General features: G+C 60.3%; 54 protein-coding genes and 1 pseudogene (1 of these 55 only partly in view). 27 read left to right on the top strand and 28 right to left on the bottom strand.

All coding sequences use genetic code 11. The annotated features are described in order from the left end of the window. The 4 genes from D8U60_RS06505 to D8U60_RS06490 form a co-directional block, all read right to left on the bottom strand. Window positions 1–565, bottom strand: partial view of an aldehyde dehydrogenase (NADP(+)) gene (locus D8U60_RS06505; RefSeq protein WP_130899760.1) — the start only. Its footprint begins 1,028 nt before the window's first position; the window shows 565 of its 1,593 coding nt (coding positions 1–565); it begins with the start codon at window positions 563–565; the stop codon falls past the left edge of the window. 63 nt (window positions 566–628) lie between these two features. Continuing rightward, on the bottom strand, window positions 629–1,576 hold the full coding sequence (locus D8U60_RS06500; protein ID WP_016774241.1) for a dihydrodipicolinate synthase family protein: 948 nt from the start codon (window positions 1,574–1,576) through the stop codon (window positions 629–631). A gap of 54 nt (window positions 1,577–1,630) precedes the next feature. Beyond that, window positions 1,631–2,557, bottom strand: a complete 927-nt coding sequence (locus tag D8U60_RS06495) for a 4-hydroxyproline epimerase (protein WP_130899759.1) — start codon at window positions 2,555–2,557, stop codon at window positions 1,631–1,633. 22 nt (window positions 2,558–2,579) lie between these two features. Continuing rightward, window positions 2,580–4,205 (bottom strand): APC family permease, encoded by a 1,626-nt coding sequence (locus D8U60_RS06490; RefSeq protein ID WP_130899758.1) that lies wholly within the window; start codon window positions 4,203–4,205, stop codon window positions 2,580–2,582. A 220-nt stretch (window positions 4,206–4,425) separates the two neighbouring features. On the opposite strand from D8U60_RS06490, the gene D8U60_RS06485 reads away from it, so the two are divergent. Beyond that, entirely contained in the window at window positions 4,426–5,196 is a 771-nt protein-coding gene (locus D8U60_RS06485; RefSeq protein ID WP_130899757.1) for an AraC family transcriptional regulator, read from the top strand. Here D8U60_RS06485 and D8U60_RS06480 read toward each other — a convergent pair. Beyond that, on the bottom strand, window positions 5,193–5,789 hold the full coding sequence (locus D8U60_RS06480; protein ID WP_130899756.1) for a LysE family translocator: 597 nt from the start codon (window positions 5,787–5,789) through the stop codon (window positions 5,193–5,195). The two genes, D8U60_RS06485 and D8U60_RS06480, sit on opposite strands and share 4 nt — an antisense overlap. A 54-nt stretch (window positions 5,790–5,843) precedes the next feature. Continuing rightward, window positions 5,844–6,680: an AraC family transcriptional regulator gene (locus tag D8U60_RS06475; protein WP_016774246.1), complete on the bottom strand. Its 837-nt coding sequence runs from the start codon at window positions 6,678–6,680 to the stop codon at window positions 5,844–5,846. A 1,030-nt stretch (window positions 6,681–7,710) separates the two neighbouring features. Between D8U60_RS06475 and D8U60_RS06470 the strand changes: the two genes are divergently transcribed. Further along, window positions 7,711–8,007 (top strand): hypothetical protein, encoded by a 297-nt coding sequence (locus D8U60_RS06470; protein ID WP_024012526.1) that lies wholly within the window; start codon window positions 7,711–7,713, stop codon window positions 8,005–8,007. 79 nt (window positions 8,008–8,086) lie between these two features. Here D8U60_RS06470 and D8U60_RS06465 read toward each other — a convergent pair whose 3' ends face one another. The 3 genes from D8U60_RS06465 to D8U60_RS06455 are packed head-to-tail and all read right to left on the bottom strand — an operon-like array spanning window position 8,087 to window position 11,603. Then, a complete protein-coding gene (locus D8U60_RS06465) occupies window positions 8,087–9,325 on the bottom strand; it encodes a nucleoside permease (protein ID WP_122699058.1) in 1,239 nt (412 codons plus the stop codon). Window positions 9,326–9,367: 42 nt separating this feature from the next. Then, entirely contained in the window at window positions 9,368–10,450 is a 1,083-nt protein-coding gene (locus D8U60_RS06460) for a sugar phosphate isomerase/epimerase family protein (protein WP_130899755.1), read from the bottom strand. Further along, window positions 10,440–11,603 (bottom strand): Gfo/Idh/MocA family oxidoreductase, encoded by a 1,164-nt coding sequence (locus D8U60_RS06455; RefSeq protein WP_130899754.1) that lies wholly within the window; start codon window positions 11,601–11,603, stop codon window positions 10,440–10,442. Before D8U60_RS06455 ends, D8U60_RS06460 begins: the two co-directional genes overlap by 11 nt. Window positions 11,604–11,806: 203 nt before the next feature. On the opposite strand from D8U60_RS06455, the gene D8U60_RS06450 reads away from it, so the two are divergent. Beyond that, window positions 11,807–12,820, top strand: a complete 1,014-nt coding sequence (locus tag D8U60_RS06450) for a LacI family DNA-binding transcriptional regulator (RefSeq protein WP_130899753.1) — start codon at window positions 11,807–11,809, stop codon at window positions 12,818–12,820. Between the two features lie 5 nt (window positions 12,821–12,825). Here D8U60_RS06450 and D8U60_RS06445 read toward each other — a convergent pair whose 3' ends face one another. After that, window positions 12,826–15,207, bottom strand: a complete 2,382-nt coding sequence (locus D8U60_RS06445) for a DUF3772 domain-containing protein (RefSeq protein ID WP_130899752.1) — start codon at window positions 15,205–15,207, stop codon at window positions 12,826–12,828. A gap of 165 nt (window positions 15,208–15,372) precedes the next feature. On the opposite strand from D8U60_RS06445, the gene D8U60_RS06440 reads away from it, so the two are divergent. The 5 genes from D8U60_RS06440 (at window position 15,373) to D8U60_RS27605 (ending at window position 17,429) form a co-directional block, all read left to right on the top strand. Then, on the top strand, window positions 15,373–15,882 hold the full coding sequence (locus D8U60_RS06440) for a CinA family protein (protein ID WP_130899751.1): 510 nt from the start codon (window positions 15,373–15,375) through the stop codon (window positions 15,880–15,882). Continuing rightward, window positions 15,879–16,397, top strand: a complete 519-nt coding sequence (locus D8U60_RS06435; RefSeq protein ID WP_130899750.1) for a hypothetical protein — start codon at window positions 15,879–15,881, stop codon at window positions 16,395–16,397. The genes D8U60_RS06440 and D8U60_RS06435 overlap by 4 nt, the downstream gene beginning before the upstream one ends. Before the next feature lie 7 nt (window positions 16,398–16,404). After that, on the top strand, window positions 16,405–16,860 hold the full coding sequence (locus D8U60_RS06430; protein WP_130899749.1) for a YetF domain-containing protein: 456 nt from the start codon (window positions 16,405–16,407) through the stop codon (window positions 16,858–16,860). An 86-nt stretch (window positions 16,861–16,946) separates the two neighbouring features. Further along, complete coding sequence (locus D8U60_RS06425; RefSeq protein WP_024012535.1) at window positions 16,947–17,174, top strand: PLD nuclease N-terminal domain-containing protein; 228 nt, start codon at window positions 16,947–16,949, stop codon at window positions 17,172–17,174. A 108-nt stretch (window positions 17,175–17,282) separates the two neighbouring features. Then, on the top strand, window positions 17,283–17,429 hold the full coding sequence (locus D8U60_RS27605; protein WP_016774259.1) for a hypothetical protein: 147 nt from the start codon (window positions 17,283–17,285) through the stop codon (window positions 17,427–17,429). Window positions 17,430–17,541: 112 nt separating this feature from the next. Here D8U60_RS27605 and D8U60_RS06420 read toward each other — a convergent pair whose 3' ends face one another. Beyond that, the gene (locus D8U60_RS06420) at window positions 17,542–18,765 is read right to left on the bottom strand and encodes an MFS transporter (RefSeq protein ID WP_130899748.1); all 1,224 of its coding nucleotides are present in this window, start codon (window positions 18,763–18,765) and stop codon (window positions 17,542–17,544) included. Between the two features lie 107 nt (window positions 18,766–18,872). Here D8U60_RS06420 and D8U60_RS06415 point away from each other — a divergent pair, with 107 nt between their 5' ends. Further along, window positions 18,873–19,328, top strand: a complete 456-nt coding sequence (locus D8U60_RS06415; protein ID WP_122610155.1) for a helix-turn-helix domain-containing protein — start codon at window positions 18,873–18,875, stop codon at window positions 19,326–19,328. A gap of 164 nt (window positions 19,329–19,492) precedes the next feature. Then, on the top strand, window positions 19,493–19,918 hold the full coding sequence (locus tag D8U60_RS06410) for a VOC family protein (protein WP_024012539.1): 426 nt from the start codon (window positions 19,493–19,495) through the stop codon (window positions 19,916–19,918). Here the strand turns inward: D8U60_RS06410 and D8U60_RS06405 are convergent, their stop codons facing one another. Further along, window positions 19,919–20,833, bottom strand: a complete 915-nt coding sequence (locus tag D8U60_RS06405) for a LysR family transcriptional regulator (RefSeq protein WP_073475410.1) — start codon at window positions 20,831–20,833, stop codon at window positions 19,919–19,921. It lies immediately after the preceding gene. 202 nt (window positions 20,834–21,035) lie between these two features. On the opposite strand from D8U60_RS06405, the gene D8U60_RS06400 reads away from it, so the two are divergent. The 3 genes from D8U60_RS06400 to D8U60_RS06390 all read left to right on the top strand — a co-directional run bounded on the left by D8U60_RS06400 (window position 21,036) and on the right by D8U60_RS06390 (window position 23,832). Beyond that, window positions 21,036–22,376: a nucleobase:cation symporter-2 family protein gene (locus D8U60_RS06400; protein WP_122610153.1), complete on the top strand. Its 1,341-nt coding sequence runs from the start codon at window positions 21,036–21,038 to the stop codon at window positions 22,374–22,376. 33 nt (window positions 22,377–22,409) lie between these two features. Next, window positions 22,410–22,919, top strand: a complete 510-nt coding sequence (locus D8U60_RS06395) for a nucleoside deaminase (RefSeq protein WP_016774265.1) — start codon at window positions 22,410–22,412, stop codon at window positions 22,917–22,919. A gap of 178 nt (window positions 22,920–23,097) precedes the next feature. Beyond that, window positions 23,098–23,832, top strand: a complete 735-nt coding sequence (locus D8U60_RS06390; RefSeq protein ID WP_130899747.1) for a class I SAM-dependent methyltransferase — start codon at window positions 23,098–23,100, stop codon at window positions 23,830–23,832. On the opposite strand, the gene D8U60_RS06385 is transcribed toward D8U60_RS06390, so the two are convergent. The 11 genes and pseudogenes from D8U60_RS06385 to D8U60_RS06330 all read right to left on the bottom strand — a co-directional run bounded on the left by D8U60_RS06385 (window position 23,829) and on the right by D8U60_RS06330 (window position 32,393). Continuing rightward, window positions 23,829–24,077 (bottom strand): DUF6555 family protein, encoded by a 249-nt coding sequence (locus tag D8U60_RS06385; protein ID WP_130899746.1) that lies wholly within the window; start codon window positions 24,075–24,077, stop codon window positions 23,829–23,831. The genes D8U60_RS06390 and D8U60_RS06385 overlap by 4 nt on opposite strands. 84 nt (window positions 24,078–24,161) lie before the next feature. Next, window positions 24,162–24,401 carry a hypothetical protein gene (locus D8U60_RS06380; RefSeq protein ID WP_016774268.1) on the bottom strand — a complete coding sequence of 80 codons (240 nt, stop codon included), beginning with the start codon at window positions 24,399–24,401 and terminating at the stop codon, window positions 24,162–24,164. Window positions 24,402–24,546: 145 nt separating this feature from the next. Continuing rightward, window positions 24,547–25,479: an MBL fold metallo-hydrolase gene (locus D8U60_RS06375; RefSeq protein ID WP_016774269.1), complete on the bottom strand. Its 933-nt coding sequence runs from the start codon at window positions 25,477–25,479 to the stop codon at window positions 24,547–24,549. Window positions 25,480–25,518: 39 nt separating this feature from the next. Beyond that, window positions 25,519–26,721, bottom strand: coding sequence for an NAD(P)/FAD-dependent oxidoreductase (locus tag D8U60_RS06370; protein WP_073475203.1), 1,203 nt, complete (start codon window positions 26,719–26,721; stop codon window positions 25,519–25,521). A gap of 447 nt (window positions 26,722–27,168) precedes the next feature. After that, window positions 27,169–27,528: a DUF6124 family protein gene (locus D8U60_RS06360; RefSeq protein WP_016774270.1), complete on the bottom strand. Its 360-nt coding sequence runs from the start codon at window positions 27,526–27,528 to the stop codon at window positions 27,169–27,171. Window positions 27,529–27,644: 116 nt separating this feature from the next. After that, entirely contained in the window at window positions 27,645–28,010 is a 366-nt protein-coding gene (locus D8U60_RS06355; protein WP_016774271.1) for a hypothetical protein, read from the bottom strand. Between the two features lie 579 nt (window positions 28,011–28,589). Then, window positions 28,590–28,928, bottom strand: a complete 339-nt coding sequence (locus tag D8U60_RS06350) for a DUF6572 domain-containing protein (protein WP_071171895.1) — start codon at window positions 28,926–28,928, stop codon at window positions 28,590–28,592. Window positions 28,929–29,037: 109 nt separating this feature from the next. Next, the gene (locus tag D8U60_RS06345; RefSeq protein ID WP_016774273.1) at window positions 29,038–29,391 is read right to left on the bottom strand and encodes a DUF6572 domain-containing protein; all 354 of its coding nucleotides are present in this window, start codon (window positions 29,389–29,391) and stop codon (window positions 29,038–29,040) included. 10 nt (window positions 29,392–29,401) lie between these two features. Beyond that, window positions 29,402–30,600 (bottom strand): annotated as a pseudogene (locus D8U60_RS06340) (S-type pyocin domain-containing protein). Window positions 30,601–30,911: 311 nt separating this feature from the next. Next, window positions 30,912–31,292, bottom strand: a complete 381-nt coding sequence (locus D8U60_RS06335; protein ID WP_016774274.1) for a response regulator — start codon at window positions 31,290–31,292, stop codon at window positions 30,912–30,914. A gap of 96 nt (window positions 31,293–31,388) precedes the next feature. Next, complete coding sequence (locus D8U60_RS06330) at window positions 31,389–32,393, bottom strand: DJ-1/PfpI family protein (protein ID WP_110645792.1); 1,005 nt, start codon at window positions 32,391–32,393, stop codon at window positions 31,389–31,391. Window positions 32,394–32,591: 198 nt separating this feature from the next. Here D8U60_RS06330 and D8U60_RS06325 point away from each other — a divergent pair, with 198 nt between their 5' ends. Further along, a complete protein-coding gene (locus tag D8U60_RS06325; RefSeq protein ID WP_130899745.1) occupies window positions 32,592–33,263 on the top strand; it encodes a response regulator transcription factor in 672 nt (223 codons plus the stop codon). Between the two features lie 56 nt (window positions 33,264–33,319). Further along, window positions 33,320–38,782: an ATP-binding sensor histidine kinase gene (locus tag D8U60_RS06320; protein WP_130899744.1), complete on the top strand. Its 5,463-nt coding sequence runs from the start codon at window positions 33,320–33,322 to the stop codon at window positions 38,780–38,782. Between the two features lie 57 nt (window positions 38,783–38,839). Here D8U60_RS06320 and D8U60_RS06315 read toward each other — a convergent pair whose 3' ends face one another. Next, on the bottom strand, window positions 38,840–39,604 hold the full coding sequence (locus tag D8U60_RS06315; RefSeq protein ID WP_130899743.1) for an SDR family NAD(P)-dependent oxidoreductase: 765 nt from the start codon (window positions 39,602–39,604) through the stop codon (window positions 38,840–38,842). Window positions 39,605–39,719: 115 nt separating this feature from the next. Here D8U60_RS06315 and D8U60_RS06310 point away from each other — a divergent pair, with 115 nt between their 5' ends. Next, window positions 39,720–40,664, top strand: a complete 945-nt coding sequence (locus D8U60_RS06310) for a GlxA family transcriptional regulator (protein ID WP_122699069.1) — start codon at window positions 39,720–39,722, stop codon at window positions 40,662–40,664. Between the two features lie 519 nt (window positions 40,665–41,183). On the opposite strand, the gene D8U60_RS06305 is transcribed toward D8U60_RS06310, so the two are convergent. From D8U60_RS06305 to D8U60_RS06295, 3 genes are all read right to left on the bottom strand, one after another. Then, window positions 41,184–41,447 carry a ubiquitin-like protein gene (locus D8U60_RS06305; RefSeq protein WP_130899742.1) on the bottom strand — a complete coding sequence of 88 codons (264 nt, stop codon included), beginning with the start codon at window positions 41,445–41,447 and terminating at the stop codon, window positions 41,184–41,186. Between the two features lie 528 nt (window positions 41,448–41,975). Beyond that, complete coding sequence (locus D8U60_RS06300; protein WP_130899741.1) at window positions 41,976–42,935, bottom strand: DMT family transporter; 960 nt, start codon at window positions 42,933–42,935, stop codon at window positions 41,976–41,978. A gap of 167 nt (window positions 42,936–43,102) precedes the next feature. Next, entirely contained in the window at window positions 43,103–44,029 is a 927-nt protein-coding gene (locus D8U60_RS06295) for a LysR family transcriptional regulator (RefSeq protein WP_130899740.1), read from the bottom strand. A 112-nt stretch (window positions 44,030–44,141) separates the two neighbouring features. Here D8U60_RS06295 and D8U60_RS06290 point away from each other — a divergent pair, with 112 nt between their 5' ends. The 8 genes from D8U60_RS06290 (at window position 44,142) to D8U60_RS06255 (ending at window position 52,159) form a co-directional block, all read left to right on the top strand. Then, on the top strand, window positions 44,142–44,894 hold the full coding sequence (locus D8U60_RS06290; protein ID WP_071171903.1) for a 3-oxoacyl-ACP reductase family protein: 753 nt from the start codon (window positions 44,142–44,144) through the stop codon (window positions 44,892–44,894). A 7-nt stretch (window positions 44,895–44,901) separates the two neighbouring features. Further along, entirely contained in the window at window positions 44,902–45,498 is a 597-nt protein-coding gene (locus D8U60_RS06285; protein ID WP_206663309.1) for an NADPH-dependent F420 reductase, read from the top strand. A 187-nt stretch (window positions 45,499–45,685) separates the two neighbouring features. Beyond that, window positions 45,686–47,326, top strand: a complete 1,641-nt coding sequence (locus D8U60_RS06280; protein WP_130899739.1) for a sensor domain-containing diguanylate cyclase — start codon at window positions 45,686–45,688, stop codon at window positions 47,324–47,326. A gap of 156 nt (window positions 47,327–47,482) precedes the next feature. After that, window positions 47,483–49,066: an EAL domain-containing protein gene (locus D8U60_RS06275; protein ID WP_122610140.1), complete on the top strand. Its 1,584-nt coding sequence runs from the start codon at window positions 47,483–47,485 to the stop codon at window positions 49,064–49,066. Between the two features lie 57 nt (window positions 49,067–49,123). Then, window positions 49,124–49,426, top strand: a complete 303-nt coding sequence (locus D8U60_RS06270) for a metalloregulator ArsR/SmtB family transcription factor (protein WP_024012559.1) — start codon at window positions 49,124–49,126, stop codon at window positions 49,424–49,426. Between the two features lie 63 nt (window positions 49,427–49,489). Next, window positions 49,490–50,464, top strand: a complete 975-nt coding sequence (locus tag D8U60_RS06265) for a zinc-dependent alcohol dehydrogenase family protein (protein WP_130899738.1) — start codon at window positions 49,490–49,492, stop codon at window positions 50,462–50,464. A gap of 28 nt (window positions 50,465–50,492) precedes the next feature. Next, the gene (locus tag D8U60_RS06260; protein ID WP_122610139.1) at window positions 50,493–50,834 is read left to right on the top strand and encodes an antibiotic biosynthesis monooxygenase; all 342 of its coding nucleotides are present in this window, start codon (window positions 50,493–50,495) and stop codon (window positions 50,832–50,834) included. A 179-nt stretch (window positions 50,835–51,013) separates the two neighbouring features. Beyond that, window positions 51,014–52,159: a sensor histidine kinase gene (locus D8U60_RS06255; RefSeq protein WP_130899737.1), complete on the top strand. Its 1,146-nt coding sequence runs from the start codon at window positions 51,014–51,016 to the stop codon at window positions 52,157–52,159. Window positions 52,160–52,198: 39 nt separating this feature from the next. On the opposite strand, the gene D8U60_RS06250 is transcribed toward D8U60_RS06255, so the two are convergent. Continuing rightward, window positions 52,199–54,055, bottom strand: coding sequence for an ABC transporter ATP-binding protein (locus D8U60_RS06250; protein ID WP_130899736.1), 1,857 nt, complete (start codon window positions 54,053–54,055; stop codon window positions 52,199–52,201). Between the two features lie 299 nt (window positions 54,056–54,354). Between D8U60_RS06250 and D8U60_RS06245 the strand changes: the two genes are divergently transcribed. Genes D8U60_RS06245 through D8U60_RS06235 form a run of 3 tightly spaced genes read left to right on the top strand, consistent with a single transcriptional unit; the run spans window position 54,355 to window position 56,242 of the window. Next, on the top strand, window positions 54,355–55,005 hold the full coding sequence (locus tag D8U60_RS06245) for a hypothetical protein (protein WP_125915985.1): 651 nt from the start codon (window positions 54,355–54,357) through the stop codon (window positions 55,003–55,005). Beyond that, complete coding sequence (locus D8U60_RS06240) at window positions 55,005–55,433, top strand: phage holin family protein (protein ID WP_024012566.1); 429 nt, start codon at window positions 55,005–55,007, stop codon at window positions 55,431–55,433. The genes D8U60_RS06245 and D8U60_RS06240 overlap by 1 nt, the downstream gene beginning before the upstream one ends. Then, window positions 55,430–56,242, top strand: a complete 813-nt coding sequence (locus tag D8U60_RS06235) for a DUF3618 domain-containing protein (RefSeq protein ID WP_024012567.1) — start codon at window positions 55,430–55,432, stop codon at window positions 56,240–56,242. The genes D8U60_RS06240 and D8U60_RS06235 overlap by 4 nt, the downstream gene beginning before the upstream one ends. The last annotated feature ends 244 nt before the right edge of the window (window positions 56,243–56,486 follow it).

The following is a 56,486-nucleotide window of genomic DNA, read 5'->3' as shown; positions in this document are numbered from 1 at the left end:
GGGCGCTGTGCGCCTTGACGATCACCGGGCAACCAGCCGCCAATGCCGCAGCGGTGTCGCCACCGGCCACGGAAAATGCCAGCGGAAAGTTGCTCGCGCCGAACACCGCGACCGGCCCCAAGGCAATCTGCCGCTGGCGCAAGTCGGAGCGCGGCAGTGGCTGGCGTTGCGGTTGCGCACTGTCGACGCGCACGTCCAGCCATTCACCCGCGCGCACCGTGCGGGCGAACAGGCGCAATTGCGAGCAGGTGCGGCCACGTTCGCCCTGAAGGCGTGCAGGCGGCAGACCGGTTTCGGCGTGGGCGCGTTCGATCAGTTCATCGCCAAGGTTTTCGATGTGTTCGGCAATGCTTTCGAGAAATGCCGCACGGGTGCTCAGGCTGGTTTCGCGGTACGCGTCTTGCGCCGTCCAGGCCAGGGCGCACGCCTGTTCCACCTGTTCGGCTGACGCCCCGGCGTACTGCGGTTCAAGTGCCTGGTTGGTCGCCGGATCAATCCCGCGAAAGGCTGGACGATGGCCCGTCACGGATTGTTGGCCGATCAGCATGTTGCCCGTCAGAGTCATGGTGTCTTCCTGTGAAATGAGCGAGGCCTGCCGCGAATCGTGATGACTCGCGGCAGGTGGCGGTCAGGCGAAGTTCTGCTCGGCGGACCAGTTTTCGTACCAGTGACGGAACAGCGAATACTGCTTCTCGGCATAGCGCCGTTGCGAGTCGCTCAGCACGTCGGTTTCATTGAAGTGCAGGGTGTATTCCTTGTCGCCGTTGAGCACCATCAGATGCTTGTAATACAGCACCAGATCGCAACCTTCGTCGAACGAGGACAGCACCGCCAGCGCCGACTCCAGCTCCCGCGCCTGGCGCCGGGCCTTGGCGTCGCCTTGCGCGGCCTGCTTGCTCAGCGCTACCAGTTGCAGCACTTCGCGGGGCAGGGCGTTGCCGATGCCGGTAATGGCGCCGGTGGCGTTGCAGTTGACGAAGCCGTGCACCACTTGCGTGTCGACGCCGACCATCAGGGTCACGTCGTCATCCTTGGAGGTGATGTTCTCGGCCGCGTAGCGCAGGTCCGCGCCGCCGCCGAACTCCTTGAAGCCGATCAGGTTCGGGTATTCACGGCGCAGTTCGAAAAACAGATCGGCGCGGGTGGCGAAGCCGTAGTAAGGGCTGTTGTAGATCACCGCCGGCAAGTTCGGCGCGGCTTGCAGGATCGCGGCGAAGTGGGCCTTTTGCGCCGTCGCCGAAGCGCCACGGGACAGCACGCGCGGAATGACCATCAAGCCTTGCGCGCCGACTTTCGCCGCATGCGCTGCGTGGGAAACCGCTTCCCGGGTATTCACTGCACCAGTGCCGACGATGGTCGGCACCCCGGCAGCGACCAGGCGCGCCACGCCTTCCTGGCGCTCGGCTTCAGTCAGCAGCGGCCAGTCGCCCATCGAGCCGCAGTAGACCACGGCGCTCATGCCGACATCGATCAGCTCGCGTCCCTTGGCCACCAGCGCATCGAAATCAGGTTTGCGCTGGGCGGTGCACGGGGTCATCAGGGCCGGCATGCAACCGGTGAAGATGTTGTCGCTCATGATTCAACTCCTTGGCATTTCGTTTGATTCGTAGTGAAAAAACGGCGTGGCGGCTCAGATGCCCCACGCGAACGGGTCGCTGTCGTCGATCAGCAAGGTGCTGTCGGCGGTCATGTAGGCGCGGCCGGTGATGAACGGGCGAATGCGTTCACCTTCCCATTCGAAGCGGCCTTCGAACTGGCTGCCGGTAATGCTCGCCTGGATCCATGGCGCGCCCGCTTGCAACTTGTCGTCGGCGGCCAGGCAGGCAAGTTTGGCGCTGGTGCCGGTGCCGCACGGTGAGCGGTCGTAGGCTTTGCCGGGACACATGACGAAGTTGCGGCTGTCGGCCTGATCGTCATCGGCGAACAGTTCGATGTGGTCGATGACCGCGCCGTCTTCGCCACAAATGCCTTGGTCTTCCAGCGCCTTGAGCATCGCCCAAGTGTACGCAGTCAGGTGTTCGACGTTGTCCATCGTTAACCTCTGGCCATGCTCGGAGACCAGATAAAACCAGTTGCCGCCATAGGCGATATCGCCGACCACGCGGCCATAACCCGGCACCTCCACCGGTACCTGTTTGCGATAGCGGTAGGCGGGCACGTTGCCCAGGGTGACCGAGCCATCGTCATGCAAAGTCGCGCTGACTTGTCCCACCGGCGTGTCGATCTTGTGCACGCCCGGCTGGATTTTCCCCAGATGCTGCAACGAATTGATCAGGCCGATGGTGCCGTGGCCGCACATGCCCAGGTATCCGGCGTTGTTGAAGAAGATCACCCCGCAGGTGGCATCAGGCGACACCGGTTGGCAATAGAGCGCGCCGACCAGCACATCGTTGCCGCGTGGCTCGAGCAGACAGGCGCGGCGCCACTGATCGTGCTGGCTGCGCAGGGCATCGCGTTTCTCGACCATGCTGTTGCCGGACAGCTCGGGGAAGCCGCTCATTACCAGTCGCGTCGGCTCGCCGCCGGTGTGGGAATCAATGACGTGTACTCGTTTCATGAAGAGATCCCGTTGGATGATTTCAGTAGGCGCCGGCAGGGCGGGCGGTGACGGTGGACGAGGGCGCAGGGCTGTCGCTTTCTTCGTCCTCGTCGTCCAGGCGCAGCAGATGGGCAGGCACGCCGGTCGCTGCGCCCCAGTAGTAAATACCGGTGGCGCAAGCGGCGACGACGATCGTGTCGAACGGATGGGCAAGGATGCCCAGGCCACCGAAGGTGCCAAGTTTCGACAGCACGATGGTTACCGCGTAGAAGGCGATCAGCCACGCCGATGAGCGCACCTGACGCGCCAGACTCAGGTGTGCAGTGGGCACAAAGCGACCGCAGAACAGGTAGATGACAAACATCAGGATTTGCAGGCCGAGCAGCCACGACACGGTGTTCCAGCCCGACCAGTAAACGATCAGCGCGGCGATGATGAACGACACCGGCCCGAGCAGGCCCATGCTCTTGACCCGGAACGGGCGCGGCATGTCCGGCGCATTGCGCCGCAGCGCCGCAACCGATACGGGCGCTACCGCATAGCTCAACACCAGCGCGGCGGAGACCACGTTGATCAGCGCTTCCCACGACGGGAATGGCAGGGTCCAGAACACCGACAGGGCGAAAGTCAGCCACAGCGCCGGACGCGGGATGCCGGACTTTTCATCGATGTGGGTGAAGACCTTGAAGAAAGTGCCGGTCTGCGCCCAGCCGTAGATCACGCGCGGCGTTGCGTTCATGTAAATGTTGCCGCAGCCGCTCGGCGAGATCACCGCATCGGCGACCACCAGATACGCCAGCCAGCCGACACCGAGCGCCAGGGCGATGTCGCGATAGGGCAGGGCGAATTCCTTGCTGATACCGGCCCAGCCGTTGGCGAGCATCTCAGTCGGGATGCTGCCGAGAAAGGCCATTTGCAGCAGCACGTAGATCAGAGTCGACAGCAGCACCGAGAGAATCAGCGCGATGGGAATGGTGCGCTGTGGATTTTTCACTTCGCTGGCCACGGAAATGATCGGCGTCAGGCCCAGGTAGGCAAAGATGATTCCGCCGGCGGAGACCGCCATCTCGACGCCCGACAAGCCGAACGGGGCGAATCCCTGAACCTGAAAGTTCTCCGGTTTGAAGAAAGTGAACAGCACGCCGATCACCAGCAACGGCACGATGAATTTGAACACGCTGACCAGATTGTTGGCCTTGGCGAAGGTCTTCACGCTGCGGTAGTTGAGCAGGAAAAACACGCAGAGCAGGCCGAACTGCACCAGCCAGCCGAGGATCGTCGGATCGCCACTGCCAGCCTTGGTCAGGCCGGGAAACCACGCCGCCGCGTATTGGCGCGAGGCGACCACTTCGATCGCTACCAGACTGGAAAACGCAATCAGCGTAATGAAGCCCATCAGGTAGCCGAGCAGCGGGCCGTGGGAATAAACCGGGTAGCGCACCACGCCGCCAGCGCGGGGCAATGCCGCACCCAGTTCGCAATAGACGATGCCCAGCAGCAACACGGCGAAACCGCCCAGCAACCAGGAGAAAATCCCCGCCGGACCGGCAATCGCCGAGACATGGCTGGCGGCGAACAACCAGCCGGAGCCGAAGATCGCGCCGAGTCCGATAAAGGTGAGGTCGATCAATGAAAGCTGTTTTTTGAACTTGCCTTGGCCTGACATGGCATCGCCTTCTTGTGAGTTATTGGATAGGCAGTTGTGTCACGGGGACGAGCAGACTTTGCACGGGTCGACGGCGGCGGCGATTGATGTTTTATGCCGGGATCGATGACGAATTCAGCACAATGGCGCCGATGGATCCGCGGCCTCGACAGGGCCGCGACGTTGCTGCACTCTGCTCGCGGACGGCGTTTCTGGCGCTTCATCGCAAAGGAGATTTTTCATGCAGCCTGGGTTTTCGATCCTGTGCCAAGGCATTGACGGCCTGCGTCCGCAGACCCTCGAAGCGATGGTCGCGGGTGCCGCGCAGCTGTTGCCGATACTCGATGTGATCCCCAATGCGGCGATCTTCATCAAGGATCTGCACGCGCGCTATGTGCTGGCCAACCGCACGCTGGTGCAGCGTTGTGGCTTGAAAGACCTGCGCCCATTGCTCGGCAAAACCAGTGCGCAGGTATTCCCGGCGCAGTTGGGGCCGGGTTACACCGAGCAGGATCGCAAGGTGCTGGAGGAAGGTTTCGTGTTGGAGGATCAGCTCGAACTGCACCTGTATGGCAGTCGCGAACCGGGCTGGTGCCTGACCCACAAACGACCCATCTACGATCGTGAAGGGCTGATCATCGGCCTGGTGGGGATCTCGGTGGATCTGCAGTCAGCCAGCGAAACCCACCCGGCGTTCGAGCGCCTGGCGGCTGTCGATGAATACATCCGCGGCAACTTCAACCGGCGGGTGACGCTGGGTGAACTGACGCGGATCGCCGGGATTTCCGTGGCGCAACTGGAACGCTACTGCAAACGCGTTTTCCACCTGACACCACGGCAGATGATTCAGAAAGTCCGCCTGGAACACGCGCATCGATTGCTGCACAGCGACTTGCCGATTACCGAGGTTGCGCTGCAATGCGGCTACACCGATCACAGCGCTTTCACCCGTCAGTTCAAGGCCTCGACCGGGTTTACACCACGCGAATACCGGCAAGCCACCGGGCATTAGACCAACACGGCCAGCCAGGCCGAGAGCAGCAGAAGAAGGGCCAGTGCCGCGTTCATTCGCTTGAACGCTTGCGGTGAGCTGAGCAACCGCGTGCTGCCGACGCCAAGCAGCGCCCAGAGCGTCATGCACGGCAGCGACACCAGCAGAAATGCCAGCGACAACACCAGCAGGCGCAGGGTCTTGTCGCCGCCGCCAACGAATACGCTGACCACCGCCACAGCCATCATCCACACCTTCGGATTGACCAGTTGCAGCAGCGCCGCGCCGAATACGCTCAAGCCTTGTTCCTGGGCGGCATTCGGGTCCAGCGATGGCGGCGGGCTGCGAAAGATCTGCCACGCCAGCCAGCTCAACCAGAGCACACCAGCCCAAGCCATGGCTTGCTGCACGCGCGGAAAGCGCAACAGGGTTTCGCCAGCGCCGAGCCCGACCACCAGCACAATCAGCGCCGCCGCCGCACAGGCGCCGAAAATGATCGGCAACGTGGCAATCAATCCGCGCCGCGAACTGTGGCTCAGCACCAGAATATTGGTCGGCCCCGGCGTGATCGAGGCGACGAAAGCAAACAGCAGAAAGGGCAGTAAAGAAGCCATGGTGCAAATTCCTGAAAGTCGAAACAGGACACCATGATCGTCAGCGGGCGGGCCTCAGTCTGGAAGATTTGAGCAGCGTCTGCGGTAGTCCGCCGGGGTCAATTGATAGGCGCGGCGGAACCAGCGCCCCAGATGACTCTGATCGGCAAAACCAAGCACGCTGGCCACCTGCGCTGGCGTCTCGCCGCGCGCGAGCAATTGCCGCGCCTTGGCCAGTCGCAGTTGGATCAGGTAGGCGTGGGGTGCCAGACCGAAAGCGGCCTTGAACGCGCGGGTCAGGCGAAAGCGATCAACGCCACAGGCTTGCGCAAGGTCGTCGAGGCCGATGTCTTCATAAGTGTGGGCATGCAGATAGTCGCGCGCAACCTGCGCAACCAGTGGCAGGCGCGGATCGAAGTCCTGACGCTTGCGCCAGTCGAGATGGCGGGTGAGGGACGCCAGCAGGCCATCCAGCGCAGTCTGCCGGACGATGCGCAGATCGCCGTCATGTAACGCGTGGAAGGCTTGCACGATCGCAGTCGACAGGCGCGGATCGTGGCTCAGGGTGTCGGCAAAGCCTGGCTGACTGTCGGCCGGTGCCTCTTCGAACAGCGCGTGCAGCTCGCGCTCCAGCCAGTGCGGATCCAGATACAGCATCGAGTAGGTGAAGCCATCCTCGGTCGGCGCATGGCCATCGTGGATTTCACCCGGCTCAAGCAGAAACACATGCCCCGGCGTACTGCGATGACGCACACGACGGCAATTGAACTGCTGCACGCCTTGCTCGGTAACGCCGACGAGAAAACTGTCATGCCAGTGCGGATCGTAGGCATGCCCACGGAAATGCGCACGAATCGACTCGATCCCGGTATCGACATCCTGGGAGAGAGAGATCCAGTTGCGTTTGTCCATGGGAGCACTCCAAGGGCGGTTTGAGCAGGGCGTTTCTAAAATACCGCGTGGGGGAGGAGAGTGTTTAGAAGATTTGTGCAGGTGCGCAGGGGGATCGAGTCAGGCAATGTGTCCTGGATGGGGTGGGACCACAAAACGCAGACGAAAAAAAACCGCCTTCGCGGGGCGGTTTTTCAATCCTCGGTTTGGAGCCGAGGCCATGTGCTTCACTAGCCACACCAACATGTCCGCGCATGGTATTGAGTTTATCCCGTCAGTGCAACGAAGGTTTAGCGTGATGTGCGAGGTTTTTTCGGAACGTCCAACGCATGTAACTGAATTCAGGTCTGTCAATAAACATTGTCAGAAATACGGTTTTACAAAGGTTCAGGCGTAGCCGCAGAATAACCTTGGCTACTCGGGTTTTCTCTTCTGATTTCTGCGTTAAGATGCCTGCGCTCATCTTGTTGGTAGAGCTGTGAGGTTTGGCTGGGGGCGCAAAAGGTTTCACGCCCTCTGACGCGGATTCGCACCCGCGCCGGAATGATGTCTCGGAGGGATTTCAACCGGCCGCCTTACTAGCTACACCAACATGTAGGCTGAAGGCACGCATGGTCCGGTAAGTTTGCTGGAGGTTTGGCCGCCAGCCCTGGAGGCCAAAACGTATGAAGCTTCTGCTGCGTACGCTGAGCCTTGTATGGAGATTGTTGAAAGCCTTGCGCTTTTACGAGTTCCTGCGAGACCACTTTGACAACTTGAAATAAGGTCGTCTAAGTGGGGAAAGACCCGTTTCGGTTTCGACTGATACGGGTCTTTTTTTTGTGTGCACAAAACTGTCAAAAACGAGATTGTCGGTTTTATGCTTTCGACTTTGTAGGGCGTTTCGCTTAATGACGTAAGCAACAGCATGAAGATCGATCCAATAGCGGCTCATGCTCGATCATCCATTGATTGCGTCAATAACAACCATTAAGTCAATGAAGTTCTCATATCCACGGTGCGGCGTAAGATCGGCTCCATACCCAACCACTGCAACTCGGAGCACATCATCATGAAACGCCAGACTATTCTCGGTATCGCTTTCTCGGTTTTTGCACTGAATGCCTTCGCCGCCACCGAAACCGATCCACTGTTCAGCGACGCGGTCGCCTCCACTCAAACAGACCGCTTGTTCAGCGATGCAGTAGCCGCAACCGAAACCGATCCATTGTTCAGCGATGCAGTCGCTGCGACCGAAACCGACCCGCTGTTCAGCGATGCAGTAGCCTCTGATGGCTCCGATCATCTGCAAGGCAATCGGGTCGCCGAAGGTGGCGCTGACCGTCTGCTCGAACGTCGCACCGCTTGAGCGCAACGATGAGCATCGATAACGAATGCCGCCTCAACCACAGGCGGCATTCGCTCTATTCACGCTTTACAACTCTGCTCTAAACCGCACTCGGCAGCACGGCCTTGTCGCGATCGCGGCTCTTGAATGTCGCCCAGAAACACAGCAATACCGCCACGGAAAAACCGGCGGGGAACAGCCAGATGCTTCTCCAGTCATGCCCTGCGCTTGATGTGAAGTGGTCGGTAATCCGTCCCGCGATCCAGAAACCAATCAACATGCCCAATCCGTACGTAGCCAAGGTGATCAAACCTTGCGCCGAGCTGCGGAAGCGTTCCGGTGCCTTGGCATCGGTGTAGATTTGCCCGGACACGAAGAAGAAGTCATAGCACACCCCGTGCAGTGCAATGCCGATCAGCAGCATGAATGCCTGATCGTCGTTATTGCCGAAGGCAAACAGCACGTAGCGCAACGCCCAGGCAGCCATGCCGACCAGCAGGGCGATCTTGATGCCGAAGCGATGGATGAACAGCGGCAACAGCAACATGAACAGCACTTCCGATACCTGACCGATCGCCATCTTCGCTGTCGGGTTGGTCACGCCTATCTCGGCCAGAAACGGATTGGCATTCTGGTAATAGAACGCCAGCGGAATGCAGATCAGGATCGAGGCGAGGAAGAACACCAGATAGCTGCGATCCTTGAGCAAACCCAAGGCATCGACGCCGAGCATCTGCTTGAGGCTTGATGTGCCCGCTGCGCTTTTCAACGGCGCAGTGTTCGGCAGACTGAAGCTGTAAAGCCCCAGCAACAGCGACGCGACGGCGGACATCAGGAACGTATTGCGCAAGCCTCCGGCCGCGATGCTTTGCTGCGAGTCCCAGGCGAACACGAAGCTGATCACCACGCCGGCGACGATCCAGCCCACCGTGCCCCACACGCGAATGCGCGAGAACTCCAGCGCCGGGTCTTTGATCTGGCGGAACGCCACGGCGTTCACCAGTGCCAATGTCGGCATGTAGACCATCATGTAGGCGAGCACATAGGGATAAAACGCGCTGAAGTCTGCCGCGCGATAGAGCTGATAGAGCAACACTGCGCCAAGCAGATGCAGCACTGCCAGAATGCGTTCGGCATTGAAGAACCGGTCGGCAATCAAGCCAATGACAAACGGCGCCAGAATCGCGCCCCAGGATTGCGTGGCGAAGGCCATGCCGACCTGGCCGCCGCTGGCAGCCAGCGTTGTCGCCAGAAAAGTGCCGAGGGTGACGAACCAGCCGCCCCAGATAAAGAACTGCAAAAACATCATCACGCTGAGTCGCGCATTCATTACGTTCATTTCAGATCACCGTATTGTTTTTATGTCGGTAACGCGGATGAATCAATCGTCAGTCAGGCCGAGCAGGCGCCGGTTGGAAGCGGCATCGGCGCTGACCCCGGCGAAATCGTCGAAGGCCTTGGCGGTCTTGCTGATCATGTGTCGCTCGATGAACGCCGCGCCTTCCGCCGCGCCCTGTGCGGAGTCTTTCAGGCAGCATTCCCACTCCAGCACGGCCCAGCCGTTGAAGTCGTATTGGCACAATTTGCTGAAGATCGATTTGAAATCGATCTGGCCATCGCCCAGCGAGCGAAAGCGCCCGGGACGCTCGACCCAGCCCTGATACCCGCCGTAGACGCCGGAGCGCGCATCGGGGCGGAATTCGGCATCCTTGACGTGGAACATGCGGATGCGTTGGTGGTAACGGTCGATGAAGCCGAGGTAGTCCATTTGCTGCAGCAGCAGGTGGCTCGGGTCGTAGAGGATTGCGGCGCGAGGGTGATGATTCACCGCTTCGAGAAACTGTTCGAACGACGCGCCGTCATGCAAGTCTTCGCCGGGATGGATTTCGTAGCACAGATCAACGCCGGCCTCTTCGAAGCAGTCGAGAATCGGCAGCCAGCGCTTGCCCAGTTCGGCGAAACCTTGCTCGACCAAACCGGCCGGACGCTGTGGCCATGGATAGACATAAGGCCAGAGGAGGGCGCCGGAGAAGGTCGCATGGGCCGTAAGTCCCAAACGCTGGCTGGCACGGGCGGCCAGTTTCAACTGCTCAATGGCCCACTCGGTGCGCTCCTGCGGCTTGCCGCGCAGCGCGGGCGGGGCGAAGTCGTCGAACAGACTGTCGAACGCCGGATGCACAGCGACCAATTGCCCTTGCAGGTGCGTCGACAGCTCACTGATCACCACACCCGCGCGGGCGCAGACGGCGATGAGTTCGTCGCAGTAATCCTGGCTCTCAGCGGCGCGCTGCAAATCGATGAACCGTGTGCCGAGGGTCGGTACCTGAATGGCTTTGTAGCCTTGCGAGGCGGCCCATTCGGCGATGTTGGCGAGGGAGTCGAAAGGCGCTTGGTCGGCGATGAATTGCGCGAGAAAAATCCCCGGACCTTTCAGGCCAGTCGAATTTTGCTGATCACTGTTCATTGTGCTGGGCTCCTGTCAGTGGGCCGGGGATCTCGCTCCACTTTTCATTGCCGAGGTGGTTGGCGATCGCGGTTTCAATGAAGGCCATGCCGCGCAAGCCGGTCTCGATGCCCGGTACGCCCGGAGCCTGATGGCCCTCGGCGCCATGCACAATCGCTTCGGCGAGATCGCCGTACAGGTTGGCCATGGCTTCCAGATAACCTTCGGGATGCCCCGCAGGCAGGCGCATGCGTTGGGTTGCGGCGGCACACAGCCACGGCTGACCGACTCCGGAGCGCAGAACGCGCATCGGCTCGTTCAACGGTCGATGAGTCAGGCTGGCCGGTTCCTCTTGACGCCATTCCAGGCCGCCCTTGTCCCCGTAGACGCGGATCTTCAGCGGGTTTTCCTCACCGGCGCAGACCTGGCTGGCGAGCAATACACCACTGGCGCCGTCGCGCATTTTGAACAGCATCGCGACATCGTCATCCAGTTGCCGACCCTCGACATGCGAGCCGAGCATTGCGCTGATGAACTGGATCGACTGGCCGGCAACGAACTCGGCGAGGGAAAACGCATGGGTGCCGATGTCGCCGATGCAGCCGCCGATCCCGGATTGCGTCGGGTCGTCGCGCCAGCCGGCCTGCTTGTTGCCTTGCCCGGCGACATCGGTGCTGAGCCAGCCTTGCGGGTACTCGACGAGGACTTTGCGCACGCGCCCGAGCACGCCGCTGGCGACCATTTCGCGGGCCTGCCAGACCATCGCGTAGCCGAGGTAGGTGTGCGCCAGCCCGTAAATTCGCTGGCTGTTGATGACCACCGAGTGCAGCGCCTGCACCTCGGCGAGGTTCAGCGCCGCGGGTTTCTCGCTGAACACATGAAAACCGGCGCTCAATGCCTCACGGGCAATCGGTGCGTGCAGATGATTGGGGGTGACAATGACCAGCAGTTGCATGCGCTGCTCGGCGGGCAGGGCGGCCTCGCGGGCGAGCAGGGTTTGCCAATCGTCGTAACAACGCTCGACCGCGACACCCAAGGCCGCAGCGGTGCGCTGATTATTCTCCGAGTCGCGGCTGAACGCGCCACAGACCAGTTCGAAGCGTCCGTCGAGGCCGGCGGCTTGCCGGTGGGCACGGGCAATGAATGAACCTTCACCGCCTCCAACAAAACCCATTCTTATTTTTGCGGCAGCGTACATGGCAGTCGTCTCGGTAGCTGGATGCAATGTTGATGAGCGATGTAACCGGTTACATCGTGGGCGAAATCTAGGCTTGAATTAGCCGGGTGTCAAATGTCAGCGGATGATCGACAGCGTTTCGATCGCTCGTCGCCTGCGGTAAGCTCCGCGCCTGATCGGCATGAATCAACGAGGTGGTTTTGTCCAATATTCGCGAAGTGGCTCGGCTGGCCGGGGTTTCCGTGGCGACGGTTTCGAGGACTTTGAAATCGCCCGAGCGTGTGCTCGCGCCAACCCGTGAGCGCGTCATGGCCGCCGTGGAGCAGGCCGGCTATCGGCCGAACCTGATGGCCGTGCAGTTTCGTTCGCGGCGCACCGGCAATCTGGTGATTCTGGTGCCGACCATCGCCAATACCTTCTTCGCCCGCGTCATCAGCGGCGCGCAGCAAGCGGCGCAGGCGGCCGGTTATCGCCTGCTGCTGTGCGACACCCAGGGCCGGGAAGAACTGGAGCGACAATTCGCCGAGCTGGTTTACGCCTATCAGGCCGACGGAGTGATCCAGTTGCGCGCTTACGATCCTTTCGAAAACGCCCCGGCCGACGCCGATGTGCCGCCGATCGTTAACGCCTGCGAAGTGATCAAGGCCGGGCGTTATCCAACCATCAGCCTGGACAACGTCGCCGCCGCCAAAGCCATGACCGAACACCTGATCGCCTTGGGACACCGACGCATGGGCCTGATCAAAGGCTCGAAAAACAGCCCGCTGACCCTGGATCGACTGGCAGGTTACGAAGCGGCATTGCGCGAAGCCGGGATTGCCTTCGATGAAGCACTGATCTGCCATGGCAATTTCAGCCTCGAGGCCGGTTTTGCCGGCGCGCAAAAGATGCTCGCATTGGCCGAGCGGCCGAGCGCGCTGTTCTGCGAAAACGATGAAATGGCCATTGGTGCGCTCAAGCGCATCCGGCAGGCCGGGCTGCGTGTGCCCGAGGATATTTCAGTGGTGGGTTTCGATGACATTCCGATGGCTGCGTACTGTGATCCGCCGCTGACCACCATCTCGCAACCAGCCGAAGCCTTCGGGACCAAAGCAGTCGAGATGCTGATTGCCCTGATCGAAAAACAGCCGCTGACAGAGCGGCATGTCGTCCTGCCGTTCGAGCTGACGCCACGCAGCAGCGCGGCCCGCATCGACAACTTGGGCAAGCGCTAACCGAATCACGCCGCTGGCGGCTTCGCCAGCGCAATCCCCGCCGCGCCCAACCGCTTCAACACTTCAAACAACAAATCGCTCTTGGTCAGCCCGACAATCCTCGGGCTGCCGACATAGCCGGTGACCGTGAGGGTTATGCCGTCCGGCGACAATTTGCTGAAACGCACGAACGGCGCCGGTTTATCGAGGATGGTTTCGTTCTCGTGATACGCATCCAGCAGCAGTTGTTTGACCTGCTCAGGATCGATATCCAACGGAAACACCAGCTCCAGCGATGCCACGCCCTGAGCACTGCCGCCGAGGGTAACGTTGCGCAGGTTCTGCGAGATAAGTTGCGAGTTGGGCACGATCACGATCGAGCGGTCGCTGAGCTGGATTTCCGTGGCGCGCACGTTGATCCGGCGGATGTCGCCCTCGACGCCGCTGATGCTGATCAGGTCGCCGACTTTCACCGGGCGCTCGGTGAGCAGAATCAGGCCGGAGACGAAGTTCTTTACGATTTCCTGCAAGCCAAAGCCGATACCCACGGATAGCGCACTGACGATCCACGCCAGATTGGTCCACTGCACGCCCAGCGACGACAGCGTCAGCAGAATCACAAAGGCGTAGCCGATGTTGGAAAACAGCGTGCTCAGTGACGCGCACATGCCCGGGTCCATGTCGGTCTTGGGCAGGAACTCGTTGTCGAGCCAGCGGCTCAATGCACGGATCAGCCAGATACCGATCAGCAGTGCCAGCAGCGCGTTGAGCAGATGCGCCGGGACGATATTCAGCTTGCGCAAACCGGCGCCGCCAAGAATCGACATGATGTTGGTGACCAGTTGGCCAAGCGTGGTGCCGATGCCGCCGACAAACAACGAAATCAGCGCCATCAGCATCAGACCGGCGCGGCTGACCCCGGACAACAGGATCGACGTCTGCTCAAGGCGCCGATCGCTGACGCCGAGCAATTGCTTGAGCGCCTGGCCGCTCGCGTGTTTCGGCGAAAACAGGTGCTCACAGGCGTCCTTGACCAGCTGAATCAGCAAGTAGAAGCCCGACAGCACGACATAGCCCCACACCAGCTCATAACTGATGAACCGTGCCAGCGAAACATAGCCGGCCAGCAGGGCAATGGCCGTCACCAACATCGAGAGACTGGCGACGCTGTAAATCAGCCCGGCGAACACGCTGTTCGTAGCCGACGCGTCATTGGCTGCGACCAAAGCCTTGCGCACTTTGCCGACGCGCAACAGCATCGTGCCGATGATCGCCAACACCACAATGGAAATCACGCCGCGCCCGGCCATCACGATGTGGCTGCTCATGCCTGTGGCATTGGCGACTTGCACCAGCGTCACCAACACCAGCAACGAGCAGGCGAGGATTCGCGGATAAGGCTTGAGGGCCAGCGCCACTGGATCGGCAATCGACGGCAGGCGCCAGGACGGGTGCGCGGTTGAGAGCAATGCGCGGCTGAGGCCGGTGATCAGCACGCAGGCATAGACGACTTTCTCGAACTCTTCGGAGAAGGTTTCCAGCACCGGCGGCAGTGCGTCGTGGCGGGTGCAGGCGTAGAACAACAGCTTCAGGGCGATGGCGGTGGTGACGAACGTCGCGATAGCTGAGGCGAAGGCCAAGGCGCTTCTGCGCAGTCGGCCCTCCGCCACGCGATGAATGCAGAACCAGGTCAGCCCGCGCTCAGCCAGACGTCGGCCGAAGGTCCAGATCAGCAGCGCCAACAACACCAGCACGCAGGTGTAGAAGCGCTCGCCCGGCGCCCAGACCGTGGCCCATACGTCAGCCACCTGCTCGACGAACAGTCGCAGGCGCTGGCGGTCGTCTTCGCTTGGATTGACCAGCGGTGCCCAGAAATACGGGCTCAATACGCTGCGGGTGCTCAGGGTCAGTTCGCTTTCCAGCAGGGTGCGGCGGATGCCGGCGATTTGCGTGATCAGGTCGGCGGCGTTCTGTTTCAGTGCGGCGAGGCTTTTCAGCGTGCCATCGACCTTGCTTTTCTGCTCCGCCAGCGCCGCCCGCTGCGCGACGATATCGGCTTGCTCGGCGGCCACCTCGGCGTCGGGCGCCGTGCCGAGCACGCCCAGTTGCACCGCCAGTTGCGCCTGTTGCGGCAACAGCGCTGCCGACAACCGATCGACATCGAGAATGAACGCCTGCACCCGATCCTGCGGGCCTTCGAGCTGGTTGTAATTGTTTGCCGCCGAAATCTGCTGCTTGAGCCCGTCGAGGCGTTGTTGCAGGGCTTGCAGATCGCTTTGCGAAATCACCGGCATTGGCGCTGCGCCTGAGTTCGCCGGCGCGGCAACATCCGCCGCCCACAACGCAGCGCTGCCCGGCATCAGTAGCAGCAACAGAATCAAAAACAACGACTTGAATGAACAGCGCATGGGGGCGGCGGGCTCGAGTGGATCACACAGTCTATGAGGGTAGGTGATCGCGCCGAACGGGGCGGAAAACTTTCTCTGCAAGAGTCGCTTACACGCTCATCCAATCCGCCGGAATGATCCGCGCAGCGAGCGGTCAACCGGCAATAACAGCTTCGAGAGCATGCCATGTCCACTGCCAAGGAAACGATTGAATACCTGCGCCAACATTCATTGATCATCACCACCGCCGAATCCTGCACGGCCGGGGAGATCGTCATGTTGCTGTCGGAGGTGCCCGGCAGCGGCGAGTTGATCGAGTGCGGCTATGTGGTCTATTCGCCGCAAGCCAAGCAGCGCCTGCTGCACGTCAGCCCGGCGACCATGGATACCTTCAATCTGACCAGCGTGGAAGTGGCCAGTGAAATGGCCATCGGTGCGTTGCGCGACAGCACCGCCAACGTTGCCGTCGCCACCACCGGCATTCTCGGCCCCGACGATATGGACGGCATCAAGGCCGGTACGGTGTGTTTTGCCTGGGCATTCCAGTTCGATGACAAACATTTTCTGTTCAGCACCCAGCAATGGTTTGCCGGATCGCGCAGTGAAGTGCAGACCCTCGCTTCTGAATTCGCCCTGCAGCAGTTGCCGGACTATCACCGTCGCGCGTTGCGCGGCGAAGGAGGGTGGCGCCGATGAAGCACGACGCTGAGCATCCCGATCTGCGCAGTCGGCAGTTCCCGGTGCAGGAGGACATGGCCTATCAGTTGAAGGTCTGGCGCTTCGAGCACATTGGTTGGTATCTGCTGGTGCTGTGCATGCTGCTGGGTCTGTTGGGGCTGTTTTCCCGTGGCGTGCTCAGTTCGCAGGACGCCCGCAGCGCCGATGGCAAAGTCCAGGTCGAGTACGAGATGTTCCACCGCAACGGCTCGACCAACCCGCTGAAACTCAGCGTGCACACGGTGCCTGAAGCCACTGTCGAACTTGACATCGGCGGCGAGATGCTCGATGGCTTCAGCGTCGAAACCATGCAACCGGCGCCCGTGCGTATGCGCAGCTCAAAGCAGGGCATGCGCTTGTGGTTGCAGGCTGATGCCCAGGGCCAGGCGACGCTCTATGTGACGCTGCGCGGTGACGGATTGGGCCTGTTTCGCAGCCAAATCCGCGTGCCGGGCTCGAGCGAAGTGAAGCTCACTCAATTCATTTATCCATAGGTGACCCATGGACTCGGTGTTGCGCGCACTCGCGATGTATCTGGCACTGATTGTGCTGTTCAAAATTGCCGGCCGGCGTTCGCTGGCCGAGTTGACGACGTTTGATTTCGTTCTGCTGATGATCATCGGTGAAGCCACCCAGCAAGCGCTGCTCGGTGATGATTTTTCTCTGACCAATGCGTTTCTGGTGATCATTACGCTGATCGCTGTGGATGTTGGTTTTTCCCTGCTCAAACAGCGTTCCAGTTGGGTGTCGCGGCTGATCGATGGCGAGCCGACGATCATTGTCGAGAATGGCAAGCTGTTGCACCGACGCCTGCGCCATGCGCGGCTGGTCGAGGCGGATGTCATGGAGGCGGCGCGCTCCAGTCAGGGCATAGAAACCATCGACCAGATCAAATTCGCAATCATCGAGCGCAACGGCAAGATTTCCGTGATCCGCCAGGATCCGGAAGGCGGCTGAACCTTTGACGCCGCACGGCCGCAATTTTTTTGAACGCTGAAAAAGCCTCACAGCCCAATGCTTACAAGTCATCGGAGGATTGCGAAATGAACGAGGCAGCCAGTTACTTCTCCATCGCCGTGGCGGTGATCATTCTGCTGGTCGATCTGTGGGCGATTGTCAGTGTGTTTCGCAGCAACAAAAGCGTCGGCGTCAAAGCCGCCTGGGCGATCGGCCTGATTGTATTCCCGGTGCTCGGCCTGATCGTGTGGGGCATCGCCGGCCCGCGCGGCGTCAAGGAAGGGCCTTCGTCGCCGGAGCACAGTAAGGGTTGAGAGCCCGATGCACTCCTACAATGAATTTGCGCACATCCCGGAAGAAGGTAAACGATGCTAGGTCAAGCTTGAACCGGGTAGCGATACCACTGCTGACAGGAGATCGTCATGAAAAAAATCTGCGTATGTCTGGGGTTCTGCTCGATGTTTCTGTTGAGCGGCTGCTTCGATTCCAACGATGCACCCAACAAGGACGGTGACAAGAGCAAGCCGTCGGTGCAGATGCAGACCGAGAAGCCTGAGGAGGGCAAGTGACTGCTGGCCAATAATCCCTGTGGGAGCGAGCCTGCTCGCGAAGGCGTCGGGTCAGACAATTCGGTGCTGACTGATGCTCCGTCTTCGCGAGCAGGCTCGCTCCCGCACTGGTTCAGTTCGAGTAACGGTATTCCAGCCATGCCCAATACAGTAAAGCCACAGCACTGATCCCGCCTCCGAGAAAACACACCGCCACCCAGCCTGATTGCGCATAGGTATACGTCGCCGCGATAGCGCCCAAGCCACTGCCCACCGAGTAAAAGCACATATACGCACCGACCAGTCGGCTCTGCGCATCGGGCCGTGCGGCGAAGATCAGGCTTTGGTTGGTGACGTGCACCGCTTGCACGGCGAAGTCTAGGAGGATCACTCCGACGGCCATCGCCAGCAGCGAACTGTCGACAAATGCGATGGGCAGCCAGGACAGCGTCAGCAGCGCCAAGGCGATGCCGGTGGTGCGATTGCCCAAGCCGCGATCGGCCAGGCGCCCAGCCCGTGCGGCGGCGAGCGCGCCCGCCACTCCGGCCAGACCAAACAGGCCGATCTGCGTGTGGGACAACGACAGGGGCGGGGCGCTGAGCGGCAGCACCATCGACGTCCACAACACACTGAAGGCGGCGAAGATCAGCAGGGCGAAGATGCCTCTGATGCGCAATACCCGCTCAGTCAAAAAAAGTTGGAACATCGAGCGCAGCAATTGCCGATAGCTGCCCTGTGCGGGCGGTTTTGCCGAGGCGGGCAGGGTGCGCCATAACAGCAGGGCCAAGCCGATCATCATGACTGCCGAGACAAAATACACGCCGCGCCATCCGGCCAGATCAGCCACTACGCCGGAAACGAAACGCGCCAGCAAAATGCCCAGTACCACGCCACTGGTGACGGTACCTACGGCGGCGCCGCGCTGCTGCGGGCGAGCAAGGCTGGCGGTGCAGGCGACCACCACTTGCACCACCACCGCCAGCAATCCCACCAGCATCATGGCGCCGAGCAGCACTCCCCAGCTCTCGGACAGGCCCACGGCACACAGCGCCGTTGCAGACAACAACAGTTGGCTGACGATGAGTTTCTTTCGATCGAGCAGATCACCCAGCGGCACAATGAACAGCAGCCCGACCGCATACCCGGCTTGCGTGGCCGTGACCACAACGCCGATCGCCCCCGGTGAAACCCCGAGGCTGGCGGCCATCGATTCCAGCAATGGCTGTGCGAAGTAAACATTGGCCACCGCCATGGCGCAGGTGATTGCAAAGAGAAAAGTCTGCAAACGACTCAGCCCGGTCGTTGCGCTGTCAGCTGCGGCTTGCGCATTGACCAGGGTTCGCGTCTGGCACTTCATCCTTGCTTCCTCTTAGTGTGGTTTTGAATTGAAACCGATGCGTTGATCTTTATTCATTCGGGTTGTTAAATGCAACCACATTCAATAGCCGATCCATCAGGAATCACATGGCCCGACAACAAACATTGGCGCAGAGCGAATGCCCGGTGGCCCGAACCCTCGAAGCCATTGGCGATCGCTGGGCCTTGATGATCATTCGCGATGCGTTCGACGACGTGCGCCGTTTCAGCGAATTCCAGAAACGTCTGGGCCTGGCCAAGAACATCCTCACGGTCAAACTGAAAATGCTCGTCGAGCTCGGCGTGTTGCAGATTCAGCCCGCGTCCGATGGCAGCGCCTACAAGGAATACGTGCTCACCGACATGGGCCGCGCGGTGTTCCCCATCGTCGTCAGCCTGCGGCAGTGGGGCGAGCGCTTCCTGTTCGCGGAAGGCGAGGAGCATTCGATTCTGCTCGACAACGCACGGGCCGAGCCCGTTGAGACAATCGTTGTGCGCTCCAGAGCGGGCGCGGTGCTGGCCCCGGCGGACTGTCACCGAAAAGTGGTGACGCGCCGGCAATGAAGCCGGGCAGATAGCCGTGGCGTGTATTCACAGCCGCGCTATCTCCATGGCATGAAAAGTCGAGTCGGCAACCGCCGGGTTTTTGATCTAGGCTGTTTTCGATCCTTGATCAGCAGCGGTGCGCCGTTGCCATATTTCCAGCAACGCGATTACCGGAGTGCCTGATGAGCCTTTCACCTTTCCACCTCGCCATCCCGGTCTACGATCTTGCCGCTTGCCGGCGTTTTTACGGTGAAGTGTTCGGCCTGGAGGAGGGCCGGTCCAGCGCGCAATGGGTCGACTTCAACTTCTACGGCCACCAATTGGTGATCCACGAACAGCCGAAAACGGCTGCCCAGCAAAGCATTAATAGTAACCCGGTAGACGGTCACGACGTACCGGTCCCGCACTTCGGCATCATTTTGCAGTGGGAGCAATGGGAGGCACTGGCCGAGCGGCTGAAGTCATTCGGCACGCAATTTGTGATCGAGCCCTACATTCGATTCAAGGGTCAGGTCGGCGAACAGGCGACCATGTTTCTACTCGATCCCTGCGGCAATGCGCTGGAATTCAAGGCATTCAAGGACATGAGTCAGGTGTTTGCCAAATGATCACAGCGTAGTTATCTGGCCGTTGCGATCGCGTTCATAAACCTTGGTGGCCTGCAGCTTCTCCTTCAGCCAGCGCTCGGCCGTGCCCAAGGGCCGTTGGCGCGCCCACAATAGGTCGACGCCGATTTGCCAGTCCGTATGCGGGTACGCCGACAGCTGCAACTCGACCAGTTCGCCATTGCCCAGTTCACGCTGGATAAGTTGGCGCGGCAAGGTCGCCCAGCCGAGGCCGGCGCGGACCATTTCCAGCAGGGCCAGATAGCTTTCCGCTTGCCACAGCTGCGTCGAACGCAGGTATTCACTGCTCGGCAGTTTGCTGGCGTGCGCACTGAACGCCAGGCGCCGGTGCACGTGCAAATCGTCGAACGTGACGTTGTCCAGTTTCGCCAGCGGATGATCGGGATGGCAGACGTGCAGCATGATCAGTTTGCCCAGTTGCTGGAACGCCAGTTCCCGAGGATAGCCCGGTTGCGAAAACGCCACCCCCAGCACCGCCTCGCCACTGCTGACCAGTTCGCTGACATCGCCGTAGACCGGGTGACGAATGATCAGATCGACAAACGGGAAGGCCTGCTCGAACGCTTGCAGCACTGGCATGATCGGGCCGTACGGCGTTTCAATCGCCAGGGTCAGACTCGGTTCGACGCTATCCGAGAGGCAATCAGCGTGAGCCTCGAAGGTCATGCAGCGCTCCAGTACCGCTTCTGCCTGCACCAGTAATTTATGCCCGCTGGCGGTGAGGGCAGGGCTGCGATTGCTGCGGTCGAACAGCTCGACGCCAAGGTCGGTTTCCAGATTGGCGATCGCTGCGCTGATGGTCGACTGCGTCTTGCCCAGCTTGCGCCCGGCGGCGGAGAACGAGCCGCTTTTCACCACTTGGACGAACATCAGCAACTGATCGAGTGAGAAGCGCACGCGGTGTACTCCGAGGTTGAGCGAGACGGCGATTGTGCCGCGTCTTTGCCATCGAAAAAAGCGATGGTTGCCAATTTGTTTCATCGTTAAAAACATTCAAGGATGACCCCGCGTCTTCGAACGCCGGGGCCGATTCTCTCTGTGCATCTGTCCCTGAGCGCCCGCGATTACACCCAACGCTGCCCCTTCAGGAGCTTGTGCCATGACTACACAACGCGTTCACCCGGTCGATGAGGTGTTGCCCCTGCGGCAGCTTTTCACCTTCGGTCTGCAGCATGTTCTGGTGATGTATGCGGGAGCGGTGGCGGTGCCGCTGATTCTCGGCAGTGCGATGGGGCTGACGTCGGCTCAGGTGGTTTTACTGATCAACGCCAACCTGCTGACGTCCGGTGTGGCGACGTTGATTCAGACCCTCGGCTTCTGGAAGTTCGGCGCGCGGTTACCGTTGATTCAGGGCTGCTCATTCATTGCGCTGGCGCCGATGATCATGATCGGCAAGGAGTTCGGCCTCAGCCAGATCTTCGGGGCGGTGATCGCCGCCGGCTTCCTGACCATCGCACTGGCGCCGGTGTTCAGCCGCTTGTTGCGATTCTTTCCACCCGTGGTGATTGGCAGCCTGATCACCATCATCGGTATTTCACTGATGCCGGCGGCGGCAATCTGGCTGGGTGGCGGTAATCCCGATTCGCCTGACTTCGGTCGCCCGGCCAATCTGCTGCTGGGCCTGGCCACGGTCAGTGTGACGCTGGTGATTTATGCGAAATTCAGCGGCTTCATCGGTAACCTCAGCGTGCTCATCGGTTTGTTTGTCGGCAGCCTGATCGCTGCCGCCTGCGGCATGACGCACTTCAATCGGGTCAGCGAGGCGGCGTGGTTCGAGTTGAGCGCGCCAATGGCGTTCGGTCCGCCGGAATTTTCTCTGGTACCGATTCTGATCATGACCCTGGCGATGCTGGTGATCATGGCCGAGACCACTGGCAACTGCCTGGCCATCGGCAAACTGGTCGGCAAACCGACTACGCAGCAGACCCTCGGCAACGCGTTCCGCGCCGACGGCTTGTCGACCATGCTCGGTGGTCTGTTCAACAGCTTTCCCTATAACGCCTTCACGCAAAACACCGGCCTGATTGCGCTTTCGAGCATCAAGAGCCGCTTCGTCGTCGCCGCCGCTGGCGCAATCATGGTGTTGATGGGCTTGTTCCCCAAGCTCGGCGCGTTGATTGCGGCGGTGCCCACTCCAGTGCTGGGCGGCTGCGCGATCGTCATGTTCGGCATGACCACGGTGGCGGGCATTCAGGAACTGTCACGGGTGCAGTTCGAAGGTACACGCAACGCCATCATTGTTGCGGTGTCGGTCAGCGTCGGCGTCCTGCCAATGTCGTTTCCGGCCCTGTTCGAACATGTCGGCCCGACGCTGAAACTGGTGCTCGACAGCGGCATTTTCCTCGGTGCGATCACCGCCATTCTGCTCAATGTACTGCTCAACAAACAAAAACCATCGACCGACGCCGTCGGCGCTTCCACGGCCGAACTGGCTGACTGACCTTTGTTCTTTCCCACTGCCCAGGAGTTACCCATGAATCAATTCACTCAGCTTGTTCCGGCCGGCGTCAGCGATCTGGACCTGGCATTGCTGCGCCAGACCATCGCCCTGTCACAGGCGTCGAAACAACGTGGCCGGCACCCGTTTGCGGCGCTGGTGGCGGACCGCGACGGCAAGGTGATTGCCGAAGCGGGCAACAATTCGATGCCGCCGGAGGGTGATCCCACCCAGCATGCCGAACTGGTCGCGGTCGCTGCGGCGGCGAAGCGGTTGTCACCCACGGAGCTGGAGGCGTGCACGCTGTATACCAGCGCCGAACCTTGCTGCATGTGCGCGGGCGCGGTGTATTGGACCGGTGTCGGGCGAGTGGTGTATGCGTTGTCGGAACATGCTTTGCTCGGGCTGACCGGCGATCATCCGGAGAACCCGACGTTCTCGTTGCCGTGTCGCGAAGTGTTTGCCAGAGGGCAGCGCACGGTCAGCGTTTTCGGGCCAATGCTGGAGGCAGAGGCAGCTGAGCCGCATAAAGGGTTCTGGTCTTAGTTGATATGGATCGTTCCCACGCTCCTGCGTGGGGACGCATCCGCTGACGCTCTGCATCACTTTTACTTCGCCGGGATGACATCCACACATTCCCCAGCGGAATGCCCCCCATGAAATCATTGGATTTTTCTTCTCCACGCTCACCGCGTAGCGTGTCGCAAAGACAAGGAGAATCGCCATGACTCAACCCGCCACTGACGCCGCCGGCAAATTCGACACCTCCCGCGCCAATGAATATGCCCGGCAAAGCCGCATTGCCCTGGCTGGCTACGATGCCTGTCACGACCTGTCGGCCTGCATGCTCGCCGCCAGCCTTGGGCAGTCGCGTCCGGCAAACGTGCTGGTGGTGGGCGCGGGGGGCACCGCGCAGGAAATCATCGCCATGGCCGCGCTGGAGCCGGATTGGCACTTCACTGCGGTCGATCCTTCAGGGCCAATGCTCGATGCTGCGACCGAACATCTGCTCGCCAATGATCTATTGCACAGGGTCCAGATACATCTCGGTCATGTCGAAGATTTGCCGGCCGACGCATCTTTCGACGCCGCCACCCTGATCGGTGTACTCCATCACCTGGGCGGTGACGAGGCCAAGCAACAAATACTGCGCTCCATTCAGGCCCGCCTCAAACCCGGCGCGCCATTGATCGTGGCTGGCAATCATTACGCTTACGCCAGTCAGCCGTTGCTGCTGCAAGCCTGGAGCCAGCGCTGGCGACAGCAGGGCGCAACCGCTGACGAGGTGCAGGCGAAACTCGGTAAGATTTTGCAGGGCGCTGATCCGCCGCACTCGGAGGCGGCGGTGCAGGCCTTGTTACATGGTGCCGGATTCGGCGATGCAACACGGTTTTTCAGCAGTTTGTTCTGGAGCGCCTGGCTGACGTGCAAGCTCAGCCAGGCGACCCGATTTGCCTAAGCCTCCGTCCAGTCCAGCGCAGCCGTCTCGCGCCACTTCACCTCCGTAATTCCATAACGCTCGGCCTGGGGTTTGGAAACCACTTTCAACGGTGGTTTACCCGGTTTCGGAATCGGCGCAATACCGGCGTCACAGCTCGCCCAATGCCAAGCGTCGGCGTTGCGCATACTCTTGGCGCGGATGACGAATGATTTTGGCTGGTTGTGATGTTTGTATTCGATGACGAAAATATCGGTGCTACGCATGAGTTCCTCCTTACGCTCATACGTAAATGATTTTGTCCGACAAGAAAAATTCAAAGGATTTTCTGGCCGGATGATCAGCGTCACTCAGCGCTCTAAAACGCGGTTCTTCATGAAGCCGCGCAGGTTCATCAGGAACAGGCAGAGCTGCAGAACGATCAGCGCGTAAGCCCCGGCATGGACGCCCCAGATCACCCACAGCAAATTGCTCAGACTGAAACAAACGAAACCGCTCATGCGCCGTTGCGGTCGTTGAGAACCGATCAGCCACGCGGCCAGAACGGTGACCAGCATCGCCGGCCATTGCACCCAATCCAGATATGCCAACGCTCTGTCCTCTGCACAGATTTGTTTGATGCAGAAAGGGTACACAGCAACCGAAGGATGGTCACCGCCCGCACGGCTCTGCGTAGCAATGGCGGTGAAAAAGGTTTCGCCCGGCAGAAGCCGGGCGAAGATTTCAGGCGCGCAATCAGTAATCCCAAATCGCAGGTATCCAACGGAAAGCAGCACCATTGATCGCGACCCTACCCACCGAAGGGAAGGCCAGATGCGTGGCGACGAACAGCTCGCCGCTGGCGGCGGCTTCCTTGAGCATGCGCACGCGCACTTCCACCGATTTGGCCGGATCGTGTTCGAAACCGTTGTGCCAGTCGGGGTGATCGAACGCCACCGGGAACAATGCGTCACCGGCAAAGGTCAGGCGCTCGCCACCGGAGTTGACGTAGACCACGCAGTGCCCTGGCGTATGACCACCGGTGAGTTTTGCAACTACGCCAGGTGCAACCTGACATTCGTCTTCGAAGATGTGCAACTTGCTTTCATAGTGGTCGATGAACGCGTTGGCGGTGCTGCGCAGGACGTCTGGTACTGGTGCGGGCATGTCGGTGCTGGTGAAGTCTGGCGTGGACCAGAAATTCACTTCGGCCGCGGTGACGTGGATGCGCACGTCGTGACGCAGACGGCTCTTCACCGAGTCGACCAGCAGGCCGCCGATATGGTCCATGTGCATGTGCGTGATGACGATATCAGTGATGTCGGCGAGATCCACCCCGGCAGCGGCCAGGCGCTTGGGGAACTGCCCGGCACGCGGGAAACCGGGGAATTGGCCACCGAGGCCGGCGTCGACGAGGATGACTTGTTCGCCGCTACGCACCACCAGCACGTTGAGCGCCCAGTCGAAGGCGTCAGGGCCCAGATACATTTCCTTGAACCAGGCGGCACGGTCGGCGGGGTCGGCATTGGTTGACATGGTCTGGGTCGGCAACGGCAACACGCCGTCGCTGATCACCATCACGTCAATGTCGCCCAGGCGCAGGGCGTAGCGCGACGGCACCAGTTCTTCGCTTTGCGTTTGCAGGGCCACCGCGCGGTTGGCGGTGAAGGAATCCAGATGCAGGGTCATGGTGTTCTCCTTGTTTTCAGGGCTAAAGCGGAGGTGAAATCAGGCTACAGGGATCAGCGGATCGGCGGCCGCGAGGGCAGCGCGACGATCTGCGGCGGGCGGGTAGATCCACACCGTGTTGATCTGCGTCTTCAGCTCTTTGGCTTCGGCCTTCACCAGCTTCAGCTGACGATCCCAGCCTTCGGTGTATACCGCGCCCCAGGCGCCCAGATCCAGGCAAGTCACGTACTTGGGCTGGCGATACATTGTCGGAGCGACGCCGAGGAGATCGGCGGCGGCGTTGTTGCCGGCGTAGCGACCCAGGCTGATCGCGTGCTGGCAAGACATCGCAGCATAGTTGCCGAAGTCGTCTGTGGCGGCGCGAGCGACATCACCAGCGGCAAAGACGTGATCGATGCCGTGCACCTTGAGGTTGCCATCGACGTGCAGGCGGCCCTGGCCATCGCGTTCGGCGTCGAGTTGTTCGGTGAGCGGGCTGGCGCGGAAACCTACGGTCCAGATCACGGTCTGGCTTTCGATGTGGCGGCCATCGGCGAGGGTGACGCCATTGGCATCCACAGCGGCAACGCTGGCATCGACGATCCATTCGATACCCAGGTCATTGGACGCCTCGATGATCGACGGGCGAATGCCATCACCCATGGTCGCGGCGATGTCCTTGCTGCGATCGACAATGATCACGCGCAGGTCTTGATCCTCACCGAGGATCGCACGCAGGCGCGCCGGCATTCCCGTCGCAGTTTCAATCCCGGTGAAACCGCCACCCGCGACCACCACGGTGTTGCGCGCAACGCTGGGCGGTTGGTTGCCGAGGGCGATGAGATGACGTTCCAGACGCGCCGAGGATTCGATCTGATCGACATCGAACGCATGCTCCTTGAGGCCAGGCACCGGAGGCCGAGCGAGCTGGCTGCCGCTGGCGAGAACCAGCCGATCGTAGGCCAGTTCACCCGGACGCCCGGCCTCGTCGCGGTAGCCGACTCGGCGCGCCCGGGCGTCGATGCTTTCAGCGGTGCCTTTGACGAAGCGCACACCCACCGCATCGAACAGCGCGTCGAGCGGCGCGTACATGCTGTGCACGTCCGGCTCGTAGAAGCGCGGGCGAATACGCAATTCGGCTTGCGGGGCGAGCAGCGTGATCTCGACATCCTGACGGGCATGCATATCCAGCAAACGCGCAGCGCTCAGCGCACTCCACAGCCCGCCGAACCCTGCACCGATCACCAATAATTGCTGTTTCATAATGTGCTCCCTGACGCTGATGGATGGATGACACCCGAGTCCGATGCGGACTCTGGCGTGACGATCACTGGCCGCCGTAACTGCTTGCCGTACTGCCTGGCGCTCAATCGCCCGCTGTGTAGAGCCATGCTAGGGCGGGGAGGCTGCGAGCGCAGTTGTCCATCGGTGTGCGTGGGCTACGCATGGGTGGAAGGGGGGTATACGAAGGTATGGGGGCGAGGTGGGAATACCGGGCGAGGTGTTGTTCGAAACGAACATCGCCGCGATCGGCGAAGTCCTTTCGGGTTATGCCTTTTTCGGAGCTGGTGAGAATCAAGGAATCGATCAACCGCGCGGTGCAGAACAACATTCGCAGCTTTCTGGTCAGCTTGGACAGCGCCCACCTGGCTCGCTGAAATGGGCGACGCAGCGCAGGTGCCAGCACGCCTGCGCGGCCGATGCCGTTGTTCAGTCTGTGGGCACTACGTTATCCAACGCTTTGTTGACGGCCAATTCTCCTAGCATGACCACCTGCGCGATGCCCAACAGGGTATTGCGTCGTGAACCCTCCAGCATTCCGGCGAAATCGCTGAGCATCACCGTGGCGGAAGCCAGGGATTCGCAAGCGTTGACCAACAGTGATTCTGTGTCGGACTCAGGATTGACCATAAACAACGTGTTGGGACTGTAGGGCGTGGCGTTGATCTTGGCCGGCGCGAGGTAATGGTCGAGCGCGCGCTCGGCGGCGTCGTGAAGTTTTTTTGAATGGAAGGATTCATAAGGCGATACCGATTCGGTGACCGGCGGATGGGAGGGTGTCTGTGACATCAGCTGAAACTCCGATGAGCGCCGCTTGAGCGTCTGGGTATGAGGACGACGCGCCACGGCTGTGGCGCGTCCGCTGGCAGTGAGGGGAGCACGCCCCCTCATGCCTCGATGGCCGGCTAGTTCGACACGCGTCGGCTGTCGAGCACGCGATTGACGATGAGCTCACTCAACATGATCACCTGCTGCAACATCAGCAGCGATCGACGCTGTGGATGGTCAATCACGCCGCCGATTTCGCGGGCCATGTCATTGGCGGCTGCCAGCGATTCACAGGCTTCGACGAGCAACGTTTCCTCATCCACCGTCGGGTCAATGAGAAAGATCCTGCCTGGCTGGCGCTTGGGAATGGTGGTTTTGAGCGTCTGAGGGTCGAGGTAAAAGTTGATGGCGCGAGCAGCCGCATCTTTTATCCGCTGAGGTTCCAGAGCAGGGTCGTACGGGATTGAATCCGCTTCCGGCGGGTTTGGGGTTACTTTGAACATTGATGAAGCTCCTAACACATTTAAGGGAGGCTTCACCCTTTCGCTACCAAACGAAGGGTGGCGGCCATGCACAGGTTGGTAGACCGGGTGTTAGGATCCGGCGCGCCCTAGGACGCCCTATACATGGCCACCGCAAATCCGAGACAGAAATCTCGACGGCAGATCTGTATATCTAACACTGCGGGCTACCAAACCCGATCACCTATTTCAGTGACCGACAAACGATAGGACCCGCAGCCTAGACGCACAAGCCGGCGGATTCTGAAGTACCCGTAGGCAGCGGCGCAAGGCGTTGTAGGCTTTTTGGAGGAGAAATCGGTGTAATTTAAACGTGCTTGCCAAGTCGTGTTTATGCGCTGTACGTGCCTGCTCATCTCACCTTTTCAGAATATCGGAGACCCGAATCTGTTTAGGCCGATCTCAAGGCCGTTGCGCCGTGGGGCGGAGAGTTTCAAGCAAGTCGCGTCGTAGACGGGCTTTTTGGCTCTTCCACTGTTGGCCGTAGATCAGCAGAAAAACGCCTCGGCTGGCAGGTGAAAAAATTACTTGTCAACACTGGGATCACAAATGACATAGCGCTTAGTCTGCTTTGAAAACGAACTCAAAACCGATTCCCATTTTTCTCAGGAGCTCGGCCACGCGCTCGAAGAACAATTCCCCCTGCTCCGAAACCTCGTACTTGCCGTAAACACGGATTACAAGTGACTTGCCGAGTGCAGCGGGAATCTTGTTATAGATCTCACCGCTTTCGATGAAAGCGATGTAGCCGTTTATCTTCCGTTGTAGCGCGAGCAGGTGCTCGGCTTGTAGGGTCTTATTGCCCCATTCTAGGTGGTCAGCGATGCCCAGGATGATGGCGCCACTGTCCGATTTGGGGATTCCCCACATATCGATAATGTTCGGGTCTGTTAAGGACACTGCGGATCCTTGGCCTCCAGCCGGTTTGTTCAATCCCTCTGAGGGAACCGAGCTACAGCTCTGTGGCTTGCCGCCCTTTGCTTTGCTTTAGCTCTACTAGCTCACACGCCTAGTGTCGAACAGCAAAGTCGTCCTTAAGCACAAATTCCATTCCGATGCCTACGCCTTTGAGTACCTCGGTCACGCGGTCGACAAAGGTTTCACCTTGCTCAGGTAGCTCATATAAACCATTGATGCGAATTTTCGGATTCTTGCCCTTGGCTGGCGGATAGCTTTCCAGCAGTTCGCCGCTCTCGATGAAGGCGATGTAGGTATTGATCTTCTCCTGTAGCAACAACAGGTGTTCACCCTGTTGGGCTTTGTCGCCCCATTCCAAGTGATCAGTGATGACGAGTACGACATTGTCGGGTTCCCACTCGGGTACTGCGATGATGTCGACGACTTTGGTTTCGGTGATGGACATGTCTGCTCCCTCAGAGGGTCGGGTCAGGTCGAATGATGTCGACTCTGGTAGGTGGGATTCGGGTGCCTCCGGTGAAGCCGGGTTTACCTTTGCCGACGACGGTTGCGCCGGTCTTTTCTATTTCTGGAAAGCCCAATTTCTGATTGCGCGTCAGTGGCGCTGTTTCCGAAGATTTGCATTCGACGCAGGAGATGTTGCCGTCCGCATCGCGGCCCATCATATCAATGCGCGTGCGTACACCGCTGTCGGTTTTGACGGTGACCTCACGAGCGGCTTCAGGTTTGATCTTACTGAATTCGTCAAAGGACGCTTCTTCGAACGCTTTGCCCTTTTGCTTATTCTTCTCTAGCTGCGTGCTGAGCACGATGTAGATGGGCTCAATCCCCGCATCCTCCGGAACCAGATGATCGCATCCTGGAACTCAGGTGGGTGCGCGGGGTTGGCCAGCAGCGTGTCCGACTGAGGTGTCGGCGGATAGACCCAGACGGGAGGTAGCTGAGGGGCACCTTCCAGCGCTGGGATCCCCAGCACTCCATCGGAGCTTGCTCCGGGTGTCCAGGTCAGACCGATGCCGTCGCCGATGTCGGCGATGAATTTTTCGCCGTCTTTCTGCGCTTTGATGACCGGTACATTTTCCCAGTCCTTCTTGCCTCCGGTGTAAAAGCCGTAGGCGTTGACGGAGCCGTCCGGCAACGTTTTTACGTTGACACGAACACGCGTTCGGCCGGTTTCAAGCGTGGCGTATTGCTCGTCCTTATAGAAGGCACTGTCCGGGGCGATGCTGGTGTTGGGCATCAATAGCGCGACGGTGCCCACGGCAGCGCCTGCTGCCATGGCGCCTGCGCCGTCGAGTAAGCCTAGCGCGAGTGAGCCGCCCAGCCGTTGGGCAACGGCACTGCCAGTTGCGGAGCCGCCGACAAACTGGAGGGACGTGCCTTCGGCGGTAATCGCTGCGCCAGTGGCCAAAACGGCCCATAGCCCGTAGTCCGCCAGTTTTTCAACGGGGACGAACCCTGTCGGGTTGCTGTGGTTGATTTCGCCGTCGGGCAGGTTACAGCTTTTGGCGAAGACGCAGCCCTTGAGGTCGGGTTTCGCGTCTGGCGCTGGCGGGAGTTCTTTGTATTGCGCCCAGTGCTGGGCGTTTAGGTCGACCGGTTCGACGCCGGTGTTGCGGTAACCCTTGGGTGGGTTGGGGACGTAGCCGCTCAATCCTTGGTTCCTTGTTCTGGTCCTTTTTGAACGGGGTGGAGGGTGACAGGCGGAGTTTGCAGTGGCAATTAGTGGCGCTTTGATTCTAGATTCTGAGGCGCCTCTCATTTCCGTGTGATCAAGTCAGCGCTTAAGGAAATGGGGTAGCTCAACTACCTCCGTAATCTCTGGAGCTTCCCCTCGCTCCCAGCCCTCTCCTCGAGGAGAGGGAGCCGACCGTGTTGTCTTCTGTCAGAAATCGGCCTGATCGACCGAGTCGATAGGGGGCGATAAATCCAGGCGACACGCAATTCAATGCGATCAGGGCCTTATCAAGTGTTTTCAGATTTACGCGGTGCAAACTCAACCCAGGCAAGTAGCTCGTCCGCCGCAAAGGGTTTACGCAGGCAGGCAACGACATCGGCTTCTCGAAACTTGGCGCAAAGCAAACCACTCTGATCCGCCGACACAAAAATCACCGGCATCCGCCAGCCTCGCGCCCGCAGTGCATCCAGCATCTGCAAACCACCCATGCCCGGCATCTGAATATCGGAGATCAAACAATCAGTCTGCACCGGCCCGTCCGAGTCAAGGTAGTCCGCCGGCGCCGCATAGCAGAACACCTGATACCCCGACGCCCGCAGCAGGCTGCTCAGCGATGTGCGCATTGCCTCGTCGTCGTCCACTACCGCAATGACATGCGTCTTGTGCATAACGCTCCCGGGCCGGGCGGCCGAGCTGGTGACTCCTGTCGTTCTTGCACCATACGCTGATGGCCAGCGGGCAAAACTATACGTAGGTATAGCGGTTCAGCCATCGCGGCTGAAGCGACTGCGGTAGTCGCGCGGGGAGATCGACAGGTGGCGCTGGAAGCAGGCGCGCAGGCGTTCTTCATCGTTGAAGCCGCAGATGCGGGCGATTCGTTCGATTTTGTGCGGGGAGTTTTCCAGTAGGCGTTTGGCCGCTTCGAGTCGGAACAGCTCGAGCGCTTTCGACGGTGTGCGCCCGGTGCGCGCTTTATAGACCCGCGTGAAGTTGCGCAGGCTCATTGCGGCTTGCTCGGCGAGGCGCTCCACCGTCAGATTCGGATCGCCGAGGCGCTCCATGAGCCAAAGGTGCAGATCATCGAACATTGCAGCGTCCTGCGCCTGCGATTGCAGCAGCGTGCTGTATTGCGCCTGGCCGCCGGGGCGTTTGATGTACACCACCAATTCCCGCGCGACTTGCAACGTCACTTCACGGCCGCAATCGGCCTCGACCAGCGCCAGCGCCAGATCGATCCCGGCGGTGACTCCGGCCGAGGTCCAGACCTTGCCTTGCTGAATGAAGATCGCGTCGGCATCTACCTCGACCGCTGGAAAGCGATCGCGCAAAGCGTCGCACATCGCCCAGTGAGTGGCAGCGCGGCGGGCGTCGAGCAATCCGGCCTGAGCCAGCAGAAACGCACCACTGCACACCGAGACCACGCGGCGGGCGAGGTGAGCATGGTCCTGCAGCCAGTCGCTCAGTTCGCGGTGCTTCTCAAGGGTCTGGCAGATGTCAGGGGCGCCGGGCACGACCAGCGTGTCCAGCGCGGCGGTGTCGAGCGTGGTTAACGCTTGGGTGTCGATGGACAGCCCTTCGACGGTCTGGATCAAGCCACCGTTGAGGCTGGCGGTGTGCAGTTGATATCCAGACTGCCCGCGCTCGGCCATGGCTTTGCTCGCGGCCCAGAACACGGTTTGCGCACCGCTGAGATCGAGCAGGCTCAGGCGTGGGTAGGCGATGAACACCACGTCGCGCGGAGCCGTTGTAAAAGCGGGATGAGTGGACATCGCGGGCCTGCCTGTTTGCACCGCTGGCGGCGGACTGCCTCAGCTTGGCCGATTTTCAGTGGTTTCTGGCCGGCCGGCAATGGCGCTGACTGTTAGCCTGATTGCTGACCGTCCGGCAGGTGTCTGGCTGCGGTGGCCATCCTGAACTAGATTTATTGACCAGCCCAACGCGTGCTGCGATCTCGCCGAGGAGACACAATGACCTTGTGGTCGCATTCCAGCCCTGCGCAAAATCCCGGCGTGCTCGGCGAGCCAGTGGTGTACGTGGTCGATGACGATGCCTCGATGCGCCAGGCGCTCGACAGCTTGCTGCGCTCGATCGGCCTCCAGGTGCAAACCTTCGACAGCGCCGGAGATTTTCTCGCGCAAGCGCAACGTGAGGTACCCGGTTGCCTGGTGCTCGACGTGCGCCTGCGCGGCGAAAGTGGCCTGACGTTTCAGGAACAGATGGAAAAAAACGGCTTGCGCATCCCCGTGGTGTTCATGACCGGCCACGGCGACATCGCCATGAGCGTCAAGGCGATGAAGGCCGGCGCGGTGGATTTTCTGGCCAAGCCGTTCCGTGATCAGGACATGCTCGACGCCGTGGCCAGTGCGTTGGCTCGCGACCGTGCGCGGCTGGCAGCCGAACACTCCGGCGCCGTTTTGTGTCGGGCTTACCAAACCCTGACCGCACGTGAGCGCGAAGTGCTCGGCTTCGTCATTGCCGGGCTGATGAACAAACAGATTGCCGGACAGCTCAACCTCAGCGAGGTCACGGTCAAGGTCCACCGTGGCCAGGTCATGCGCAAAATGGCCGCACGTTCAGTGGCCGATCTGGTGCGTATCGCAGAAGCGCTGGGCATCGAGCCTGTCCAGCGCAACCCCTGAGCGCTGGCGACGTGCAACTCACCGTGCGGCAAAAAACCTGAGCAGTGTTGACGCAGATGGCCAGCAGAAAACAGATTTTGTGGGACGACGGCGAGCGGATGCTGTCCCGTGAGCGCGGTTCGAATGATGGCAGCCTACTGGCGGTGCGTCCGGCGATGGGCCAGCCATTGCCGAGCACCCTGGAGCGTCTGGCGCATGAATACAGCCTCAGGGACGACCTCAATCCTGCCTGGGCGTTGCAGCCGACAGCTTTCGAGCGTACGGGCACCCGAGTTCGTCTGCTGTTCGACGATCCGGGCGGCGAGCCGTTGTCGCGGTTGCTGGTCGCCCCGCTGGATATCGAAACCTGTCTGGAATTGGCCACGAACATCGCCAAGGCACTGGGCCATATGCATCAGCGTGGTCTGGTGCACAAAGACCTGAAACCGCAGCATGTTTTTGTCCATTGTCATGATGGGCAGGCGCGGCTGACCGGCTTCGGCCTGGCCACGCGCTTGCCACGGGAGCGGCAAGCGCCCACGCCACCGGAATCTATCGCCGGGACGCTGGCCTACATGGCGCCGGAACAAACCGGGCGGATGAATCGTTCGATCGATTCGCGTAGTGATCTGTATGCCTTTGGCGTGACGCTTTACCAGATGCTCACCGGCTCGCTGCCGTTCAGTGCAAATGACCCGACGGAGTGGGTGCATTGCCATATCGCGCGGCTGCCAATGCCCGTGTGTGAACGGGTGGCGACGGTGCCGCCGATGTTCTCGCGACTGGTCATGAAACTGCTGGCGAAAACGGCCGAGGAACGCTATCAGAGCGCAGCCGGTGTCGAGCATGACTTGCGCCGTTGCCTCGATGACTGGCGCCGTATGCGGCAGATCGAGACGTTCACGTTGAACGAGCAGGGCGCCTGCGAGCGCTTGCTGATTCCGGAAAAACTCTACGGCCGCGAACACGAAGTGCAAACGTTGATCGATGCCTTCGCCAATGTGGTGCAGACAGGCGCGCCGACACTGGTGCTGGTATCCGGCTATTCCGGCATCGGCAAATCGTCGGTGGTCAGTGAACTGCACAAGGTGCTGGTGCCGTCGCGTGGCTTGTTCGCCGCCGGCAAGTTCGACCAGTACCAGCGCGACGTGCCTTATTCGACCCTGGTTCAGGCCTTTCAGGGGCTGGTGCGGACGCTATTGGGCAAGCGCACCGACGTACTGGCGGGCTGGCGCGAAGCACTGTTGCGGGCACTGGAAGCGAATGCGCGGTTGATCACCGATCTGATCCCCGAACTCAAGCTGATCATCGGCGAGCCGCCGCCCGTGCCTGAGTTGGAGCCGCAACAGGCGCAGCAGCGGTTCCTTCAGGTCTTGCAGCGTTTTATCGGCGTGTTCGCTCAGGCCGAGCATCCGTTGGCGCTGTTCCTTGACGACCTGCAATGGCTCGACGCGGCCACCCTTGATCTGCTCGAAGATATGCTCAGTCGCGCAGAGACCCCTCATCTGCTGCTGGTCGGTGCTTATCGCGACAACGAGGTAGATGGCGATCACCCACTCAGCCGCACACTCAAGACCCTGCATCACGCCGACGTACACATTGACGAAATTCGTCTGGCGCCACTGTCTGGCGCGCACATCGAACAACTGATCAGCGAGTCACTGCGCTGCCCGCCGGCGAGCATTGTCGCGCTGGCGCGGCTGGTACTGGACAAGACCGCTGGCAATCCGTTCTTCGTCATCCAGTTTCTGCACGCCCTGGCCGAGGAGAAGCTGCTGACATACGAGCCTGCGCGCCAGCGCTGGCGGTGGGATGTGCACCTGATCAACGGCAAGGGCTACACCGACAATGTCGTCGATTTGATGGTCGGCAAACTGGCGCGGCTACCCCAGGAAACCCGCCAGGCGCTGCAACAACTGGCCTGCCTGGGCAACGTCGCGCGTCTCGACACGCTGGCCACAGTCCTTGATGTGCCGGTGCCTCACGTTCACTCCGCATTGTCGCCGGCGGTGCGGCTGGAGTTGGTCGAGCGTCAGGACGGTGCCTACAGGTTTGTGCATGATCGCATCCATGAGGCGGCGTATTCGCTGATCGCGGAAACCGAACGGGCGCAAATGCACCTGCGCATCGGCCGGCTGCTGGCACTGCAAACCCAGGGTGAGCGGCGCGAGGAGGCGATCTTCGAGATTGTCGGCCAGCTCAATCGCGGTGCGCATCTGATCAGCCTGCGTGCCGAGCGCGAGCAGCTGGCCGAGTTCAACCTGCTCGCCGGCCAGCGAGCGAAGGCCTCGACCGCTTATACCTCAGCACTGACCTATCTGGGCGCCGGCGCAGAACTGTTGGGCGAGCACGGTTATGACAGTCGGCATGAACTGGGTTTCGCTCTGGAGCTGAACCGTGCCGAGTGCGAATTTCTCACCGGCCAACTGCAGCTTGCCGACTCGCGCCTGGCGACGTTGGCCGAGCGCGCCGTGACCACCGTCGAGCGCGCGGCGGTGGCGTGCATGCAGATGGATGTCTACTTGCTGCTCGATCGCAGTGACCGGGCGGTGACGGTGTGTCTGGCCTTTCTGCGTCAGGTCGGCATCGATTGGCCAGCGCGTCCGGACGATATTCAGGTGCGCGACGAATATCAGCAGGTCTGGACCAGGCTGCGCGGGCGCAGTATCGAGCAGATGATCGACTTGCCGCTGATGGAGGATCCTGCCGCGCGGGCCACCCTCGATGCGCTGGGCAAACTCTTCGCGCCGGCGGTGCAGTCGGATCTGAACCTCGCCAGCCTGACCATTTGCAAAGCGATCAGCCTGAGCCTGCAATATGGCAACTGCGACGCCTCCTGCCTGCTCTATGCCAACTTCGGGCGCGTGTCGGGGCCGCGTTTTGGCGACTATGCCGCTGGTTATCGATTTGGCCGTCTGGGCTGCGATCTGGTTGATCGGCGCGGGCTCACGCGTTATGAAGCGAGCACTTGGTTGTGCTTCTCGATCTTCGTGGTGCGCTGGATGCGGCCAGTGCGCGAGTGCCGCGAACTGTTGCGCCGTGCGCTCAACGCGGCCCATCGCAGCGGCGATCTGCCGTATGCAGCGTTCGCTGGAAACAGCCTGATTTCCGATCTGTTGTTTATCGGCGAGCCGCTGGCCGAGGTGCAGGCGCAAGCGGAATCAGGGCTGGTCTATGCACAAAAGGTCGGTTTCGGTCTGGTGGCGGATTTCATGCGCTGCCAGTTGACGCTGATCCGCATGCTGCGCGGGCAGACGCCGACGTTCGGCTGTTTCGACGATGAGGGGTTCGATGAAACAGCTGTCGAAGCGCATCTGGCCGGTTCGGCGGATCTGGCGCTGGCGCGCGGCAAGTACTGGGTACGCAAGTTGCAGGCGCGCTATCTGGCCGGGGATTACGCGGCGGCCGCTGAGTGCGCGGCCCAGGCGCAGGGACTTTTGTGGGTGGTTTCGGCGTTTTTCGAGGAGGCCGAATACCATTTCTACGCGGCTTTGACCTTGGCGGCCCACGGCGAAACTGACGCCGGTGCTTTGCAGCGTCTGGGTCAACATCATGAACAGTTGCAGACGTGGGCGCGCTTGTGTGCAGAGACCTTCGCCAGTCAGGTGGCGCTGGTCGGCGCGGAAATGGCGCGCGTCACCGGGCAGTTGCTCGAAGCCGAATTGCAGTACGAGCAAGCCATTCAATTGGCTCAGGACAATGGTTTGCTCCATATCCAAGCGCTGGCCAACGAACTGGCCGCACGGTTCTACAGCGCTCGCGGTCTGGCCAGGATATCCCGCGTCTACCTGCGCGACGCACGTTATGCCTATCTGCGTTGGGGGGCTGCTGGCAAGGTGCGGGAGCTGGAGCGACGTCATCGTTTTCTGCGTGCCGAAGAGGCGCAACCGAATCCGGTCACCACGCTCATTACGCCAGTTGAACATCTCGACCTGGCAACGGTGCTCAAGGTCTCTCAAGCAGTCTCCGGCGAGATCGTCCTGGACCGTTTGATCGAAACGGTGATGCGCACCGCGATCGAACAGGCCGGGGCCGAGCATGGCGTGCTTATTTTGTTGAACGCCGACGTTCCCTATGTCGCTGCGCGAACCCGTATCGGCGACGGTGCCACGCAGTTGTGCAACGCGCCGCTGCACACGGTGGCGCTGGCAGAGTCGGTGCTCTACCAGACGCTGCGCACCGGCGAAAACCTGTGCCTGGACGACGCGGTTGCCGATCCGCTGTTCGCCGCTGATCCATACGTTCAGCAACGAGGCGCGCGCTCGATCCTTTGCCTGGCATTGATGAATCAGGCGCGGGTCGCCGGGGCGCTGTATCTGGAAAACAACCTGTCCGCCGGGGTGTTCAGCCCGACGCGTCTCGCCGTGTTGCGCCTGGTGGCGTCGCAGGCAGCGATCTCGCTGGACAACGCGCGCCTGTACCGCGACCTCGCCGAGCGAGAAGCGAAGATCCGTCGGCTGGTCGACGCCAACATCATCGGCATCATCGTCTGGGGCGTGGAAGGGGAAATCATCGAGGCCAACGACGCGTTCCTGCGCATGGTCGGTTACACCCGTGATGAGTTGCTTTCGGGCAATGTCCATTGGCGTGACATGACCCCGCCGGCGATGCGCGCTAACAGCGATATTGCACTGGCAACGGCGATCCACACCGGCCGGGCCCAGCCATTCGAAAAGGAGTACATCCGCAAGGACGGCAGTCGGCTGCCGGTGATTGTCGGTCTGGCCGCCTTCGAAGCGAGTCAGCAACAGGGCCTGGCCTTTGTGCTGGATATCAGCGAACGCAAGCTGGCTGAAGAGCAAGTGCGCGAAGGCGAGCGTCGTTATCGTCAGGTGCAAACGGAACTGGCCCACGCCAATCGTGTGGCAACCATGGGCCAGTTAGCCGCATCGATTGCCCACGAAGTCAATCAGCCGATCGCCGCCACGGTGACCCATGCCAATGCCGCGTTGCGCTGGCTCGGTGCAAAGCCACCAAATATCAACGAAGTCGAGCAGGGCCTGCGGCATATCATTCTCGACGGCAACCGCGCCGCCGACGTACTCGGGCGCATCCGCGCGCTGATTCACAAAACGCCACCGCAGCGTCAGCCTGTCAGCCTCAATCTGCTGATTGAAGAAATGGTCGGTTTCAGCCGTGGCGAAGCGCTCAAGCACGGCGCCGAAGTCAGCGTTGAGCTGGCGGCAGATTTGCCTTTCGTAGTGGCGGACCGGGTCGAACTGCAACAGGTGCTGCTTAACCTGATCATCAACAGCCTCGAAGCCATGACGATCATGGCAGAGGGGCAGCGACGTCTGCTGATTCGCAGTGAGGCGCTGGGTGATAACGTGCACATCAGTGTCAGCGATTCAGGGCCGGGCTTTGCCTGCGAGCGGGCGGAGCAAGTGTTCACGGCGTTCTACACGACCAAATCCACCGGGCTGGGCATGGGCCTGTCGATTTGCCGCACGATCATTGAAGGACACGGCGGCAAATTGTGGGCCGAGCGCAATGAGCCGAGCGGGGCGCGGGTGGTGTTTGGCTTGCCGCGTTGTGAATGAACATGATCAACAGCCAGGCTACCCGGGCATTGAGCCCGGGTGTTTCTGTCGGTGAGTTCAGGCCACCGGAATAGGATTTTCCAGCAGCGACAGGTTGAATTGCTCGATCAACCCGTGCTCGTTCGCGCCCTGGTTGGCTCGCAGCGGCAAGACTCGATCAACCAGCACTTCGGTGGTGGCGGTTTCCAGCTTGATCAGGGTTTCCTCGATAAACTCGCCCAGCGGCATGGCGCGCTCGTCGCCGCTCTTGTGAATCAGGTCGGTATCAACCCAAGGCGGCGCGATTTCCAGGACCTTGACGCTGGTGTCGCGCAGCATGAAACGCTGCGACAGCGAGTAGGAATGGATAGCCGCTTTGGTCGCCGAATATAGCGCCGTGGTCGCCAGCGGCAGGTAGGCCAGTACCGAGCTGTTGTTGATGATGTAGCCCTCGGGCTGGCGCTTGAGGTGTTCGACGAACGCCGCGCTGACGCGTACCGGGCCGAGCAGGTTGGTCTGCAACAGACCGACGGCCTGTTCATCGTTGAAGTCGCCGGAACCCGCGTTGTCGAAGGGCATGATCCCGGCGTTGTTGATGATTACGTTCAACGACGGATGGCGGCGGATGACTTCGGCGGCGACGTCCTTGATCTGCTGCGCATCGTTGATGTCCAGCTGCACGGTGTCGATGCCCGGATTCGCTTGGGCAATCTCTGCCAGCAGGGTCTGGCGACGACCAGCGATGATGACCTTGTTGCCGCGCTGATGCAGGGCCTCGGCCAGTGCGCGGCCGATGCCGGAAGTGCCGCCGGTGATGAAGATCGTGTTGGCTTCAAGTTTCATGAGCTGCGTCCCGCGAGTGGATTGATTGGTATGCAAGCCATGATGGAGAAAACCTGCTCCGACCTGAATGACGTATGTGGTAGTGTTTCAGGACATTCAACAACGGAGCGCGACCATGCATCGAGTCGGCTATCTGCTCACGGAAGGTTTTCAGGTCATGGCGCTGGCGACCCAGTCGGTGTTCGAGTTCGCCAACATCGTCACCGGCAAAGCCGTGTACAAGGTGCAGAACTTTTCCCAGGCCGGCGGCATCGTCAGCTCCTCGCTGGGCTTGCACGTCGATACGTTGCCACTGACGCAGGCGGGGCTGGCCGACAGTTGGCTGGTGGCTGGCACGCTGACTCCGCTGACGCCGCCCGATGCTGACGTGCTGCAAAGCGTGCGCGGGCTCGCCGACGGCGCACGCCGCGTGGCCGGCATCTGCACCGGCTCGTTCGTACTGGCGCAGGCCGGAGTGCTGGATAACCGCCGCGTGACCACGCACTGGGCGTTCGCCCCGGCGCTGCGCAGGATGCATCCGTCGGTGAATGTCGAGGACGACCGCATCTTCATCATCGACGGCCCGGTGTGGACATCGGCGGGCATGACCGCTGGTGTCGACATGGCGCTGGGTATGGTCGAGAAGGATCTGGGCAGCGAAATCGCCCGCTCGGTCGCCCATCGACTGGTGATGCATCAGCGTAGGTCCGGAGGGCAGTCGCAACATTCGGAATTGCTGTCGCTGTCGCCCAAATCCGACCGCATTCAGAGTGCGCTGGATTACGCGCGCAAGCACCTCAATCGCCCGCTGAGCGTCGAAGAACTGGCCGAAGTGGTGCACTTGAGTCCGCGGCAATTCACCCGCGTTTTCACCGCCGAAACCGGCCAGTCACCAGCCAAGGCGATAGAGAGCCTGCGCCTGGAAGCGGCGCGTTTGCTGATCGAGCAAAGCAGTCACAGTCTGGATGTGGTCGCCAGAGAAACCGGGTTTCGTGACCGTCGGCATATGCGCGAGGTGTTCATGCGCGGCTTTGGCGTGCCGCCGCAGGCGGTACGGAGGGATTCGCGGCGGATGGTGTGAGGCTCGTGTTGGTTAATCAACGTCCCAATACCAAGGAGCGAGCCTGCTCGAGATGACGTCAGCTCATTCACCACTACATAAACAGAAAACCCTCAGCCCGTTTAAACAGTAACTCCAGCCTTAAGCAAACGGCTACAACGCCTTGCGCCATTCCCTACGACTACGCCAGAATCCGCCGGCTTGTGCGTCTAGGTCGCGGGTTCTATCGTCTGTCGGTCGCTGAAAAACAGTGATCGGGTTTGGTAGCCCGCCATAACTAGTCGCATCGCGCACCGTTCGCATACCTGCTTCAGGGCTCTGCTCAATGGTGGCCATGCGCAGGACACCTTCGGGTGTGCCGGTTCCTAGTTACCGGTCTACCAACCCGCGTATGGCCGCCACCTTCGTTTGGTAGCGAATGTGAAGGCTCCTTTTCTAACTAGGAGTTTCACCATGTTCAAAGTCACACCCGATAGGATCAAATAAAATGAGGGCGCGATTCGTAAATGTAGTCCTCACTTTGGCTGATTTGCACGAGAATTAGCAGTAGAGGGCGTTTTTCTGGTAAACCTCAATCACGTCCCCTTCTTCCATATCTAATAGTTCTGGTGTGTCCATTTTATTGATCGGCTGTCCATCTAATCTAAATTCCAGTGATTCAATAGCAGCACCACTCCTTTCGCAGTATGCGGACATGAGTTTTTTCAGGATAGTGGTTTTATTTATTTTAAATTGCATTGTTAAGCTAAATTGATCCGTTATCCTGATGTTAATTTCCCCGGCATCCGAGTCGATATTTGCCATACCTAACTCCTTTAGAAATTGAGTCACATTAAGTAGGGTCTTCTTTAGTCTATTTAAAGCAAAGTTATGCTTGACTCATGTGTCATCGTTAGGTCAGAGCATTGACTAATTAAATACTGCCTTTTCATCGTCGAGAACTGTCAGAGTTGACAGTTTGCTATTTTTTTTTGAGATATGGCGCTCTGCATATGGTGGCTTTTGGTATAAGCAGCCGTTACTAAAAGATGAGGGGCTGTCTCTTAGATGTATTTTGATCAATCATTTTATGCTAATGCTATGGGGTTGATGTGTTGGTCGCATTCTCTTGATATGGAAGGTTGTTTGGATTAACGGATTCGACCCATTATCGAGATCAAGTGGGTGCGATTAACTTGGCTCACTCACTTCTGCGAGTTGGCGGACGAACATGCGGTCTTGAATTGCAATTACCACCCCTGACCAAGGGGGAATTGCGATTCTGTTGACCGGCTATCGAGGTGGTGGCGATGTCCCGCGCTCACCAACGAAGAACCCCGCCACCACATCCCCTCAAACCTCAGCCTTCACCCCAACATTCACCGGCGCTTTGCGATACGTCAGCAAAACAATCCCGCTCACTACAATCACTCCACCCACGATCTGTCCCCTGCTGAGCATTTGATCCAGCACAATCCAGCCCATCAACAACGTCGCCAGTGGTTCGATATTCATCACCGGGGCGTTGCGCGGCATGTCCAACCTGGGCACGGAAATGAACAACACAATGAAGCCGGTCCCATAAAGCACCACAAGCGTGGCAAGGGCCAGCCAGCCGGTTGAAGTGGCGGGGAGGTTGAGTCCGCCGGGGAGGGCGCCGGTCAGGCCGGCCAGGTTGACGCTGCTGAACACGATGAAGATGGTCAGCAGGCTGCGCACCGAGCCGCGCACTTGCGACAGTTTGTGGTCGGTGATCCACAGCGCGCAGGCGAAGACGCTGGCGGCGCAGAAGGCGAGTGCGACGCCCAGTAGCCATTCCGGGCCGACGCTCGCGCTGTCTGACAGACGTCCGGGGACGTCCAGCACGAACACCAGCCCGACGAGAATCAAGCCCATCAACATCGCGGTGCGCGCGCTTGGTCGTGGGCCGCCCAGCGCCCAGGTCAGCAAGGCGAGCAGGATCGGAAATACGTTGGCCACCAGCAGCGCCAAAGCGACCGGCACCCGTGCGACAGCGGAGTACAGACACAGGCTCTGCGCAGTAATCAGCAGGCCCAACAACAGTTGCCAACGCCACGCGCCCGCCGGCAGGCGCAGGCTTTGCCGCTGCCACAGGACGAGAATAGCCAGCACCAGCAAGGTCCCGCCCGAGCGCATCAGAATCGCCAGCAACACGCCCGCGCCATCATCAAAAGCCACCCGTGCCGCGACGTGGTTGCCGGCGAACGCACAACCCATGCACAACAGAATGATCACGGCGAGATAACGGGGGAAGGGCGGCGGTACGGTTGGCGCAAACTCAGGACGGGACATGGCAGATCTCAAAAATGATAGCCACTCGGGGTGGCTCAGGTTTTTATTATGTTGTCGTACAACTGCCAAGTTTGTACCGTAATCAAGTAGAGGCGCAAGCTTGAAAGACTTTATAAACCGCTTGGGCGTGGTGCTACTTCGGATTTAGAGGTCGTATGACTTGCCTTTTAAGCCCGAGCATCGAAAAGAGCGGCCCACCCATCCTCTCGAGCCTGACCGACCAGGAAATCCACAAAAGCCCGGGTTTTGGCTGGTAACAGTTTCTGGCTGGAAAAGTACAAATAGATCTGTCCCGCATCGACATGCCAGCCCGGCAAAACCCTTTCCAGCGTGCCGTCCTGCAGATAAGGCAGCACATCCGGAACCGCCAACAGCGCAACCCCCAACCCCAGTCGGGCGCACTGACACAGCGCTTGCGGGTCGTTGACCAAAAGGCGCGGCGCCAACTCCAGCGGTGCCCGTTGCCCGTCGGGGCCTTGCAGCATCCAGCTGCGTACCTTGCCGGTCTGTACCGAGCGCATGGCCAGATGATCCAGCGTCGCCAGCTCTTCGATGTGCCGGATGCGCTTGTGTGCCGAGAGGTATTCCTTCGATGCCACCAGAATCAGATGCGCCGGGGCGATGGCTCTGGCGACCACACCTTGCGAGAGTTCGATGCCGCCGCCGATAGCCGCATCAAACCCGTCCGCGATGAGATCGACCTGGCGATTGTCGACGTGCCATTCAGGGGTCACGGCGGGGTATTGCTTGAGAAACTCGGGCATCAGCGGCAACAGAAAATCCCTGGCGAAACCGGGTGCTGCGCTCAGACGCAAAAGCCCTGAAGGCTCTCCGGCATTGCCGGCCACGTCGGCGATCGCCGCTTGAACACTTTCCAGTCCCGAACCGACGTTGGCCAGAAAGCGGTCTCCCGCTTCGGTCAGCGTGAGTTTGCGCGTGCTGCGCTGAAACAAGCGTACGCCGAGGTTGGCCTCCAGTTGCGCGACATTGCGACTGACCGCCGCGGGAGTCAGGCCCAGGCGCCGCGCGGCGGCAGAGAAGCTTCCCGCCTCGGCGCTGCGCACGAATGAGAGCAAATTGCCTAAGGTTTCCATCTGCGCACCTTCAACGAATGATTGAAAGTGATTCTAGGTGGCTTCCACTACTGGTGGAAGATCAAAAGGCGTCTCATAGCCTCATCAACTCCAACCACCCAGAGGCTCGACCATGAACACTTCTACGCTTCCACTGACCGGCAAAATCGCCATCGTGACCGGAGGCTCACGCAGCATCGGCGCAGCAATCGCCAAGCGGCTCGCGGCAGATGGCGCCACCGTCGCTATCACCTACAACGCATCGCCAGATCGCGCCGAAGCGGTGGTGCAGGAAATCGTTGCGGCGGGCGGCCAGGCTGTGGCGCTGGCGGCCGATGCGGGCAATCCCGAGGCTGTACGTGCAGCGATTGCCGAGGTTGCACAGCGTTTTGGCAAGATCGACATTCTGGTGAACAACGCTGGTATCAGCCTGCTCGGTGCCCCGGAGGACATCGCCTTTGAGGACTTTCAACGCATCCTTGCGGTGAACGTGACCGGCGTCTTCGTCGCCACTCAGCAAGCGCTCAAACACATGGGGCAGGGCGGTCGCATCATTCACATCGGCAGCTCGATGGTGCAATACGCTGCGTTCGCTACAGCCTCCGTCTACACCCTGAGCAAAGGTGCGCTGACCGGTTTCAGTCGTGGACTGGTGCGGGATCTGGGGCCGCGCGGCATCACTGTGAACACCGTTCATCCCGGCCCGACCGACAGCGACATGAACCCGGCCGACGGGCCTATTGCGGACTTCCTACGCCCGAACATCGCCATGGGGCGGTACGGCGAGGGCAAGGATGTCGCCAGTGCGGTGGCGTACCTGGCCAGTGCGGACGCCGGGTTTGTCACCGGCGCAGAATTAATCGTCGACGGCGGCTTCACAGCGTAAGGAGAGCATCATGACTATCAGCATCATTGGTACAGGCTCCATCGGCACCGCCATCGCTCGGTTGCTCGTCAACGCAGGCCTGCCGGTCAGTCTGGCCAACAGCCGTGGGCCGCAGAGCCTTGGCGGTTTGGTCGACGAATTGGGTCCACTCGCACAAGCGGTGACCGCTCAGCAAGCCAGTCAGGCGGACATTGTTTTTCTGGCGGTGAACTGGTCGAAGATCCCCGACGCGGTACGCGATCTCGGGCCTTGGGATGGACGTATCGTGATCGACGCCAACAACCCGATCGAGGCGCCACTGTTCAAACCGTTCGATCTGGGCGGCCAGCCGTCTTCGCAAGTGGTGGCGCAGATGCTGCCCGGTGCGCACGTGGTCAAGGCCTTCAACCATTTGCTCGCGGCTCTGCTGAGCGATCCCTCCGCCGAGGGCGGCAAGCGGGTGCTGTTTTATTCCGGTGAAGATGCCGCGAGCAAAACCAAAGTTGCAGAGCTGATTACTCAACTGGGTTTTTACGGCATCGACCTGGGCGGTGTGCAGCAGGGAATGCTTGCACAGTTCCCGGGCGGACCGCTGCCAGCCTTGAACCTGGTCAAACATGGTTGACCGCTGAGCCCGGGCAACCGGGCTTCACATACCATTCGAGGTATCCAAATGTCTTCGCCACACGCTGAAACGTAGCAGGCGATTTGCTGCTGTAATACAAGCCCGCTCAGGCGTGTCACGCACAAGCGCATATACTCGCTGAGGCGCTTTCGCTGCGAACTCCCAAAGAGACCTGTCAGGGCAGACGATGATCGACAGAACGGACCCCCCAAATGAATCGGCCAGCGACGAGACGCTGGGTGCCACGCAGCCCGTAACTGCGCTGAATTTGCGTTGGCTGATTCTCTCCCTGGTACTGCTGTCTGTTCTGGCGACGTTGGGCAACAGCCTTGTCACGGCCTACCGCGTGCAGCGCGATGCCTTGGTTGATCATGCGCTGCAGTCGAACAGCGCCTATGCAGCTAAGGTCGCTTCGAGTCTCGCTGAATTCATTCATTCAGCACAGAACCATCTGCGGTACAGCGCCAGTGAACTGGGCAAGGCCTGGGGTGACCCCAGCGTCATGCGCGCCGAAGCGCTGCGCCTGCAAAAACAGGATGCCGATTTCAACTCGATTGCCATAATCGATAGCACTGCAAAGGTGCTGGAGGCTTACCCGGATACCCTGCAAATCAACGGTTCAACGCTGCGTTCGGATGCCATTCTCAAAGCCATCGATGCGAAGCGGCCCTTCATCAGCTCCGCGTATACGTCTGCCGCCGGCAATCTCGTCGTATTTATCTCCGAACCCGTTTACGACTCTGCTGAGCGTTACGTGGGCATCATCGGCGGCTCGGTTTATCTGCGCGAAGACAACGCGCTGCACACCCTGATCAGCCGCCATTTTCACCACGAAGGCACCTTTGCTTTTGTAGCGGATCAGGATCGCCAACTGCTTTTTCACCCTGAGGCGGCGCGCATTGGCGACACCCTGGGCTGGAGCAAAACCGTCGACGCGGCGTTGCGTGGCGAGAGCGGCTCGATGAGCGTGCGTAATTACAAAGGCGTGCCCATGCTCGCCGGGTACGCTCAGGTGCCGGGCGCCGGTTGGGCGGTGGTCGCGCAGCAGCCGCGCGAGGTCAGTCTGGCGCCGCTGAACACCTTGATGCGCGATGTGCTGCTGGGAATGCTGCCTGCCGCCCTGATCGGCTTCGTACTGATCTGGTTCGGCACCTTGCTGATCTGTCGCCCGCTCAACCAGCTGTCGCGTATTGCCCGGCAGTTGTCAGCGCCGCAGGCCAGCGAGCAACTTCGCCACGTCAAGGCCTGGTATCACGAGGCATTTTCCATCCGCCAGGCGATGCTTGCCGGCGTGCAGTTGTTGCAAGCGAAGCTGGGCCACCTTAACCAGCAGGTGCTGACTGACCCCATGACCGGACTGGCCAATCGCAGAGCCATGGATCAGGAGTTGCGCCGCCTTGAGCGCAGCGGGCAGACATATTCGGTGTTATCGCTGGACATCGACAATTTCAAAAAGGTTAACGACACCTTCGGCCACGACAAGGGCGATCTGGCGATCAAACAGGTCGCGCATACCCTGCAAGCCTATTCCCGCGTCGGCGACCTGGCGTGCCGAGCCGGGGGAGAGGAGTTCTTGCTGATTTTGCCGCAAACCGATGTCGAGTCAGCCAGTGCCATCGCTGAGCGGATTCGTCAGGCCGTGGCGACTAGTGATATTCCGACCGTGGGGCGCATTACCGCTTCGATCGGCGTGGCAACGTGTGAACACTTGCCGACTACTGCAGAAATCGTCCTCAAGAAAGCCGATGAATGCCTCTACCGCGCCAAACAGGGTGGACGCAATCGAGTGGAATCGTACCTGTCGATGGCCTCGAGCGATTCCGAATGAGGCTACAAATTGATGCATGTCACGGGGCTTTCAACTAATCGGCAGAGTTATTGATTCTGGCTCGATTCCACGCTAAAAGCAGCGGTAGGTGCCGCGCAAACGGCGCGTCCAGCAGTCGCGAAGACGCGTCATGGACCAAATCATTCAGGCGGTGAAATGAAGCGTTCCAAGATCATGCGGCGGGGAATATTGCTGACGGCCCTTGCGGTGATCGTCCCGTTGGGCATGACCCTCGCGGCTGGCTGGATGCTGTCGATCTACGCGGCTCATGACCGCCTGCAAACGCTCGCCGCGATTGCCAACGATCGCGCCAGTCAGACATTTGCGCAGGCCTCCCAGGCGCTGAAAAGCATTGCTGTCACTGACCTCGAACCCTGCTCGCCACAGGGCATCGAGCAGATGCGCATGATTGCCATCAATACATTTTCGGTCGAGACGGTCGGCTACGAAGAAGATGTATTTGCCTGCACGTCATGGGGCGCCACGCCGCCGCGGTCGAAGCAATGGGCGGAGGATTTCGTCACTGACGACGGGGTGAAGGTGTCCATCGATGCGCAGGATGACAACGAGCTGATCAAACCGATGCTGGCGTTGCAGTTTGCTGCGTTCAACGTGCTGGTCGACCCGGAACAATTTCGCGAAGTCGTACTGGATGAAGGCGTGAGGCTGGCCGTCGGCACACGTCAGGGCCGCTTGCTCGGCCCGGCGGACCCGAACATGGCGAGTTTCCTAGCCTTGGTGCATGAGGGGCCTACGCATGGCCTCAAGGATGGCTTTCTCTACACACTGGTGGCTCAGGGCAACTTCACCGTAATCGCCGCAATTCCGCGACAGGAACTGTTGCGCAGCCTCGGGCAACACGTGCTTTATCTGCTGCCGATCGGTCTTGTCATCAGCGTCGGCCTGGTCATTGCGAGCCTGCGCTGGTGGCGTCGCAAGCTGTCCCCGCTGGCGGCACTGGAGCGCGCGGTGCAGCGACAGGAGTTCGTGGTTCATTATCAGCCGATCATCGAAATTGAGACCCGGCGCTGCATCGGCGCCGAAGCCTTGATCCGCTGGCGCAAACCCAACGGCACGCTGGTCTACCCGGACGTGTTCATCCCGCTGGCCGAATCCAGTGGCTTGATCGAAGCGATCACTGACCAAGTGGTTCACCGCGTATTCGCAGACCTTGGCGCCATGCTCGCCAGTGATCGTTCACTGCACGTAGCGTTAAATCTGGCCGCAGCCGACGTCAGCTCCGGGCGACTGATCCCTGCTTTGTTGAATGAAAGCCGTCGCCTCGACGTGCAACCCGCGCAGATATGGCTTGAGGTGACAGAGCGAAGCCTCGTCGATCTAACGTCAGCGAAAGAAACGCTGGAGCGCGCGCGGAGCGCCGGGTTTGTTGTCGCGCTGGATGACTTCGGCACCGGCTATTCGAGTCTGCAATACCTGCAGCAATTACCGCTGGACGTGCTCAAGATCGACCGATCCTTCGTTGAGCAGATCAGCGAAGCAGAGGAGAAGACCTTACTGGTCACTCACGTCATTCAGATGGGCCACGCGCTACGGCTGACACTTGTTGCTGAGGGCGTCGAGACCCCGGCACAGCTAAACTTCCTGGGCGCCAACCAGGTGCGCTATGCACAGGGATGGCTGTTTGCGAAAGCCATGGAGTGCGCACAGTTCCAACAGCTCTATCTGGACGGTCGGCCTTGCATCGACGCGCGCATTCTTCAGGACCCGATTGTTTCCTGAAAGAAACGAGTCAAAAAACCACATTGACATATCGAAAAATCTCGATATCCTCGGCGCATGGAACTGATCGAAATCTTTAAAGCCCTCTCGAACCCGACGCGCCTCAAGATCCTTGAAGGCCTGAAGGATCCCGTCAAGAACTTCCCCCCGCAGGATGAGGGTGACGTTCTCGTCGAGGGTGTCTGCGTCAGCAGCATCCAGGAAGGTATCGGCTTGTCGCAGTCGACGGTGTCGAGTTACCTGGCCACGTTGCAGCGGGTGGGGCTGGTGGAAGTGCGACGCATCGGTCAATGGACCTACTACAAACGCAATGAGGCTGCTATCAGCGCGCTTGCAGAGATCATAGGGAAAGAGCTGTAAATTTTTTTACTCTAGAATATCGAGAATTCTCGATATCCCTCTTTATCGATACGAGGTTTTGCCATGAAAGCGATGATTTTGAAATCCTTCGGCGGTCCTGATTCGTTCGAACTCAGCGACGTTCCAAAACCGGTTCCGCAAGCGGGCCAAGTGCTGGTCCGAGTGCACGCTACTTCCATCAATCCGCTGGATTATCAGGTTCGGCGCGGTGACTATCCCGATCTTGTGCCGCTGCCAGCCATTACCGGTCACGACGTGTCGGGCGTGGTTGAAGCCATCGGGCCGGGCGTCAGCGCTTTCGCGCCGGGCGACGAGGTCTGGTACACCCCGCAGATATTCGACGGGCAGGGCAGTTATGCCGAGTACCACGTCGCAGCCGACAGCATCATCGCCAGGAAGCCTGCCTCGCTGAGCCACCTCGAGGCGGCCAGTCTGAGTCTGGTCGGCGGTACGGTTTGGGAAGCGCTGACCGTGCGCGCCGTGCTCCGCGTTGGCGAAAGCATTCTGATCCACGGCGGCGCCGGCGGGGTCGGCCATGTGGCGATTCAGGTGGCCAAAGCCATGGGCGCCAGAGTGTTCACCACCGTGCGCGAGGCCAACGCCGATTTCGTCCGCAGCCTGGGTGCCGACGTGGTGATCGATTACACCCAAGAGGATTACGTCGAAGCGATCATGCGCGAAACCGCCGGGCATGGCGTTGATGTGGTGTTCGACACCATCGGCGGCGATACCCTGTCTCGCAGTGCCGACGCGCTCGCCCAGCTTGGCCGCGTCGTCTCGATCGTCGACATCGCGCAGCCACAAAACCTCGTTCAGGCCTGGGGCAAGAACGCCAGCTACCACTTCGTTTTCACCCGGCAGAATCGCGGCAAGCTCGATGAATTGAGCGCGTTGGTCGAGCGCGGCCAGTTGCGGCCCCACGTTGGCGCGGTCTATTCGCTCGCCGACATCCCGCTCGCCCACGCAAGACTCGAGAGCGGCAACAACGGTCTGCTGGGAAAAATCGCCATCGCCGTCGAGCCTTCACTCATCGTCTGAATCCGCTCACTGATTCTGGAGAAACATCATGGTTTACGAGATCGCTGTGCTGCCCGTTCACCCGCAACAGACTGAAGCCTTTCGACGGGCATTTGCCGAAGTCGAACCGTTGCTCACTCGCGCCAAAGGTTACGGCGGCCACTTGCTGGCGCAAGGTATTGAAACCCCCGAGCAGTTCAATTTGATCGTGCGCTGGCAATCGCTTGAGGATCACTCGCCGGGGTTTGAAGAAAGCGAAGACCACCAGCGGTTCATGCTGGGGCTGGAGGATTATTTTTCGGCAGAACCGAGGGTCTATCACATTGAGGGTGGTGCTTTTCCGGGGGGCGACTTGAGCGTTGCGGGCAGCAGCTCAAGCACAGGGAGTTGAGTGTTCTGATAGCTTTCGTCACAAGCGGCTGCTGCCGATTCTCCCCCCGCGTTGAACCACTGCAATGATGGTAGGCTGCACGAGGTCAGCCGTACCTTCTGTACTCCTGAGTTTGTTCTTTTACTGTCTGCGCCGGCGCGCCTGTCGGCGCAGATGGATTTCCTCTATGGATTACAGCCATGCGCCTGCCAGATTTCATTCTCGAAAACCTAGAGCCGATCCTGCAGGCCTGGGAAGATTTCGCCCGCACCATCGAGACGCCGGGGGTGGAGCTCGATAACGTCGCACTGCGCGATCACGCCGAGCAGATGTTGCGCGCCATCGTCATCGATCTGCGGACCAAGCAGACCATGAGCGAACAAATCGCCAAAGCCCAGGGCCAGGCGCCGCGCGACGATGAAGAAACAGCTGCGGAAACCCACGCGGTGACGCGGCTGATGGCCGGTTTTACCATCGATCAGATGGTGTCGGAATACCGCGCGCTGCGCACCAGTGTGCTGACCCAATGGCTGCGTCAGGTAAAGGATGGCAAATCAGTGAATGTCGACGACATGACGCGCTTCCACGAAGCCATCGATCAGGCGCTGGCCGAGTCGATTGCCAGCTACTCGCGCGCCGTCGAGGCGTCGCGCAACGTGTTTCTGGGGATTCTCGGCCATGACTTGCGCACGCCGCTGGGGGCGATTCTGCTCGGTGCGGATATGTTGCGTCGTACCGAAGCTACCGACCCGCGCACCAGCAAAGTGGCCAGGCAGATCTACGCCAGCGTGCAGCGCGCCAGCCAGATCGTGGGCGACCTGCTGGATCTGACGCGCTGCCAGATGGGGCCGGGGATTCCGGTGAAAAAATCCCTGATCGATCTCAGCCCTGTGTGCGAGCGGGTGATCGAGGAAATCCGCGCCTTTCATCCGCAGGCCAACGTGCGGTTCGATGCGACGGAAGCGGTGATGGGAGCGTTCGATGGCGCCAGGATGGAACAGGTGTTTTCCAACATCATCAGCAATGCGGTGACCCACGGCGATAATCAATTTCCGGTCACGGTCGAGTTGCAGGCCCGCGAGGATTGCGCGGTGTTCACCGTACATAACGGCGGCGAGCCGATTCCGGAGGATGTGTTGCCGTTCATCTTCAACCCGATGGGGCGGTTCTCGCAGCGCTCCGTGGTTGATCACGGGCCGGTTGCCGGGCTCGGTCTGGGCCTGTTCATCGCCTCGGAAATCGTCGCCTCACATGCCGGCTCCATCGAGGTCAGCTCTGACCTGAAGGGCGGAACCGTGTTTCGCGTAAAGCTTCCGGTGGATGCCGAAAGCTCCGTCACCATCTAGGCCAATCGATGGAGGGCCGGCCCCGGCCCTCCAGCCTGATCACTCCTCCATCACCTCAACCAAACCCCGGTCCTCACCGAGGAACCCGCCGCTCTGGTGCTGCCACAGCCGCGCATAGGTGCCGTTCTTCTCGAGCAATTGCGCGTGGGTGCCTTGTTCGATGATGCGGCCTTCGTCCATGACGATCAGCCGGTCCATGGCCGCAATGGTCGACAAGCGGTGGGCGATGGCGATCACGGTTTTGCCCTGCATCATTTCATCGAGGCTTTCCTGAATAGCGACTTCAACCTCGGAATCCAGCGCGCTGGTGGCTTCGTCGAGAAGCAGGATCGGTGCGTTTTTCAGCATCACCCGGGCGATGGCGATGCGTTGGCGCTGCCCGCCGGAGAGCTTGATACCGCGTTCGCCGACCAGCGTGTCGTAGCCGCTGTGGCCCTGCTTGTCGCTCAACTGGCTGATGAAACCATCGGCCTGGGCGTTCACTGCCGCGCGATGGATGTCTTCGTCGGTGGCGTCCGGGCGTCCGTAGGCAATGTTGTCGCGGATCGAACGGTGCAACAGCGACGTGTCCTGGGTGACCATGCCGATCACGCTACGCAGACTGTCCTGGGTGACCTCGGCGATGTTCTGCCCATCGATGCGGATTTCGCCGCGATCAACGTCATAGAAGCGCAGCAGAAGGTTGATCAGCGTCGACTTGCCAGCACCGGAGCGGCCGACCAGGCCGATTTTTTCGCCGGGGCGAATATGCAGGGTCAAGGCGTCGAGCACCTGGCGTTCGCCGTTGTAGTTGAAGCTGACATTGTCGAAAACCACTTCGCCGCCGGCCGGCTCCAGCACTTTGGCATCCGGCGCGTCCTGGACTTTCGGGCCGCTGGTCAGGGTGGCCATCCCGTCCTGGACGGTGCCGATGTTTTCGAACAGCGAAGTCATCTGCCACATGATCCAGTGCGACATGCCATTGATGCGCAGCGCCATGGCGGTGATCGCCGCGACGGCGCCGGTGCCGACTTCGCCCTGATGCCACAGCCACAATGCATAACCGCCAGCGCCGAGAATCAACGCCACCACCAGCGCCTGATTGACGATTTCGAACTGACTGACCAGCCGCATCTGGCGGAATCCGGTGAGCTTGAAATCTTCCATTGCCGCACGGGCAAAGTGCGCTTCACGCTTGGAGTGCGAGAACAGTTTGACCGTGGTGATGTTGGTGTAGGCATCGGCAATCCGCCCGGTCATCGACGAGCGCGCATCGGCCTGTTCCTGGCCGACTTTGCCCAGACGCGGCACGAAATACACCATCGCCAGCCCGAACAAAACGATCCACGCCAGAAACGGCAGCATCAGCTTCAGCGCAAAGCCACCGGCCAGCGCTATGATCGCAATGAAGTACACGCCGATGCCGGGGAGAATTTCGATCAGGGTGAACAGCACCTCGCGCACCGACAACGCAGTCTGCATGACCTTGGTCGTCACCCGGCCGGAGAACTCGTCGGAGAAGAACGACAGACTTTGCCGCAGCATCAACCGGTGAAAGTCCCAGCGCAGGCGCAGCGGCAGATTGATCGCGAGGATCTGATGCTGGACCATCGTGCGCAGCGCCACCAGACCAATGCTGACTACCAGCACGATGCCGATGCCCCACAACACGCGGCTTTCCTCATCACCGGCGGCGCCGCCGGATTGCCAGGTCGAGAGCAGATCCACCACTTGCCCAAGGAAAGAAAACAGCCACGCCTCGTAGATCGACACGCTGGCGCTGAGCAGGGCGAAGGCCAGGATGTAACCGCGCGCCCCCCGGGTGCAGGCCCACAAGAAGCGCATCAGGCCGACTGGCGGTGGCGGCGCCTCGTCGGGCGGGAAGGGGTCGAGCCTTTCTTCAAACAGGCGAAGCATTGCGGTCTCCGAAGTGATCAGGGTGTGGGGATTCTGCCATCTATCGGCGTTGTTGCGGGTTTCAGCGTCGTGTTGCAGATAAATGCTTGTGCCTTGTCTTGACCGCAGCCAGGCGCAGAAGCTCAACGCAATCGTGCCAAGCGCAACCTTTCGTCGCTGATCCAAACCCGATGTCGCACGCTCATCAACCTCTTTGAACTCTCGCGCAAGCTGCTCCGTCATCTTCTATGTGGGGGCTCGAGGCAATGTTGCCGTGTAGCTCCGTTTTTCCGTTTTCAAGTCAGAACGCGAGGGGCCACATGAATACTCAAGACAGCAGGGCAGGCTTTGAATCAGGTGATCCGAACAGCAAGCCTGGACAGGGTTTTGAACATTTGAAGGACGACGTCAACGAAGCAATTGGCGGCGCGCGGCAACAGGCCGACGCGCAATTCGGACAGTACCGGGACACCGCGGCCGAACAGATAGAAGCACTGGCCCAAGGCGCAAAGAGCTTCGTCTCGGAGTTGCAGGACAAGGACACGCTGGGCATGTCCGACTACCTGACGGACATGGCGGATTCCATGACCGGGCTGGCGGGCAACCTGCGCGGCAAGAGTGCCGAGCAGCTGCTGCACGATGCGGCGGATCTGGCGCGCAGCAATCCGGGGCTATTCATCGCCGGCAGCATCGCCATCGGTTTCGGCCTGTCGCGGTTTCTCAAAGCCGGCACGGCCGCGGCAGCGACGGTCAGCGCCGAACATGATCCGGCGGCGGGCACGACATCGACGCCACCGCCAGCCGATTACGGTGCGCAGCGACCCTATGAATCGTCAGTGCCGTCATCGGCCCACGCCAATCCGGGACTGGCCACCGGCATCACCCCGACCTCGCCCAGTGACAGCGATCACCCCGCTGATTTTGCCGCGGCTTCCGTACCGCACGCACCCGACGCCAAAGGAGAACTGTGATGAACAGAGATGAATCTGATCTGAGCGGGGCAAGGCCCCTCGGCCAAACGGATGACGCTTCGGTGGTCGGTCTGTTGCGGCAACTGTCGCGCGAGGTGCCAGCGTTGTTCACCAAGGAACTGGCATTGGCCAAAGCCGAACTGCAGAACAGCCTCAGCACGCTGAAGGCGGGCATCGGTGCGGTTGCTGGTGGTGCGATCGTGTTCCTCGCCGGCTTTATTATTCTGCTGATGTCGGCGGTGTACGGCCTGAGTATGTTCATGGCGCCATGGCTGGCCGCGCTGATCGTCGGCGTGGTGGTGATGATCATTGGCTTCGCCATGCTGCAATCCGGGAAGAAGCAATTCGAGCCATCTCACTTCAAACCTGATCGCACCCTCGACGCCTTGAACAAGGATCAGGAAGCGCTGCGGAGGAAAGTCTCATGAAAAGCGAACTGGATATCGAAGCGGAAAAAAGCCCGGAGCAGATCGAGCGCGAAATCGATGCGCAACGCGCGAGCATCGGCAACATCGTCGATCAACTCGAGAGCAAATTCACCCCCGGACAGATGATCGATCAGGCCTGGGGAATGATGCAGAGCAACGGCTCGACGTTCTTCACCAACCTCGGCACCAGCGTGCGCAATAACCCGGTACCTGCGGTGCTGACTTCCGTGGGGCTGCTCTGGCTGATGATCAGCCAGAATCGCCCGCCAGTGCCGCAACCGACCTATCGCAGCGGGCCGGATCAGGACAAGGCCGGCGAGTGGGCCGACGGTTTGGCCGACGGCATCGACAGCGCCCGCGCGCATTTGCACTCGACTACTGACACGCTGAAGGACGGCTACCAGTCGCTGAAAGGCAAGGCCAGCCACCTCGGGGAAAACGTCGGTGCGGCGAAGGAAAACCTCAGCCATGCGATGCATGACGCCAGTGATCGACTGTCGCGTAATTCGCAGGTGCTCGGCCAGCAATTCAGCCACCTGCTCAAGGAGCAACCGCTGATGGTGGCTGCCGCCGGGGTTGCGCTCGGTGCATTGCTCGGCGCGGCGTTGCCAACTACGTCCACTGAACAGCGCTACATGGGCCGTACCAGCGCTGGCATGGTCGACAAGGCCAAGCAGAAAGCTCAGGAAGGTTACGAGGCCGTGCGTGACACGGTGACTCGGACCACTGAACAAACCGAAGTGGAGACCAAGCCGGAAACGGCGCGGCCTTCGTCTTCCGATTTGTCACAGGGGTTGGGTACTTCTTGATGGTGAAAAATAAGGGAGGCCTGCGATGGGCCTCCCTTGTCGATGTGCGGCGGTCATTCGGTGTGCCGCTGTGGTGAGCCAGCGTGTAAAAACGTTGTGTCATTCAACGCGAATGTATCCGATCTGGCGCCTTCGCGAGCAGGCTCGCTCCCACAGGGATTTGGGTTGCGAAAAAGATTGCTGATCTGCCCCCGGATCTTTGTAGGAGTGAGCCTGCTCGCGAAAGCGGTGTGACAGGCGATGA

This window comes from Pseudomonas sp. Sample_11, assembly GCF_004307505.1.
Classification (GTDB): domain Bacteria; phylum Pseudomonadota; class Gammaproteobacteria; order Pseudomonadales; family Pseudomonadaceae; genus Aquipseudomonas; species Aquipseudomonas atacamensis.
This window is presented reverse-complemented; position numbering and strand designations above follow the sequence as displayed.

Excerpts from the sequence above, each read along its gene's own strand:
- D8U60_RS06500 (WP_016774241.1), bottom strand. The coding sequence starts at position 1,576 with ATGAGCGACAACATCTTCACCGGTTGCATGCCGGCCCTGATGACCCCG.
- D8U60_RS06495 (WP_130899759.1), bottom strand. The coding sequence starts at position 2,557 with ATGAAACGAGTACACGTCATTGATTCCCACACCGGCGGCGAGCCGACG.
- D8U60_RS06490 (WP_130899758.1), bottom strand. The coding sequence starts at position 4,205 with ATGTCAGGCCAAGGCAAGTTCAAAAAACAGCTTTCATTGATCGACCTC.
- D8U60_RS06485 (WP_130899757.1), top strand. The coding sequence starts at position 4,426 with ATGCAGCCTGGGTTTTCGATCCTGTGCCAAGGCATTGACGGCCTGCGT.
- D8U60_RS06480 (WP_130899756.1), bottom strand. The coding sequence starts at position 5,789 with ATGGCTTCTTTACTGCCCTTTCTGCTGTTTGCTTTCGTCGCCTCGATC.
- D8U60_RS06475 (WP_016774246.1), bottom strand. The coding sequence starts at position 6,680 with ATGGACAAACGCAACTGGATCTCTCTCTCCCAGGATGTCGATACCGGG.
- D8U60_RS06470 (WP_024012526.1), top strand. The coding sequence starts at position 7,711 with ATGAAACGCCAGACTATTCTCGGTATCGCTTTCTCGGTTTTTGCACTG.
- D8U60_RS06465 (WP_122699058.1), bottom strand. The coding sequence starts at position 9,325 with ATGAACGTAATGAATGCGCGACTCAGCGTGATGATGTTTTTGCAGTTC.
- D8U60_RS06460 (WP_130899755.1), bottom strand. The coding sequence starts at position 10,450 with ATGAACAGTGATCAGCAAAATTCGACTGGCCTGAAAGGTCCGGGGATT.
- D8U60_RS06455 (WP_130899754.1), bottom strand. The coding sequence starts at position 11,603 with ATGGGTTTTGTTGGAGGCGGTGAAGGTTCATTCATTGCCCGTGCCCAC.
- D8U60_RS06445 (WP_130899752.1), bottom strand. The coding sequence starts at position 15,207 with ATGCGCTGTTCATTCAAGTCGTTGTTTTTGATTCTGTTGCTGCTACTG.
- D8U60_RS06440 (WP_130899751.1), top strand. The coding sequence starts at position 15,373 with ATGTCCACTGCCAAGGAAACGATTGAATACCTGCGCCAACATTCATTG.
- D8U60_RS06435 (WP_130899750.1), top strand. The coding sequence starts at position 15,879 with ATGAAGCACGACGCTGAGCATCCCGATCTGCGCAGTCGGCAGTTCCCG.
- D8U60_RS06430 (WP_130899749.1), top strand. The coding sequence starts at position 16,405 with ATGGACTCGGTGTTGCGCGCACTCGCGATGTATCTGGCACTGATTGTG.
- D8U60_RS06425 (WP_024012535.1), top strand. The coding sequence starts at position 16,947 with ATGAACGAGGCAGCCAGTTACTTCTCCATCGCCGTGGCGGTGATCATT.
- D8U60_RS27605 (WP_016774259.1), top strand. The coding sequence starts at position 17,283 with ATGAAAAAAATCTGCGTATGTCTGGGGTTCTGCTCGATGTTTCTGTTG.
- D8U60_RS06420 (WP_130899748.1), bottom strand. The coding sequence starts at position 18,765 with ATGAAGTGCCAGACGCGAACCCTGGTCAATGCGCAAGCCGCAGCTGAC.
- D8U60_RS06415 (WP_122610155.1), top strand. The coding sequence starts at position 18,873 with ATGGCCCGACAACAAACATTGGCGCAGAGCGAATGCCCGGTGGCCCGA.
- D8U60_RS06410 (WP_024012539.1), top strand. The coding sequence starts at position 19,493 with ATGAGCCTTTCACCTTTCCACCTCGCCATCCCGGTCTACGATCTTGCC.
- D8U60_RS06400 (WP_122610153.1), top strand. The coding sequence starts at position 21,036 with ATGACTACACAACGCGTTCACCCGGTCGATGAGGTGTTGCCCCTGCGG.
- D8U60_RS06395 (WP_016774265.1), top strand. The coding sequence starts at position 22,410 with ATGAATCAATTCACTCAGCTTGTTCCGGCCGGCGTCAGCGATCTGGAC.
- D8U60_RS06390 (WP_130899747.1), top strand. The coding sequence starts at position 23,098 with ATGACTCAACCCGCCACTGACGCCGCCGGCAAATTCGACACCTCCCGC.
- D8U60_RS06385 (WP_130899746.1), bottom strand. The coding sequence starts at position 24,077 with ATGCGTAGCACCGATATTTTCGTCATCGAATACAAACATCACAACCAG.
- D8U60_RS06375 (WP_016774269.1), bottom strand. The coding sequence starts at position 25,479 with ATGACCCTGCATCTGGATTCCTTCACCGCCAACCGCGCGGTGGCCCTG.
- D8U60_RS06370 (WP_073475203.1), bottom strand. The coding sequence starts at position 26,721 with ATGAAACAGCAATTATTGGTGATCGGTGCAGGGTTCGGCGGGCTGTGG.
- D8U60_RS06360 (WP_016774270.1), bottom strand. The coding sequence starts at position 27,528 with ATGTCACAGACACCCTCCCATCCGCCGGTCACCGAATCGGTATCGCCT.
- D8U60_RS06355 (WP_016774271.1), bottom strand. The coding sequence starts at position 28,010 with ATGTTCAAAGTAACCCCAAACCCGCCGGAAGCGGATTCAATCCCGTAC.
- D8U60_RS06345 (WP_016774273.1), bottom strand. The coding sequence starts at position 29,391 with ATGTCCATCACCGAAACCAAAGTCGTCGACATCATCGCAGTACCCGAG.
- D8U60_RS06335 (WP_016774274.1), bottom strand. The coding sequence starts at position 31,292 with ATGCACAAGACGCATGTCATTGCGGTAGTGGACGACGACGAGGCAATG.
- D8U60_RS06330 (WP_110645792.1), bottom strand. The coding sequence starts at position 32,393 with ATGTCCACTCATCCCGCTTTTACAACGGCTCCGCGCGACGTGGTGTTC.
- D8U60_RS06325 (WP_130899745.1), top strand. The coding sequence starts at position 32,592 with ATGACCTTGTGGTCGCATTCCAGCCCTGCGCAAAATCCCGGCGTGCTC.
- D8U60_RS06320 (WP_130899744.1), top strand. The coding sequence starts at position 33,320 with ATGGCCAGCAGAAAACAGATTTTGTGGGACGACGGCGAGCGGATGCTG.
- D8U60_RS06315 (WP_130899743.1), bottom strand. The coding sequence starts at position 39,604 with ATGAAACTTGAAGCCAACACGATCTTCATCACCGGCGGCACTTCCGGC.
- D8U60_RS06310 (WP_122699069.1), top strand. The coding sequence starts at position 39,720 with ATGCATCGAGTCGGCTATCTGCTCACGGAAGGTTTTCAGGTCATGGCG.
- D8U60_RS06305 (WP_130899742.1), bottom strand. The coding sequence starts at position 41,447 with ATGGCAAATATCGACTCGGATGCCGGGGAAATTAACATCAGGATAACG.
- D8U60_RS06300 (WP_130899741.1), bottom strand. The coding sequence starts at position 42,935 with ATGTCCCGTCCTGAGTTTGCGCCAACCGTACCGCCGCCCTTCCCCCGT.
- D8U60_RS06295 (WP_130899740.1), bottom strand. The coding sequence starts at position 44,029 with ATGGAAACCTTAGGCAATTTGCTCTCATTCGTGCGCAGCGCCGAGGCG.
- D8U60_RS06290 (WP_071171903.1), top strand. The coding sequence starts at position 44,142 with ATGAACACTTCTACGCTTCCACTGACCGGCAAAATCGCCATCGTGACC.
- D8U60_RS06280 (WP_130899739.1), top strand. The coding sequence starts at position 45,686 with ATGATCGACAGAACGGACCCCCCAAATGAATCGGCCAGCGACGAGACG.
- D8U60_RS06275 (WP_122610140.1), top strand. The coding sequence starts at position 47,483 with ATGAAGCGTTCCAAGATCATGCGGCGGGGAATATTGCTGACGGCCCTT.
- D8U60_RS06270 (WP_024012559.1), top strand. The coding sequence starts at position 49,124 with ATGGAACTGATCGAAATCTTTAAAGCCCTCTCGAACCCGACGCGCCTC.
- D8U60_RS06265 (WP_130899738.1), top strand. The coding sequence starts at position 49,490 with ATGAAAGCGATGATTTTGAAATCCTTCGGCGGTCCTGATTCGTTCGAA.
- D8U60_RS06260 (WP_122610139.1), top strand. The coding sequence starts at position 50,493 with ATGGTTTACGAGATCGCTGTGCTGCCCGTTCACCCGCAACAGACTGAA.
- D8U60_RS06255 (WP_130899737.1), top strand. The coding sequence starts at position 51,014 with ATGCGCCTGCCAGATTTCATTCTCGAAAACCTAGAGCCGATCCTGCAG.
- D8U60_RS06250 (WP_130899736.1), bottom strand. The coding sequence starts at position 54,055 with ATGCTTCGCCTGTTTGAAGAAAGGCTCGACCCCTTCCCGCCCGACGAG.
- D8U60_RS06245 (WP_125915985.1), top strand. The coding sequence starts at position 54,355 with ATGAATACTCAAGACAGCAGGGCAGGCTTTGAATCAGGTGATCCGAAC.
- D8U60_RS06240 (WP_024012566.1), top strand. The coding sequence starts at position 55,005 with ATGAACAGAGATGAATCTGATCTGAGCGGGGCAAGGCCCCTCGGCCAA.
- D8U60_RS06235 (WP_024012567.1), top strand. The coding sequence starts at position 55,430 with ATGAAAAGCGAACTGGATATCGAAGCGGAAAAAAGCCCGGAGCAGATC.